At 57.0% G+C, this 54,088-nt stretch carries 60 protein-coding genes and 6 pseudogenes (1 of these 66 running past the window's edge); 43 read left to right on the top strand and 23 right to left on the bottom strand.

Annotation, left to right across the window (positions count from 1 at the left end; genetic code table 11):
• Positions 1-95 precede the first annotated feature (95 nt).
• The 4 genes from CUN63_RS00975 to CUN63_RS00990 all read left to right on the top strand — a co-directional run bounded on the left by CUN63_RS00975 (position 96) and on the right by CUN63_RS00990 (position 2,974).
• The gene (locus tag CUN63_RS00975; RefSeq protein WP_129436794.1) at positions 96-890 is read left to right on the top strand and encodes a hypothetical protein; all 795 of its coding nucleotides are present in this window, start codon (positions 96-98) and stop codon (positions 888-890) included.
• Between the two features lie 58 nt (positions 891-948).
• On the top strand, positions 949-1,860 hold the full coding sequence (locus CUN63_RS00980; protein ID WP_129436795.1) for a DMT family transporter: 912 nt from the start codon (positions 949-951) through the stop codon (positions 1,858-1,860).
• A gap of 84 nt (positions 1,861-1,944) precedes the next feature.
• A complete protein-coding gene (locus CUN63_RS00985; RefSeq protein WP_129436796.1) occupies positions 1,945-2,619 on the top strand; it encodes a glutathione S-transferase family protein in 675 nt (224 codons plus the stop codon).
• Positions 2,620-2,647: 28 nt separating this feature from the next.
• The gene (locus CUN63_RS00990; protein ID WP_129436797.1) at positions 2,648-2,974 is read left to right on the top strand and encodes a putative quinol monooxygenase; all 327 of its coding nucleotides are present in this window, start codon (positions 2,648-2,650) and stop codon (positions 2,972-2,974) included.
• A gap of 82 nt (positions 2,975-3,056) precedes the next feature.
• Here the strand turns inward: CUN63_RS00990 and CUN63_RS00995 are convergent, their stop codons facing one another.
• A complete protein-coding gene (locus CUN63_RS00995) occupies positions 3,057-3,425 on the bottom strand; it encodes a DUF6124 family protein (RefSeq protein ID WP_129436798.1) in 369 nt (122 codons plus the stop codon).
• A 563-nt stretch (positions 3,426-3,988) separates the two neighbouring features.
• On the opposite strand from CUN63_RS00995, the gene CUN63_RS01000 reads away from it, so the two are divergent.
• The 5 genes and pseudogenes from CUN63_RS01000 to CUN63_RS01020 all read left to right on the top strand — a co-directional run bounded on the left by CUN63_RS01000 (position 3,989) and on the right by CUN63_RS01020 (position 6,196).
• Complete coding sequence (locus CUN63_RS01000) at positions 3,989-4,180, top strand: antitoxin (RefSeq protein ID WP_129436799.1); 192 nt, start codon at positions 3,989-3,991, stop codon at positions 4,178-4,180.
• Between the two features lie 3 nt (positions 4,181-4,183).
• A pseudogene (locus CUN63_RS01005) lies at positions 4,184-4,438 on the top strand (type II toxin-antitoxin system RelE/ParE family toxin); the annotation flags it as partial.
• Positions 4,439-4,607: 169 nt separating this feature from the next.
• Positions 4,608-5,162 (top strand): YdeI/OmpD-associated family protein, encoded by a 555-nt coding sequence (locus CUN63_RS01010; RefSeq protein ID WP_129436800.1) that lies wholly within the window; start codon positions 4,608-4,610, stop codon positions 5,160-5,162.
• A 148-nt stretch (positions 5,163-5,310) separates the two neighbouring features.
• A pseudogene (locus tag CUN63_RS01015) lies at positions 5,311-5,694 on the top strand (c-type cytochrome).
• A gap of 70 nt (positions 5,695-5,764) precedes the next feature.
• Positions 5,765-6,196 (top strand): VOC family protein, encoded by a 432-nt coding sequence (locus tag CUN63_RS01020; RefSeq protein ID WP_129436801.1) that lies wholly within the window; start codon positions 5,765-5,767, stop codon positions 6,194-6,196.
• Here the strand turns inward: CUN63_RS01020 and CUN63_RS01025 are convergent.
• Entirely contained in the window at positions 6,120-6,986 is an 867-nt protein-coding gene (locus CUN63_RS01025; protein ID WP_256657645.1) for an alpha/beta fold hydrolase, read from the bottom strand. The genes CUN63_RS01020 and CUN63_RS01025 overlap by 77 nt on opposite strands.
• Before the next feature lie 75 nt (positions 6,987-7,061).
• Between CUN63_RS01025 and CUN63_RS31620 the strand changes: the two genes are divergently transcribed.
• Positions 7,062-7,226: a hypothetical protein gene (locus CUN63_RS31620; protein WP_165353223.1), complete on the top strand. Its 165-nt coding sequence runs from the start codon at positions 7,062-7,064 to the stop codon at positions 7,224-7,226.
• 40 nt (positions 7,227-7,266) lie between these two features.
• Here the strand turns inward: CUN63_RS31620 and CUN63_RS01030 are convergent, their stop codons facing one another.
• The gene (locus CUN63_RS01030) at positions 7,267-8,250 is read right to left on the bottom strand and encodes an NADPH:quinone reductase (RefSeq protein WP_129436802.1); all 984 of its coding nucleotides are present in this window, start codon (positions 8,248-8,250) and stop codon (positions 7,267-7,269) included.
• 127 nt (positions 8,251-8,377) lie between these two features.
• Between CUN63_RS01030 and CUN63_RS01035 the strand changes: the two genes are divergently transcribed.
• Positions 8,378-8,719: a helix-turn-helix domain-containing protein gene (locus CUN63_RS01035; protein WP_129436803.1), complete on the top strand. Its 342-nt coding sequence runs from the start codon at positions 8,378-8,380 to the stop codon at positions 8,717-8,719.
• Between the two features lie 253 nt (positions 8,720-8,972).
• Here CUN63_RS01035 and CUN63_RS01040 read toward each other — a convergent pair whose 3' ends face one another.
• Together CUN63_RS01040 and CUN63_RS01045 are read right to left on the bottom strand one after the other, a co-directional pair.
• Positions 8,973-9,188 carry a hypothetical protein gene (locus CUN63_RS01040; protein WP_129436804.1) on the bottom strand — a complete coding sequence of 72 codons (216 nt, stop codon included), beginning with the start codon at positions 9,186-9,188 and terminating at the stop codon, positions 8,973-8,975.
• Positions 9,189-9,397: 209 nt separating this feature from the next.
• The gene (locus CUN63_RS01045; RefSeq protein ID WP_129436805.1) at positions 9,398-9,826 is read right to left on the bottom strand and encodes an Rrf2 family transcriptional regulator; all 429 of its coding nucleotides are present in this window, start codon (positions 9,824-9,826) and stop codon (positions 9,398-9,400) included.
• Between the two features lie 141 nt (positions 9,827-9,967).
• On the opposite strand from CUN63_RS01045, the gene CUN63_RS01050 reads away from it, so the two are divergent.
• Together CUN63_RS01050 and CUN63_RS01055 are read left to right on the top strand one after the other, a co-directional pair.
• Positions 9,968-10,855, top strand: a complete 888-nt coding sequence (locus tag CUN63_RS01050; RefSeq protein ID WP_129436806.1) for an NAD(P)/FAD-dependent oxidoreductase — start codon at positions 9,968-9,970, stop codon at positions 10,853-10,855.
• A 385-nt stretch (positions 10,856-11,240) separates the two neighbouring features.
• Positions 11,241-12,254 (top strand): acyltransferase, encoded by a 1,014-nt coding sequence (locus CUN63_RS01055; protein WP_129436807.1) that lies wholly within the window; start codon positions 11,241-11,243, stop codon positions 12,252-12,254.
• 17 nt (positions 12,255-12,271) lie between these two features.
• Here the strand turns inward: CUN63_RS01055 and CUN63_RS01060 are convergent, their stop codons facing one another.
• On the bottom strand, positions 12,272-13,561 hold the full coding sequence (locus CUN63_RS01060; RefSeq protein ID WP_129436808.1) for an FAD-binding oxidoreductase: 1,290 nt from the start codon (positions 13,559-13,561) through the stop codon (positions 12,272-12,274).
• A gap of 286 nt (positions 13,562-13,847) precedes the next feature.
• Between CUN63_RS01060 and CUN63_RS01070 the strand changes: the two genes are divergently transcribed.
• A complete protein-coding gene (locus CUN63_RS01070) occupies positions 13,848-14,588 on the top strand; it encodes a Mut7-C RNAse domain-containing protein (RefSeq protein ID WP_129436809.1) in 741 nt (246 codons plus the stop codon).
• A gap of 20 nt (positions 14,589-14,608) precedes the next feature.
• On the opposite strand, the gene CUN63_RS31625 is transcribed toward CUN63_RS01070, so the two are convergent.
• Positions 14,609-14,779: a hypothetical protein gene (locus CUN63_RS31625; protein WP_165353210.1), complete on the bottom strand. Its 171-nt coding sequence runs from the start codon at positions 14,777-14,779 to the stop codon at positions 14,609-14,611.
• 99 nt (positions 14,780-14,878) lie between these two features.
• Between CUN63_RS31625 and CUN63_RS01075 the strand changes: the two genes are divergently transcribed.
• A complete protein-coding gene (locus CUN63_RS01075) occupies positions 14,879-15,823 on the top strand; it encodes a chromate resistance protein ChrB domain-containing protein (RefSeq protein ID WP_129436810.1) in 945 nt (314 codons plus the stop codon).
• A complete protein-coding gene (chrA, locus tag CUN63_RS01080; RefSeq protein WP_129436811.1) occupies positions 15,816-17,174 on the top strand; it encodes a chromate efflux transporter in 1,359 nt (452 codons plus the stop codon). The genes CUN63_RS01075 and chrA overlap by 8 nt, the downstream gene beginning before the upstream one ends.
• 194 nt (positions 17,175-17,368) lie before the next feature.
• Here the strand turns inward: chrA and CUN63_RS31985 are convergent, their stop codons facing one another.
• Together CUN63_RS31985 and CUN63_RS01090 are read right to left on the bottom strand one after the other, a co-directional pair.
• Positions 17,369-17,887 carry a hypothetical protein gene (locus CUN63_RS31985; protein WP_256657646.1) on the bottom strand — a complete coding sequence of 173 codons (519 nt, stop codon included), beginning with the start codon at positions 17,885-17,887 and terminating at the stop codon, positions 17,369-17,371.
• 93 nt (positions 17,888-17,980) lie between these two features.
• Positions 17,981-18,664, bottom strand: a complete 684-nt coding sequence (locus tag CUN63_RS01090) for a helix-turn-helix domain-containing protein (RefSeq protein ID WP_129436812.1) — start codon at positions 18,662-18,664, stop codon at positions 17,981-17,983.
• Between the two features lie 103 nt (positions 18,665-18,767).
• Between CUN63_RS01090 and CUN63_RS01095 the strand changes: the two genes are divergently transcribed.
• Positions 18,768-19,709: a carbon-nitrogen hydrolase family protein gene (locus CUN63_RS01095; RefSeq protein WP_129436813.1), complete on the top strand. Its 942-nt coding sequence runs from the start codon at positions 18,768-18,770 to the stop codon at positions 19,707-19,709.
• Between the two features lie 42 nt (positions 19,710-19,751).
• Positions 19,752-20,186: a GFA family protein gene (locus CUN63_RS01100; protein WP_129436814.1), complete on the top strand. Its 435-nt coding sequence runs from the start codon at positions 19,752-19,754 to the stop codon at positions 20,184-20,186.
• 99 nt (positions 20,187-20,285) lie between these two features.
• Here the strand turns inward: CUN63_RS01100 and CUN63_RS01105 are convergent, their stop codons facing one another.
• Positions 20,286-20,756 (bottom strand): anti-virulence regulator CigR family protein, encoded by a 471-nt coding sequence (locus CUN63_RS01105; RefSeq protein ID WP_129436815.1) that lies wholly within the window; start codon positions 20,754-20,756, stop codon positions 20,286-20,288.
• A 268-nt stretch (positions 20,757-21,024) separates the two neighbouring features.
• Here CUN63_RS01105 and CUN63_RS32525 point away from each other — a divergent pair, with 268 nt between their 5' ends.
• The 4 genes from CUN63_RS32525 (at position 21,025) to CUN63_RS01125 (ending at position 25,387) form a co-directional block, all read left to right on the top strand.
• Positions 21,025-22,521, top strand: a complete 1,497-nt coding sequence (locus CUN63_RS32525; RefSeq protein WP_129436816.1) for a methyl-accepting chemotaxis protein — start codon at positions 21,025-21,027, stop codon at positions 22,519-22,521.
• 534 nt (positions 22,522-23,055) lie between these two features.
• Positions 23,056-23,865 carry a glycosyltransferase family 2 protein gene (locus CUN63_RS01115; RefSeq protein ID WP_129436817.1) on the top strand — a complete coding sequence of 270 codons (810 nt, stop codon included), beginning with the start codon at positions 23,056-23,058 and terminating at the stop codon, positions 23,863-23,865.
• Between the two features lie 83 nt (positions 23,866-23,948).
• Positions 23,949-24,752, top strand: coding sequence for a 2OG-Fe(II) oxygenase (locus CUN63_RS01120; RefSeq protein WP_129436818.1), 804 nt, complete (start codon positions 23,949-23,951; stop codon positions 24,750-24,752).
• 149 nt (positions 24,753-24,901) lie between these two features.
• A complete protein-coding gene (locus CUN63_RS01125) occupies positions 24,902-25,387 on the top strand; it encodes a GNAT family N-acetyltransferase (protein ID WP_178082653.1) in 486 nt (161 codons plus the stop codon).
• Between the two features lie 45 nt (positions 25,388-25,432).
• On the opposite strand, the gene CUN63_RS01130 is transcribed toward CUN63_RS01125, so the two are convergent.
• Positions 25,433-25,741 (bottom strand): panthothenate synthetase, encoded by a 309-nt coding sequence (locus tag CUN63_RS01130; RefSeq protein ID WP_129436819.1) that lies wholly within the window; start codon positions 25,739-25,741, stop codon positions 25,433-25,435.
• A 241-nt stretch (positions 25,742-25,982) separates the two neighbouring features.
• Here CUN63_RS01130 and CUN63_RS01135 point away from each other — a divergent pair, with 241 nt between their 5' ends.
• The 7 genes and pseudogenes from CUN63_RS01135 to CUN63_RS01160 all read left to right on the top strand — a co-directional run bounded on the left by CUN63_RS01135 (position 25,983) and on the right by CUN63_RS01160 (position 30,391).
• Complete coding sequence (locus CUN63_RS01135) at positions 25,983-26,834, top strand: putative selenate ABC transporter substrate-binding protein (RefSeq protein WP_129436820.1); 852 nt, start codon at positions 25,983-25,985, stop codon at positions 26,832-26,834.
• Positions 26,831-27,628, top strand: coding sequence for a phosphonate ABC transporter ATP-binding protein (locus CUN63_RS01140; protein ID WP_129436821.1), 798 nt, complete (start codon positions 26,831-26,833; stop codon positions 27,626-27,628). Before CUN63_RS01135 ends, CUN63_RS01140 begins: the two co-directional genes overlap by 4 nt.
• Entirely contained in the window at positions 27,622-28,449 is an 828-nt protein-coding gene (locus tag CUN63_RS01145) for an ABC transporter permease (protein ID WP_129436822.1), read from the top strand. The genes CUN63_RS01140 and CUN63_RS01145 overlap by 7 nt, the downstream gene beginning before the upstream one ends.
• Positions 28,446-29,213, top strand: a complete 768-nt coding sequence (phnE, locus tag CUN63_RS01150; RefSeq protein WP_129436823.1) for a phosphonate ABC transporter, permease protein PhnE — start codon at positions 28,446-28,448, stop codon at positions 29,211-29,213. Before CUN63_RS01145 ends, phnE begins: the two co-directional genes overlap by 4 nt.
• 124 nt (positions 29,214-29,337) lie before the next feature.
• Positions 29,338-29,873 (top strand): annotated as a pseudogene (locus tag CUN63_RS01155) (LysR substrate-binding domain-containing protein); the annotation flags it as partial.
• Between the two features lie 148 nt (positions 29,874-30,021).
• Positions 30,022-30,099, top strand: a pseudogene (locus CUN63_RS32600) (PaaI family thioesterase); the annotation flags it as partial.
• Positions 30,100-30,244: 145 nt separating this feature from the next.
• A complete protein-coding gene (locus tag CUN63_RS01160; protein ID WP_256657647.1) occupies positions 30,245-30,391 on the top strand; it encodes a hypothetical protein in 147 nt (48 codons plus the stop codon).
• A 245-nt stretch (positions 30,392-30,636) separates the two neighbouring features.
• Here the strand turns inward: CUN63_RS01160 and CUN63_RS01165 are convergent, their stop codons facing one another.
• Together CUN63_RS01165 and CUN63_RS01170 are read right to left on the bottom strand one after the other, a co-directional pair.
• A complete protein-coding gene (locus tag CUN63_RS01165; RefSeq protein WP_256657648.1) occupies positions 30,637-31,092 on the bottom strand; it encodes a LysE family translocator in 456 nt (151 codons plus the stop codon).
• 37 nt (positions 31,093-31,129) lie between these two features.
• Positions 31,130-32,218, bottom strand: a complete 1,089-nt coding sequence (locus CUN63_RS01170) for a DUF3616 domain-containing protein (protein ID WP_129436825.1) — start codon at positions 32,216-32,218, stop codon at positions 31,130-31,132.
• Between the two features lie 347 nt (positions 32,219-32,565).
• Between CUN63_RS01170 and CUN63_RS01175 the strand changes: the two genes are divergently transcribed.
• The gene (locus CUN63_RS01175) at positions 32,566-33,234 is read left to right on the top strand and encodes a polysaccharide lyase family 7 protein (protein WP_129436826.1); all 669 of its coding nucleotides are present in this window, start codon (positions 32,566-32,568) and stop codon (positions 33,232-33,234) included.
• 568 nt (positions 33,235-33,802) lie between these two features.
• Here the strand turns inward: CUN63_RS01175 and CUN63_RS01180 are convergent.
• Complete coding sequence (locus CUN63_RS01180) at positions 33,803-34,765, bottom strand: transposase (RefSeq protein WP_306108950.1); 963 nt, start codon at positions 34,763-34,765, stop codon at positions 33,803-33,805.
• Entirely contained in the window at positions 34,656-36,329 is a 1,674-nt protein-coding gene (locus CUN63_RS01185; protein WP_129436827.1) for a tetratricopeptide repeat protein, read from the bottom strand. The genes CUN63_RS01180 and CUN63_RS01185 overlap by 110 nt, the downstream gene beginning before the upstream one ends.
• Before the next feature lie 237 nt (positions 36,330-36,566).
• Between CUN63_RS01185 and CUN63_RS01190 the strand changes: the two are divergent.
• The 4 genes and pseudogenes from CUN63_RS01190 to CUN63_RS01205 form a co-directional block, all read left to right on the top strand.
• A pseudogene (locus tag CUN63_RS01190) lies at positions 36,567-36,692 on the top strand (phage infection protein); the annotation flags it as partial.
• 155 nt (positions 36,693-36,847) lie between these two features.
• Entirely contained in the window at positions 36,848-37,420 is a 573-nt protein-coding gene (locus CUN63_RS01195; protein ID WP_129436828.1) for a chorismate mutase, read from the top strand.
• Positions 37,421-37,565: 145 nt separating this feature from the next.
• Entirely contained in the window at positions 37,566-37,994 is a 429-nt protein-coding gene (locus CUN63_RS01200) for a nuclear transport factor 2 family protein (protein ID WP_129436829.1), read from the top strand.
• Between the two features lie 181 nt (positions 37,995-38,175).
• The gene (locus tag CUN63_RS01205; RefSeq protein ID WP_129436830.1) at positions 38,176-39,891 is read left to right on the top strand and encodes an amidase; all 1,716 of its coding nucleotides are present in this window, start codon (positions 38,176-38,178) and stop codon (positions 39,889-39,891) included.
• A gap of 64 nt (positions 39,892-39,955) precedes the next feature.
• Here CUN63_RS01205 and CUN63_RS01210 read toward each other — a convergent pair whose 3' ends face one another.
• The 3 genes from CUN63_RS01210 to CUN63_RS01220 form a co-directional block, all read right to left on the bottom strand.
• Positions 39,956-41,017, bottom strand: a complete 1,062-nt coding sequence (locus CUN63_RS01210) for a sterol desaturase family protein (RefSeq protein WP_256657650.1) — start codon at positions 41,015-41,017, stop codon at positions 39,956-39,958.
• Between the two features lie 96 nt (positions 41,018-41,113).
• The gene (locus CUN63_RS01215) at positions 41,114-41,503 is read right to left on the bottom strand and encodes a cytochrome c family protein (protein ID WP_129436831.1); all 390 of its coding nucleotides are present in this window, start codon (positions 41,501-41,503) and stop codon (positions 41,114-41,116) included.
• A 38-nt stretch (positions 41,504-41,541) separates the two neighbouring features.
• The gene (locus CUN63_RS01220; protein WP_129436832.1) at positions 41,542-42,507 is read right to left on the bottom strand and encodes a GlxA family transcriptional regulator; all 966 of its coding nucleotides are present in this window, start codon (positions 42,505-42,507) and stop codon (positions 41,542-41,544) included.
• Between the two features lie 104 nt (positions 42,508-42,611).
• On the opposite strand from CUN63_RS01220, the gene CUN63_RS01225 reads away from it, so the two are divergent.
• Positions 42,612-43,181, top strand: coding sequence for an acyl-CoA thioesterase (locus tag CUN63_RS01225; protein ID WP_129436833.1), 570 nt, complete (start codon positions 42,612-42,614; stop codon positions 43,179-43,181).
• 95 nt (positions 43,182-43,276) lie between these two features.
• Positions 43,277-43,585 (top strand): hypothetical protein, encoded by a 309-nt coding sequence (locus CUN63_RS01230; RefSeq protein ID WP_129436834.1) that lies wholly within the window; start codon positions 43,277-43,279, stop codon positions 43,583-43,585.
• Here the strand turns inward: CUN63_RS01230 and CUN63_RS01235 are convergent.
• Both CUN63_RS01235 and CUN63_RS01240 read right to left on the bottom strand, forming a co-directional pair.
• The gene (locus CUN63_RS01235) at positions 43,569-44,843 is read right to left on the bottom strand and encodes a glucarate dehydratase family protein (protein WP_129436835.1); all 1,275 of its coding nucleotides are present in this window, start codon (positions 44,841-44,843) and stop codon (positions 43,569-43,571) included. The two genes, CUN63_RS01230 and CUN63_RS01235, sit on opposite strands and share 17 nt — an antisense overlap.
• Complete coding sequence (locus tag CUN63_RS01240; RefSeq protein ID WP_129436836.1) at positions 44,840-46,237, bottom strand: MFS transporter; 1,398 nt, start codon at positions 46,235-46,237, stop codon at positions 44,840-44,842. Before CUN63_RS01240 ends, CUN63_RS01235 begins: the two co-directional genes overlap by 4 nt.
• Positions 46,238-46,343: 106 nt before the next feature.
• Between CUN63_RS01240 and CUN63_RS01245 the strand changes: the two genes are divergently transcribed.
• The 3 genes from CUN63_RS01245 to cls all read left to right on the top strand — a co-directional run bounded on the left by CUN63_RS01245 (position 46,344) and on the right by cls (position 49,632).
• Complete coding sequence (locus CUN63_RS01245) at positions 46,344-47,246, top strand: LysR substrate-binding domain-containing protein (RefSeq protein ID WP_129436837.1); 903 nt, start codon at positions 46,344-46,346, stop codon at positions 47,244-47,246.
• A 256-nt stretch (positions 47,247-47,502) separates the two neighbouring features.
• Positions 47,503-48,063 carry a YSC84-related protein gene (locus tag CUN63_RS01250; RefSeq protein ID WP_129436838.1) on the top strand — a complete coding sequence of 187 codons (561 nt, stop codon included), beginning with the start codon at positions 47,503-47,505 and terminating at the stop codon, positions 48,061-48,063.
• Positions 48,064-48,225: 162 nt separating this feature from the next.
• The gene (cls, locus tag CUN63_RS01255; protein ID WP_129436839.1) at positions 48,226-49,632 is read left to right on the top strand and encodes a cardiolipin synthase; all 1,407 of its coding nucleotides are present in this window, start codon (positions 48,226-48,228) and stop codon (positions 49,630-49,632) included.
• Between the two features lie 278 nt (positions 49,633-49,910).
• On the opposite strand, the pseudogene CUN63_RS01260 reads toward cls, so the two are convergent.
• Both CUN63_RS01260 and CUN63_RS01265 read right to left on the bottom strand, forming a co-directional pair.
• A pseudogene (locus CUN63_RS01260) lies at positions 49,911-50,066 on the bottom strand (cysteine hydrolase); the annotation flags it as partial.
• Positions 50,067-50,273: 207 nt separating this feature from the next.
• Positions 50,274-50,633, bottom strand: a complete 360-nt coding sequence (locus CUN63_RS01265) for a DUF6124 family protein (protein WP_129436840.1) — start codon at positions 50,631-50,633, stop codon at positions 50,274-50,276.
• 705 nt (positions 50,634-51,338) lie between these two features.
• Between CUN63_RS01265 and CUN63_RS01270 the strand changes: the two genes are divergently transcribed.
• The 4 genes from CUN63_RS01270 (at position 51,339) to CUN63_RS01285 (ending at position 53,790) form a co-directional block, all read left to right on the top strand.
• Positions 51,339-52,475 (top strand): polymorphic toxin type 44 domain-containing protein, encoded by a 1,137-nt coding sequence (locus tag CUN63_RS01270; RefSeq protein WP_129436841.1) that lies wholly within the window; start codon positions 51,339-51,341, stop codon positions 52,473-52,475.
• The gene (locus tag CUN63_RS01275; protein ID WP_129436842.1) at positions 52,462-52,854 is read left to right on the top strand and encodes a hypothetical protein; all 393 of its coding nucleotides are present in this window, start codon (positions 52,462-52,464) and stop codon (positions 52,852-52,854) included. The genes CUN63_RS01270 and CUN63_RS01275 overlap by 14 nt, the downstream gene beginning before the upstream one ends.
• Positions 52,855-52,881: 27 nt before the next feature.
• On the top strand, positions 52,882-53,238 hold the full coding sequence (locus tag CUN63_RS01280) for a DUF6572 domain-containing protein (RefSeq protein WP_129436843.1): 357 nt from the start codon (positions 52,882-52,884) through the stop codon (positions 53,236-53,238).
• 75 nt (positions 53,239-53,313) lie between these two features.
• Positions 53,314-53,790 carry a hypothetical protein gene (locus CUN63_RS01285; RefSeq protein WP_129436844.1) on the top strand — a complete coding sequence of 159 codons (477 nt, stop codon included), beginning with the start codon at positions 53,314-53,316 and terminating at the stop codon, positions 53,788-53,790.
• Between the two features lie 121 nt (positions 53,791-53,911).
• On the opposite strand, the gene CUN63_RS01290 is transcribed toward CUN63_RS01285, so the two are convergent.
• A protein-coding gene (locus CUN63_RS01290) for an ATP-dependent endonuclease (RefSeq protein WP_129436845.1) crosses the window boundary here: on the bottom strand, positions 53,912-54,088 show its final stretch. 1,986 nt of this gene lie beyond the right edge of the window; 177 of the gene's 2,163 nt are visible here — the last part of the coding sequence; the start codon falls outside the window, past its right edge; its stop codon occupies positions 53,912-53,914.

Below are 54,088 nucleotides of genomic sequence, written 5' to 3' on the forward strand. Positions count from 1 at the left end.
TGCCGCAGGGTTGTATACAAAATACGAGTATCTATAAAGCAATCACTCACCCGCAATGCTAACGTGGCCGCCTCACTCAGGTCGGAGGTGCGGGCGTGCTGTTACTCAAACTGCTGGTCATCCCAGGGTTTCTCTTGCTGATTTCCCTGGCCGGTAAACGCTGGGGACCGAGTGTCGCCGGTTGGCTGTCGGGGTTGCCAGTGGTGGTCGGGCCGATTCTGTTCTTTCTCGCCATCGAACAAGGCCAGGTGTTCGCCGCTCAATCGGCGACGGCAGCGCTATCGGCGATGTTCGCCATGATTGCCTTTTGCGTGACCTACGCTCAGGTTGCACAACGCGCGAAGTGGCCGTGGGCGCTGGTGATTTCGCTGTTGGTCTGGGCCACGGCGGCCGTTGTGCTGTCGTTGATTCCCCCGTCCCTGATGTTCTCGGTGATCGCCGCCGCGACCGCGCTGCTGGCGGCGCCGTATCTGTTTCCCTCGGTACAGCCGATCGTTTCAGGCCCGGCGCCGAAGTCCGACAAATTGCTGTTGCGCATGATTGCCGGCGCCCTGCTCACCCTCGCTGTCACGTTGCTGGCCAGCACCGTTGGTGAACGCTGGAGCGGCCTGCTCGCCGTGTTCCCGGTGCTGGGCAGCGTGATGGCGGTGTTCTCCCAGCAAACCCGCGGGCCAGCATTTACCGCTGCGTTGTTGCGGGCCACCGCTACCGGGATGTATTCGTTCGCCGCGTTTTGCCTGGTGTTGGCCCTGGCCCTGCCAGGCATGGGTTTGAGCGCGTTCGCCCTGGGCGTCGCGGTGTCAGTGGGTATGCTCGGGGTGACCAAACGCTTGCTGGCCAAGCCGGCGAGCCCGGTACCGGACGCTGGACGTACGGCGATCAAACGCTAAGCTGCTTGATGTCATCGGGTCAGGATGGTCGCCCGCTCATCGCGCTGAAGGAACAGACATGACTCCGCTTCGAAACAGCCACAGCGCTACGGCCGTCGGCGTGATTGCGATTGTGCTCTGGTCCTCCCTGGCATTGCTGACCACCCTCACCGAAGGCATTCCACCGTTTGAACTGCTGACGCTGGGTTTTGGCGCGGCGTTCGCGGCGAGCCTGGTGATTCTGGGCCGACGCGGGATCGCCGGGTTCACCAGTTGGCGCCAGCCCTGGGCTGTATGGGCGACCGGGTTCGTCGGAATTTTCGTTTATCACGCGCTGTACTTTTTCGCACTCAAAGCCGCCCCGGCGGCTGAAGCCAGTTTGATCAACTACCTTTGGCCGCTGTTGCTGGTATTGCTGTCGGCGTTCTCGGCCGGAGAAAAGCTGCACAAGCGGCAATTACTCGGCGCACTGCTGGGCCTGGCCGGCACGGCCTTCATCATGCAGCAGCGTGCCCCGAATGCTGATGCCGCGATGCCCATCGCCGGTTATCTCGCGGCGTTCGGTTGTGCGCTGATCTGGTCGGTTTACTCGGTGATCAACCGCCGGTTCAGCGAAGTACCGAGCAGCATCATTGGTGGAATTTGCGGCCTGGTCGCCGTGGCCGGACTGGTCTGTCACCTGGTATTCGAAACCACGGTACAGCCCGACTTCAGCCAATGGACCGCGATTGTCGTCCTCGGGCTTGGACCGGTAGGCCTGGCGTTTTTTGCCTGGGACCACGCCACCAAACACGGCAGTCTGGCGACGCTGGGGGCGCTTTCCTACCTGGCGCCGTTGATTTCCACGTTGTTGCTGATCACCGTGGGACGCAGCCATGCCAGCCCGATTCTGATCGTCCCGGCGCTGCTGATTATCGCCGGTGCCGTCATCGCCACGTCGCGATCAGCCGCCAAAGTGCCGACAACACGTTCGATAGTTTCGAACGAGTAAAGCAAAAAGCTCGCACGTCATTCGAACGGGTTTACTTCAACATCAGCCTCAGTTCAAAACCAACCACTGACTGAGGCCTCCACCATGAAGTTCTTTTTCCACCCTTCGCCCAACCCGATGAAAGTCGCCCTGCTGCTCGAAGAACTGCAAACGCCCTACGAATTGATCGGCGTCGATACCTTCAAAGGCGAGCAACACCTGCCGGCCTTTTTGGCGATCAACCCGAACGCCAAGGTGCCAGCCCTGGTCGATGGCGACGCGACTGTCTTCGACTCCCAGGCGATCCTGCTGCACCTGGCGCAAAAACATCAGCGCTTCCTGCCGACCTCCGTGGCCGGGCAAGCCGAGTTACTGTCCTGGCTGATGTTCATCGCCACCGGCCTGTCGCCATTTTCCGGCCAGGCGGTGCATTTCCTGCACCACGCACCGGAAGACCTGGCGTATGCGAAAAACCGCTACCTCAAGGAAGTCGAACGCCATTACCGCGTGCTCGATCAGCACCTGGCCGACCATCAGTACCTGGCCGGCGACACCTACAGCATCGCCGACATTGCGCTCTGGGGTTGGGCCAATTACGCGCCGTACATCCTCGGCGAGAGCGGTCTGGCCGCGTACCCGAACGTCAAGCGCCTATTCGATGAAATCAGCGCCCGCCCGGCCGCCCAGCGGGCCCACGGTCTTAAAGAGAAACTGGTGCTGAAGGCGGAGTTCGACGAAGAAACCCGTCGCAACCTCTTCCCGCAGAACCAGGCGCAGTAACCCATTCACAGCATTCGAAGGTGATGAAATGAGTGATCAAGTCGCGTTTATCGTTTACCTGCCGGCCAAACCGGAACGTTTCGCCGAAATGAAAGAACGGCTGCTGGACGTGGTGCACCAGATGTCGGCCGAGCCGGACTTCGTCAACACCTGGGTTCACCAACTCCAGGACGACCCGAACACCTTGGTGCTTTACGAAACCTGGAACTGCAGCAAGAACGACTTCATTACGCGTCACCTGAGCAAGCCGTATCGACAAGCGTATGAACAACTGCTCCCGCAGTTGCTGGTCAGCGAACGTCGCATTGAGTTTCTGAATGTGATCAAGAGCTATCCGGTGCGACGTGGGGTCTGAGAGGACGTTCCAGCGTGACCACGAGCCGCGTGAATGCTGCTAAACAGCGAGGGCGCAAGCGCCCTCGCTACCCGCCTGGCTACTACCCAGGCTTGTGGTTATCCAGTACGCGATTGACCGCTAACTCCCCCAACATGATGACCCGTTGCAGCACCAGCATCGTTTGGCGTCGTGGGCCGTCCGTCAAGCCGGTGAGATCGTTGACTATGGCGCTGGCTGCTGCCAACGATTCGCAGGCCTCGACGAGCAACGTTTCGTCATCCACCGCTGCGTCGATGGTGAAAATGGTGCTGGGCTTGCGGGGCGGTATCTGCGTTTTCGACGCCCCGGGGTCGAGGTAGAAGCTGAGTGCGCGGTCGGCCGCCTCTTTCATTTTCTTGGGGTCAAGATCAAGAAAGGCGTCGTAGGGTAGCGGACCGCTATTCGGGGGGTTGGGCGTAACTTTGAACATAGATGAAAACTCCTTGTTGCAGATTTTAAGGAGCCATCACCCTCGCTACCAAACGAAGGGTGGCGGCCATACGCGGGTTGGTAGACCGGCTGCAACAGGAAACCCGGCGCTCACAAAGGAGCCCCACGCATGACCACCATAAAAGCAGAGTCCCAAAAAAGAGACGGCATAAGGTGTTGCCATACGGCTGTTACAAGGCGGGCTACCAAACCCGATCACTGTTTTTCAGTGACAGGGAAACGATATAGCCTGCCCCACAGCCGCACAAGCCAGCGGATTCTGGCGCACGCGTAGGTAACGACGCAAGGCGTTGTAGCCGTTAGGACGTAACATCGAGTGTCTTTAAACGCGTACGTTAAACGCATGAAAGCGTTCAAAAAATTGAGGAAGCGTCCGACATTTTTTAGGGGTTGGCTGTCGCAAGCGAGAGGTTTAGTGTGGTTGCTCCCATCAGGTAGAGATATGGGGCCACGTGGTGCTTGGCAGGGTGCACTTCATATTGACACCCACGACAGCGAGCCACATACCGATGAGATTGCTAGGTATTGATCCCGGAGGTCACGATGAGCGCCGAACTTTCCCCCATCGTTTCAGAGTTTGAAACCGAAGAGCAGGCCGCCAGCTACGACCGTTGGTTCCGTGCCAAAGTGCAGGCGTCGCTCGATGATCCGCGCCCGAATGTCCCGCACGATCAGGTAATGGCTGATGTGCGATCCCTTCTCGAAGCCAAGCGCAATAAGCGCGATGCTGGTTGAGGGCGGCCCGAAGCTCGGGCTGAACTGTGGCAAATAATTGATTATATTGGCGACCGCCACCTTGTTGCGGCGAGTGAACTGTACCAAGCCATCGAGGCTGCTACCTCAGCCCTTCCGCAACATCCCTACCTTTATCGATTTGGTCGTGTACCCGGTACGCGGGAAATTGTTGTGCACCCCAATTACCTGGTGGTCTACCGGGTGACGGATCGAATCGAGATCGTGACCGTTTTGCATGCCAGGCAGGAGTACCCCTGACTCGACCAGTCATTTGCATCGGATTTGACCAGCACGCTTCGTGGATATAACCGGCAGAGAACGGCCAAAAGCAGCCGCTGGACAGACTAGTCTAATAGGTAGCGTCGTGGTTAAAACCGACAGTGATGTCGCCAGATAGTAGTTAGCCGTATTAGTTGGAGGAGTCGCAATGACAAAAATCGATGTGAAATCCCGATTCGAAGCAAAGCTACTTCGTCCGACAAAGCCTGGTAATGATACGTCGTGGGCGTTCGTAGTACTGCCAAGAGACGCAAGTGAACAGCTTCCGAGGCGAGGAAGGACGACAGTTGAAGGCACAATCAATGGGCACCATTTCCAGGCAACCCTTGAACCGGATGGTCAGCTGAGCCATTGGCTGCAGGTAAGTAGAGAGTTACGCGAAGCCGCAGGCGCGGTCGTTGGGGATGTCGTTACACTAGAGCTTACCCCTGTGAAGAAGGAACCCGAGCCTGACATCCCGGCAGATTTTCAGGAGGCACTGGCAGCCACTCCTGAGGCTCTTGAAGTCTGGAAGAATACGACGACCATCGCACGAGTAGACTGGATACACTGGCTTACTTCAGCCAAGCAACTCAAGACGCGCGCAAAACGAATTGGTGATGCCTGCGATATGCTTGCATCCGGCAAGAAGCAGGTTTGCTGTTTCGACCAGTCCGGCTACTACAGTAAGGCCTTCCGTGCGCCCGAGGCAGAAAATCATTAAATGGAGCGCCTGGAAAACGAGTTGATTCAATGAGCATTAGAAATGACTGTGTGTGTGTGTGTGTGTGTATCGACACGATGTCTGATACCTTTCCCGCGCACCTGATCGCGTTTGATCGACGCTGATCCCATCAAGGAAGATAAAAACAATGAAAATATTATTCATCGCTTCGCTAGGAATTTTATCGCTAATTCAAACATCACCATCCTTCGCGGATAATGATAATGGGAAGAATCTATATTTACAGAGATGTAGCATGTGCCACGGAACAGATCTCAAAGGAACAGGACCATTGGCTAATAAAAGCAATCCTCCTGCACCTGACCTTACAACAACCGCTTTCAAAAAACGATTAAATGATTATCCGGGCGTTATTGTCTGATCGATAATACTTCGTCCAAACGGGGACTTGATTCCAAAAACTTTGCGAGAGAATGGTATAAAGCTGTCGCCGTACGCTTGGAGGATTAAGGATCTGCGCGATTTGAATCAATACATGAGTGGTGCAATTACAAAATATGCAAAGCAGTAATATTGATTGCCCACACACGTACTTATACTGCCCCCTTTGGCGAATGAGCTATTGAAATGGAAGTCATCTCATGTTTGAGCGTAATAAACCGGTTCCAGAATTAATGATTACCGACCTGGACAGGAGCCTGGCTTTTTGGGTGTCCTGCCTGGGATTCACAGTGGCTTATCAACGCCCGGAAGATGGATTCGCATACCTGGACCTGGATGGTGCCCAAGTCATGCTTGAGCAGGTTGATCCAAAGGCAGGCCAATGGCTGACTGCCCCCTTGAGCAAGCCATTTGGAAGAGGAATCAATCTGCAAATTGACGTGAAGGCAGTCGCACCCGTCATCCGGAAACTGGGCGAGATGGGATGTCCACTGTTTCGAGAGTGCAAAGACACTTGGTATCGAGCCGAAAGTGTTGAAGTGGGCCAGCGCGAATTCATCGTCCAGGATCCCGATGGGTACCTCGTAAGATTGGTCGAGCGTTTGGGCGAACGGCCGGCCTTTTCAATCTGAGCTCAGACGCGGATTCTTCATCCCCGTGCTGCTGGCAGAGGAATTCGCGTATCGCTTCGGCGGTTCGCCTGGCGCTGGTCACCACGAAAAAATGCCCCTCGCCCTGCAGGACGTACAGTTCGGCACGGCGAATGGTGCGGCGCAGGATGTGCGCGTTGTACAGCCGCACCAGGGTGTCGCGTTCGCCGGTGAGGATCAGCGTGCGCTGGTGCAGACGGAACAGCCGCAGCAGGCTGGTCCAGCCGACCAAGGCGGCGAGCTGGTAGTAATAGGTTCGCGGGTTGGCCGTGAGCATGCCGTTCACCACACCGAAGCGCAGCAGCGTCTGTATCGAATTGCGCGAGCCTTCCTGCTTGCGCAGTTTGGCGCTTTTATTCCTGCCAAAAAAATCCAGTATGTCGGCGGGCTTCACCAGCATCGCCGGGCCGGCCGAGGTCGCTGCGAGGATGAGCCGGCGCACCATGCTCGGGTAACGCAGGGTGAATTCCTGCGCCAATGCACCGCCCCAACTCACGCCGAACACATCGACCTGGTCGACTCCCAATTGCTTGAGCATCTCGGCGATCAGGTCGGCATGGCGTGGCAGACGCATCGGCCAGCGCGGCATTTGCGATTTTCCGACCCCGGGCACGTCCAACGTTATGGTCCTGAAATCCGCCAGTTCATCGCGCAGGGGATCGAAGGTACGGATCAAACCACCCAGGCCGTTGAGCAACAGCAGCGGTGAGCCTTGGCCGCGGATTGAAACGTTCAACTGCAAGTCTTCAATGGTTAATTTTTGCGTTGTCATGGTTTCCCCCCCTTGGCCTGTTGTTAAGACAGCGTCTGGCGTGCATATGATCCGTGGCCACTTAGACGAGGAAAAATGTTCAACATCACCCGTGATGAAATTAATCAGTTGAACGACTTCGATCTGCGAGAGTTAGTGACTGCTGCCCTTCGTGACAGGCAGAAAACGGCCAAAAGCGGTCATTCCTTCAACGACCGTCCCCTCCGGAATGCCAACTCGGCACCACACCTAGCGTTGTAAAAAGGTTGGAGTGGAGCGCTAATTACGATGGGTTTAGGCATTAAATGACTATGAGAATCTTGCCTACTACACAGGACGACTCCATCGCCTCGTGGGCCTCGACGATGTGATTCAAATCAACGCGCATACCCACTGCCGGAATATATGCTCCTGCTGCCAAACAAGCAGTGATGTCCCTGATCGCATCCTGCTTTTCCGCTTGGGCCACGCTGTAAATAAAGACGAAGCGAAATACACATCCTCGTTTCATCGCGTCAAGCATGGGCACTGACACCGCGTCCGTGGATTGCTTAAGAGCATAGGAACTCACCACTGCGCCTTGAGCTGCACATTTCAGATTTGTGCTCAGATTTGCCAGCAGGTCCACATCAACGATCCGATCTACACCCTCGCCGCCGGTAGTTCGCAACACAACGTCCGCAGTGTCCTCGTGGTAGCGGTCGATGATCAAGTCTGCGCCTGCGGACAGTGCGATTGCCGCTTGCGAGGCGCTTGAAATAGTGGTTGCCACCCAGGCACCGGCCCACTTCGCGAGCAAAATGGCCGCCGTACCGACACTCCCCGCTCCGCCATGCACCAAGACACGCTTACCCCTGATACTGCCATCCGAGAGCAGACAGCGGTGTGCAGTCAGAGCAGGGATACCCAGTGATGCGCCCACCTCCATGGTAATTTCATCGGGCAACACGACTGCTTTATGTGCTGGCACTACGACGTATTCGGCGGCCGTGCCATTCGGACTGCCTTGTTGGGTCTCGTAGACCCATACACGCTCTCCGATCCGCTCCGATGAAACACCCTCACCCACAGCATCGATCATGCCGGCACCATCTTGGTGGGGTATGACACGCGTGTAGGGCATTTGAGCCGAGAAACCCATTCGCGCCTTGATATCACTCGGATTCAGTCCCGAGACATGAATACGCACTCGCACCTCATCGAGGCCAGCAGTCAGTTCAGCCACATCGCCTATCACCAATACATCGCGAGCACTGCCCTGTTGTTCGTAGTACGCCGCCTTCATTCGTGATTCTCCGCCCATGGGCTCAGCAATTTGCTTCGAAGCAACAGAGTGAAATCATGAAGGCTTTTTTACAAGTAGGCACACACATGGCATATAACTATAAAAAGTATACTAATGAGATTTACCCATGACTCTTAAGCTTGCCAGTGATTACCGCTGCGCCGTCGAAATGACCGTAAACATCGCGGGCGGAAAATGGAAACCGCTAATCGTTCATTACCTACTCAGTGGCACCAAACGCTTCGGCGAGCTTGGCCGCCTCATTGGCGGAGTCACTCAACGCTCGCTGACGTTGCAACTGCGAGAACTTGAATCGACCGGGATCGTCACCCGAAAAGTATTCGCCGAGGTGCCCCCTCGAGTGGAATACACCCTCACACCTCTCGGGCATTCACTCGCCCCTACCTTGGAGGCCATGAAGGTTTGGGGCGAAATGTATATCGCTCAAATGCCGCAAAAGTCTTTGTGATCGGCGCATTGTCCCATTCCACATCGTCCCTGATTAACGGGGCGGATAGCCATAACGGCAAGCAGGTGACCATTGCCTAGTAGTGACCGACGTATGTGTCCACCATCCCTAAGCTGTCAGCGCTAGCTAAAGGTTGCGACGTACACATCACTCGACTGAACAAGCTCTGTGCACGGGCGATATTTCGGGGCGAGGTGAACCTCAATAGGCTTTAGAGCGCACCAACTGTCAGCTTTGGGTCGCTGGCGGCCGATCACGCGAATTTGATGACACTGCCCTGGATGTCGTCGCGCGCCAATCGCAAGTCATCGGCGTCCTGATTGAGCTGGTGAATCAGGTTGAACAACCGCTGGCGCAATACCTCGTCTTCGAGCAGCTCAGCTGCGCGCATAACATCCAACGCCGCGACCTCGTTGTTGGTGGCGACGGAGTCGAGCAGTTTGCGCATGCTTCTTGATGGCCGATTCATCTCTAGCACCCCTCGGTTTCCGTTGACGCGAATCATACGGCCCGAATGTTTCGCCAGTGTTTCAGTTGCAAGAGTTGGCTTTGCGCCACCGGCCGGCTGAAGACTGGGTCGCTGCTACCAATGGGACAGGCAGGAATCGGCCAAAAGCAGGCTTCCGCATATGCGGTTCGGCTAGGTGCTTCTAAATCGCGGCTCTGTAGATCACGGTTTTACAGACTTTGATAGCGCCGTTCGAAATCACTGGCCAGCTGTTCAAGCGTGACGCTCCCCAAGCGATCTATAAGCAATGCCTGCGCCGCATCAAACGCTTCGGTTAGCGCAGCATTCACCGCTTGTTCGACCAGGCATTCTGGATGATCAGTCGACAACCCGATGGCGAAAAGCGAGGACGAGCCCAAGGCCTGATGGATGTTCAACAGAGTCATCTCCGCTAGCGGTTTCGCCAGCGTCCACCCTCCACGGTGACCCTTTTCTGAGCGCACGTAACCCTCTTCCTTGAGCAGCGCCATGGTCCGCCGGACCACTACGGGGTTGGTACCGAGCATCTGCGCGATGGTATCGGACGTGGCAGGTTTTTCATGGCGAGCCATGTGGATCAGCACGTGCAGCATGCGGGACAAGCGAGTGTCATTTCTCATGAATGGCGGATTCCTGAATTACTGGCAGTGAGTATCGCTCGATACAGCATAAGTTACGAGACTGTTGACACCTCAACATCATGTAACTTACGTTGTATCTAGAGTTCTTCGAGCAGGTCGAAGAACCAGGGAGACTGATCCATGGTTTATGACGTGATCATCGTTGGCGGCAGCTATTCCGGCATTTCCGCAGGTTTGCAACTGGCACGGGCGCGCCGGAAGGTGTTGGTAATCGATGCAGGTCAACGCCGTAACCGGTTTGCTCACAGCTCACATGGATTTCTTGGGCAGGACGGTCGTAATCCCGGCACGATTGTCAGCGAGGCACGTGTTCAGTTGCTGGCATATCCCACAGTAGAATGGCTTTCGCAACCCGCCATCCAGGCAAGGGCGGACGTTGGTGGATATGTGATAACAGCCGCGAACGGGGAGCAATTCGCAGCGTGGCATTTGATCCTGGCCACAGGGGTGGTGGATGAGTTGCCTGAGGTTCCCGGGCTGTCGGAGCGCTGGGGGCAGCGAGTGTTTCATTGTCCGTATTGCCACGGATATGAGTTGGACGGCGAGCCGATTGGAGTATTGGCGGCGTCACCAATGGCCATCCACCAAGCGCTGATGTTGCCCGACTGGGGCCCCACAACCCTATTCCTCAACGAGATACTCGAGCCTGATGCCGACCAGGTGGCGAAGCTGGCCAGGCGTGGGGTGGCGGTGGAGCGCGAACCCGTGCTGTCGGTTGTAGGAGAACAAGCCGATGTGACCCTCGCCAGCGGTCGTGTGATCAAACTTGCAGGGTTGTTCACTCAGCCTCGAACACGCATGGGCAGCCCACTGGCAGCGCAACTGGGGTGCGAGTTTGAAGCCGGACCGACGGGTGAGTTCATCAAGGTCGATGCGATGCGCCAAACAAGTGTACCCGGCGTATTTGCCTGCGGGGATGCGGCAATAGCCGCCGGTAATGTGGCAATCGCAGTCGGTGATGGCGCACGCACGGGCGGCGCGGCACACCAATCACTGATCTTTCGCTGAATACGAGTAGTAAGCGGACTCAGCGATGAGATCGTGACCGCTTTTGGTCGATAGCGGTGCCGTACCCAGCTGCATCAATCGGCCAAAAGCCGCCGGTCAGGGTAACTACCAAAAGGGGGCGATTCACTTAGCGCCAAGCTATCGAGCAACGTCAAACAAGTAACGTCAAAAAACCAGTCATTTAGCGAATTCCTCCCGACTGGAATTTTTTCATGGCGTGAAGTGTAAAGTGCAAAAGGTGTCCTAGACTACAGGCTTAAATGGTCTGAACTCATGAATTTTTCACCGCTGTAACTACTGGATTTTTATATGAATTCAGACAGTCTTCAGACGTGGCACTGCCTTTATCGAATGCCCTCTATCGACCCAAGAGCGGGATGCAAATATGAATAGTAGTTCCGTAGAGGGCTCTCGATTCAGCGTACTTGATGGATGGCGCGGCATAAGCATCTTGCTTGTCTTGGCGTGCCACCTGCTACCACTTGGCCCAAAGCCTTGGCAATTTAATGCCGCCGCAGGCGTTATGGGAATGGCTATATTTTTTACGCTCTCGGGTTTCCTGATAACAAATTTTCTGCTCAACAACAGCAGCGTCGTTGATTTTTTAATTCGCAGAATCTTTCGGGTTGTGCCTCTCGCCTGGTTGTACATGCTCATTGCTTTACCTGTCATGAACAGCACTTCGGATTTCTACATCGCAAACTTTCTGTTCATTGCCAACTGGCCGCCTATGTGGCTTGGCAGTGTAAACGGCCACCTATGGAGTTTGTGCATGGAGGTCCAGTTCTATTTCGCCATCGCTTTGCTGGTAGTTCTGATGAGAAACAAGTGGGTAGTGCTAATCCCTTGTCTCTGCATCGCCGTCACAATGTACCGAGTCATGAATGATGTCCATGTCGCAATCAACACTTATTACCGCATTGATGAAATACTTTCTGGATGCATACTTGCACTGATATACAACAATAGACTGGGCAACATCCTTGCCAAACTTCCGACACAAACGGGGATCGCACAAATATTTTTATTCCTCCTGTTTGTCTTGTCCTGTCATCCCGATGCGGGCTTCATGAACTACTTCCGCCCCTATCTTGCTGCAGCAATGGTGGGGAGCACGTTGCTCAATAGCCGGACACGAGTTGCCCAGATTCTGAATAATCGCGTTCTATTTTATATCGCCACCATCTCGTACGCGCTCTACGTTGTTCATCCGCTGCTAATACATACTTGGCTGGGTAGCGGAGATACCGTCATAAAATATTTGAAGCGCCCTTTGTTGTTCGCCGCCATTTTTCTCACCGCGCATATCTCGACCTTCTATTATGAAAAATGGTGGATTGCTTTTGGTAAGAGATTTGCCAAGAAAGTAGCTAGCCAATCTGTTACATCGGTCGGTTGAATCCTGGCAGGAAGCACTTACTTGTTAAGGCGCATAGCGTCGAAAGCATCTCGCGCTTCGCATGCGGTATAGGTCATTTGCGCGGCGACCAGACCGGCCAGACCAAAAGTACGGGTCAACCCGAATTTGCGGAAACCGTCGGGAATCGGAATGGACTTGGCGATAGCGTCAGCCAGAACCTCGCCCGCCACCGTCGTGGGCGCCATGCCATGACCACCAAAACCAACGGCGTGCCAGACGCCCGCTTCATCCTGGCCAATCTGGGCCATTTGATGCCGGCCATAGCTCATCAAGCCGCCCCAGGAATATTGGATTTCTACACCTTCCAGCTGAGGATATACGGCTAAAAGATCTTTTTTGAGCAGACTGGCGATCGCTTCCGGGCTCCGATTGAGCACCGAAATCCGCCCTCCCCATAGAATCCTGCTGTCGCGAAGCGGCCGGTAGTAATCAAACGCGAACCGCGTGTCGTAGACCGCTGATTCACAGTCAATAACTTCTTTCAAGCGAGCCCCGAGGGGTTCGGTTGCTACGACATAGGTGGCAATGGGTAATACAGCACGTTCGACCGGGCGATAGACGCCGCGTGCGTATCCGCCACAGGAAAAGATGACATGCTCGGCATGCACTTCCCCGCCATCGGTTTGCACAACATATTGCTTTCCACGCTTCTCGATGTTCAGGGCGGATGATTGCTCATGGATACGCACACCGAATTCAGCCACCGTGCGAGCAATGCCGTACACGTACTTGAGAGGATGAAAGTGGAAAGCGTTACGCTCCAGCAGGCCGCCGAAATAGCGCTCAGTCTTGAGCATCTCTTTTAACTGGCCTGGCGGTATGTATTCCCAATCAACCCCGTAGACGTCACTCATGAGTTTTCGCGGTGTTTCAAGTCTTGACGGGGCGTTGAACCAATTAGCGAGAATCACACCCTTGTCAGCCAGGTCACAATCGATACCGTATTGTTTGACACGATTACGGATCAACTCAACGGCATCCAACGTTAGCCTGTAAAGGCGTTGCGCCTCTTGAACGCCAAGGGTGGCGAGAAGGTCAGCGTTTCCCAGGCTGTAGCCTCCGAAGACGAAGCCGCCATTACGACCCGAGGCACCATGACCGAGGCTATGAGACTCCAGAACAACGACGTCATTGATACCACGCTCCGCCAACCCGAGTGCGGTCGATAGGCCTGCCAGCCCACCACCGAGGATGCACACTTTAGTATCTACACGACCCGATTGAGCGGGATAGGTGGTGATGTCGGCCGTGGTTTCATAAAAGGTTTGCTGTGAATTAGTGCTCATAAATTCATGTGGCCTCGACGGCGTTTTTATTCAATCGCCTAGTTGCAATAGAAAGTCCTGGACGTAGGGCACGACCGACATTCCGGCGTGGGCGGTGTTGGGAACAATGTCTTGTTGAACACGAATGTCATAGGCCTCAAGGTTGCGTGGTGCACCGATAGAAACGGAGCGTAGACGTTCGGGGTGCAGGTAGTAAAATCGGTTGGCAAATCGTAGTTTGGAGCCTGCCGGAGAAGATGTCCGGACTAGACTCGCTCATCCTTGCAGCCCTGCCATACTGTTCAACATGACCAGAGCAACCTTCCGCTTCTACGAGGAGCTCAACGATTTCCTGCCGGCCGAACGGCGGCGGCAGTCCTTCACTTGTGAGTGCGCGCGAGCGGCGACGGTCAAGCACATGATCGAGGCGCTCGGGATACCGCACACGGAGGTCGAGCTGGTGCTGCTCAACGGCGAGTCGGTGGGCTTCGAGCGGGTGATTTTCGACGGTGACCGGCTGGCGGTGTATCCCAAGTTCGAAGCGCTGGACATCAGCCCGCTGCTCAAGGTTCGTGCGCAACCTTTACGGGTGCTGCGCTTCGTCGCTGATGCGCACCTTGGCGGGCTGGCCAACCTGCTGCGCATGAGCGGCTTCGACACCCTCTACGAAAATAGCTTCGAGGATGGCGAGATCGCCGAGATCGCTGCGCAACAAGGACGCATCGTGCTAACCCGTGACCGCGAACTGCTCAAGCGCCGGATCATCAGCCACGGCTGTTACGTGCATGCCCTGAAACCTTCGCTGCAGCTGCGCGAATTGTACGAGCGCCTCGACCTGGCGCGTAGCGCGCGGCCATTCAGTCTGTGCCTTCATTGCAACCTGCCGCTGCACGAGATCAGCCCGGAACTGGCCCGGTCGCAGGTGCCGCCACGCGTAGGCATCCTCTATTCGCACTTCTTGCGCTGCGACGCCTGCCAGCGGGTTTACTGGGAGGGTTCGCACTGGCGCGGCATGTGTGCACTGCTGGCACCTCTGCTGGACCGATAGCCGAGCGCATCGGCCCGCCTCTACGACTTGAAGCGCCCCACCAGCCCGTTCAGTTCATTCGAGAGGTGCGAAAGCCGGCCTGAGTCTTCTTGCGCAGAGCTGGCCAGGCTTTCGACCAGCCGCGCCTCGTCGTAGATCTGCTGGATATGCCGATTGATCTCTTCGGCCACACTAAATAAATCGGTCCCCATTTAATACACCGCCAAAATCCCAGATTTTAAGGATGGCTTTCCAAACGCCAAAACCACAGTTAATGTAATAACAACTACAAAATAAATAGCGCCAACTACATGAAAACCTGGCTGACACTGATTCTCGCGTTACCCACCGCGAATGCCACCGAGCGCATGCGAGCCTGGCGTGCCCTGAAAGCCTCAGGTGCGGCGGTTCTGCGCGATGGTGCCTATCTGTTGCCTGATACCGGTGTCTGTCGTGAAGCTCTGGCGTCTGTCGAGCGCGATATCCTTTCTATCAATGGCACTGTTTACATCCTGCCCGTGGTCGATCCGGAGGGTGAGCGCTTTGTCGAGTTGTTCGACCGTAGCGATGACTACAGCAAGCTACGCGCAGAGATTGAAGAGTGCCGTGGGCAGCTCAAGCCTGAAAACGCATTGGTCACCACCAAACAAATTCGCAAGCTGCGCAAAAACTACGATCAGCTCACTCACATCGATTATTTCCCAGGCAAGCCCAAGGAGCAGATGGATTCAGCCTTGCAGGAGCTTGAGACGGCTGCTAGCAGAGCGTTGTCTGCGGATGAACCCCATAGCCGCGACGAGCCCATAACGGCACTCAACCGTGGTGATTATCAAAGTCGTGTCTGGGCAACACGTAAGCGTCCGTGGGTTGATCGTCTGGCTTGTGCCTGGTTGATTCGGCGCTTCATTGATCCTCAAGCTCAGATCCTCTGGCTGAATACTCCACATGACTGTCCGGCAGACGCGCTGGGCTTCGACTTCGATGATGCGACCTTCAGTCATGTCGGCAATCGCGTGACCTTCGAAACCCTGCAAGCCAGTTTTGAGCTTCAAGAACCCGGCCTGAACCGCATTGCGGCCTTGGTGCACTACCTCGATATCGGCGGTATTCAGCCTTTGGAGGCTGCCGGCATCGAACGCGTGCTGGCAGGACTGCGCGAAACCATTACCCATGACGACCACTTGCTGGCTGCTGCCAGCGCCATCTTCGACGGCCTGCTCACCGAGTTTGTGAAAGAGGAACAACCCAATGAGTAAGGTGCGGGCATCAACGGCTGGAGAGGATCTATCGAGGCCGGAGGCCATCAGCTTGCGTGAAGCATTCTGGTTCTGGTTGAAGCTCGGCTTCATCAGTTTCGGCGGGCCAGCAGGACAGATTTCGATCATGCACCAGGAACTGGTGGAACGTCGGCGCTGGATCTCCGAACGACGCTTTCTCCATGCGCTCAACTATTGCATGTTGCTGCCTGGGCCAGAGGCTCAGCAATTGGCGACCTACATCGGCTGGCTGATGCATCGGACCTGGGGCGGAGTGATCGCCGGAGTGCTGTTTGTGCTGCCCTCACTGTTCATCCTGATCGCTTTATCGTGGATGTACATCGCGTTCGGCGAAGTGCCTGTGGTGGCCGGCCTCTTCTATGGGATCAAGCCTGCCGTGACGGCCATCGTGGTGCAGGCGGCACACAGGATCGGCTCTAGGGCGCTGAAGAATAATTGGCTGTGGGCGATAGCAGCCGCTTCATTTGCCGCGATCTTCGCGTTCAATGTTCCTTTCCCGCTGATCGTATTGGGGGCAGCGTTAATCGGCTATGTCGGAGGGCGTCTGGCGCCTGAGAAGTTCAGAACCGGGGGCCATAGCGCTGCCAAAAAGTCCTTCGGCCCGGCCTTGATCGATGACGACACCCCGTCCCCGGAACATGCCCGGTTCAGCTGGATGAAACTGGCGCTGCTGGCCCTCATCGGCGCAGCGCTGTGGGCGTTGCCGATGGGAATCCTGACCGCGCTTTTTGGCTGGGAAGGTACCTTGACCCAGATGGGCTGGTTCTTTACCAAGGCCGCGTTGCTGACTTTTGGCGGGGCCTATGCCGTCCTCCCGTATGTCTATCAAGGTGCGGTCGGTCACTATGGCTGGCTTACCCCGACCCAGATGATCGACGGTTTGGCACTGGGAGAAACCACACCAGGGCCGCTGATCATGGTAGTGGCCTTCGTCGGCTTTGTTGGAGCGTACGTCTCACAAGTGTTCGGCGCCGATCATGTATTTCTGGCCGGCGCTGTCGCAGCCACCCTGGTGACATGGTTCACCTTCCTGCCCTCGTTCCTGTTCATCCTTGCCGGCGGCCCACTGGTGGAATCGACTCACAACGAACTCAAATTCACCGCACCGCTTACCGCAATCACAGCGGCGGTGGTGGGAGTGATCCTCAATCTGGCATGTTTTTTCGGCTATCACGTGCTGTGGCCGCGGGGCTTCAGCGGCAACCTCGACTGGCCTTCTGCGCTGATCGCCATTTTGGCGGCAATTGCCTTGTTCCGCTTCAAACGGGGCGTCATTCAGGTGCTGATGGCTTGCGCGCTTGTCGGCTTGGCGGTGCATCTGCTGCGCTAGAAAGCACAGGTGAGGGACGAAGCAAAATGCGAGGTGATCCGTTTGGCTTACCTCGGAAATCACTCCTTGTGACTTGTTGGATGTGATCGGCCGACGCTTACGGGTTCAAGCAGCGGAACAAACGAAAACGGGCGCCTTGTCGGGCGCCCGTTTTGTTGAGTCTGTTGTACTTCCCTATCAGCCGTTATGGCTGATCAGTGCGATTTTTTCGAAACCGATGTCCCGGCTTTGCTCAACCCTTTCGTGTTGTGATCGCCTGGCGTTGAGGTCGAGATTGCACTGGCTTTGGCTACGCCGCGAGTGTCTTTGGAATGGGCGATGCCTGAAGTCGTTGGGCCATGACCGCGATCACTATTGCGTTCACTGCCGTAGTGGTTTCCGCTTTCACCATGGTCGCGAACAGCCTTACCGGCGTGATCGCTGGCCAGTCCATTGCCGCGGCCGTTACTGTTAGCGCCGCCGGAGTGATCTGAACCACTGTGACCGCCGCCTATACCGCCGCCCTGGCCACCGCCATTACCTCCCCCATTACCACCGCCATTACCGCCACCACCACCACCACCACCACCACCACCACCACCACCACCACCACCACCACCGTCTTTCGCATAGGCAGAGTTCATGATGGACAGGTCAGCAGGGAGTAATGGGGCGGCCGCAAGCATCAGGGCGCAGGACATTACAGCAATGAGACTCTTATTCTTTAAAAGCATGATTGCTTCCGTAAGGTTGGTTGATATCGCGAGTCTTATGACGCATTAAGCCCCAGACAGTTCAAGTCCTGCGACCGACGGATGTTGCCAGCGCTAGCGTGCAGCGCTCCGGGTACCCGCGAACGCACTCGTGCCAAGCCAGCGCCACAAACTTTCCGCATCCTTCACCGCGCCATCTACACGCAGCTCTCGCGACTGCAGAACCTCGCGCGGTGTGCGGTCGCCCGTCCAAACCTCGGTCAACGCGCGCACGCTGGAGTCCACGACGAGCGTCAGTTCGCGTCCGGGGTCGTCGCGACACAGGTCTGCCACGCCCTGTTCAACCACGAGCCACCACGCTTGTTCGCCGGGCCGCGCGTCGCGAAATTTGAACTGGATGACCACCGGTCGGGACGGGAACGTTTCGATGCGCACGAACCGGCGCACGTCCCACATGAGCAGGCCCGCGTCGAGTTCGTCATCGCGAAGGCGACTGCCGATCCAGCGCGCGCCCCAATGCCCTAGCGCCATGATGATGGGGCGCAATTCCTCGCCTGCCTCGGTCAGGCTGTACTCCCAGACTTTACCGGTGGCCGTGCGGCGCACGACGCCGATTTCTTCCAAATGCCGCAGCCGCTGTGCCAGCAGGTTGGTGGACATTCGGGGCACGCCGCGGTGCAGTTCATTGAAGCGCTTGCTGCCGCACAACAGCTCGCGCACGACCAAAGGTGTCCAACGCTCGCACAGGGCTTCAGCACCTCGCGCGACCGTGCAGAACTGACCGTAGCTTTCGTCCATTGCCTTGGCTCCGCAATTACAACGCTTCAGATTCTGAACTAGCCCCGCCACCTCGCCACGCGCACGCTGAAACCTCGAAAGCTAACCGCCAAAGGAGCACGCCATGACCAAGGTAGCCATCATTCAGCGCCCGCCCGTGCTGCTCGATCGCAGCGCGACGATCGCCCGGGCCGTGCAATCGGTCGCTGAGGCAGCGGCGGCGGGAGCCTCGCTGATCGTTTTGCCCGAATCGTACATTCCCGGTTACCCGTCATGGATCTGGCGGCTGGCGGCGGGAAAGGACGGGGCTGTAATGGGCCAGTTGCACACGCGGCTGCTGGCCAATGCCGTCGATATCGCGAACGGTGACCTGAGCGAATTGTGCGAGGCCGCCAGAACTCACGCGGTGACGATCGTGTGCGGCATTGATGAATGCGACCGGCGCAATGGTGGCGGCACGCTCTACAACAGCGTAGTCCTTATCGGCACGAACGGCGCAGTGCTCAACCGACACCGCAAGCTGATGCCAACCAATCCCGAGCGCATGGTGCATGGCTTCGGTGATGCCTGCGGGTTGCGCACGGTCGATACACCCGTCGGCCGCGTGGGCACGCTCATCTGCTGGGAAAACTACATGCCGCTGGCACGCTATTCTCTGTATGCCCAAGGGGTGGAAATCTACGTCGCCCCCACGTACGACTGTGGCGATGGCTGGATCAGCACGATGCGTCACATTGCGCTCGAAGGCCGCTGTTGGGTGCTCGGCAGCGGCACCGTGCTGCGCGGCAGTGACATCCCCGACGACTTCCCGGCGCGTGCGCAACTGTTTCCCGATCCGGACGAATGGATCAACGACGGCGACTCGGTGGTGGTCAGTCCTCAAGGCCGGATCGTGGCCGGTCCATTACACCGAGAGGCAGGCATTCTGTATGCGGACATCGACGTCACACTCGTGGCGCCAGCGCGGCGGGCGCTCGACGTCACCGGGCACTACGCGCGCCCTGACATTTTCGAACTGCAGGTGCGGCGCACGCCGGCGACTGCGGTGCGCTACATTGACGAATGACGTCCGGCGGTATCGCCTGGCAATTGATCAAGGAGTCATGCCATGAGCATTGAACGGTCTTACAAGGGCAGTTGTTTTTGCGGCGCAGTCGAGTTCACCGTCAGTGGCGAGCCGGCCGCGATGGGCTACTGCCATTGCGAGTCGTGTCGGCATTGGTCAGCAGGACCGGTCAATGCCTTCACGCTGTGGAAACCCGAGGCGGTGCAAGTGACTCGGGGGGCTGACAATATCGGCACCTACAACAAGACACCGCAGAGTTTCCGCAAGTGGTGCAAGACTTGCGGCGGGCACATCTTCACTGAACACCCGGGGATGGGGCTGATCGATGTATATGCCGCGGTCATCCCGGATCTCGCGTATTCGCCAGGCGTTCACGTCCACTATCAGGAGACCGTGCTGCGCATCAAGGATGGATTGCCCAAGCTGAAGGATGTCCCCAACGAATTAGGGGGATCGGGCATCAGCATGGACGAATAGCGCGGGTTACGCCGGTTGCCACCTGTTCGGCAGCAGTCCGGCAATTTCATAGGCAGCCGCGCCGGAACATCCTTCAAATGGGCATATGGATCATGCCCATTAATCAAAAGCACCGTTGAGCACTTCGTAGATGAGCCCGGTTGCCAGCGCGACCAATATCAAGTCGGTGCCAACTTGCTGCCATTCATACCCATCATAATTAGGCAGCCTGCCGATCAACCGTCCGTCCAGTTTTTTGGCAATCCCCGGTGGAAGCGGCTTGCCTCGCGCGAGGTTCTTTTGGATGCCGGGTGGCAATGCAGGTCCGGGGCTCCAGTAGTCCCGATACCCGCCAATAATCCCGAGAACGCTGCCGCGGTTGATGCTTGGGCCATTATCCCAATCGCCGCCTCCGGCATTTTTGCCTTTGCCTCCCTGACCTCCCTGGTTGCCGTGAACCTGGCTGTTTTGCGGATGTCCCTTGCCGTTTCCCTGGCCCTTTCCATTACCAGGATCGGCCAATGCAGTCACTGGACCGGAAACCAGCGCAAGGCATGTAATTGCTGCAATCAATGAGCGAGATCTGAGCATGAGTCGTTCCTTCAGGGTGGCGGGACATCTCTCTGTAATTTAGACGCTATCGGTGATGTGGGTTCCATTTCCTCCCATCGACACCCAAGCCCCACCGCGCGTCACTTCAGCATTACTTGCCTCTATTTCTGACATTGTTTCCCGTGTTCACCGTCGAACACGGGAGGGGTGATGGCAAACGGCTACGCTCTTCACGGTTTCTCATGTATGCCCCGACATGCCGAAATGACCTGCTTTATTCCGGCTCAATTACGTGGAGTAAAAGTGAATGCCTTTGCCCCCTCGTTTTCTTGACCACTACCGCAAAGCCGACCGAATCATGCTGGGCCTGATCTGGCTGATGTTCCTCTTCGCGTTGGGTCTGGCTTACTGGCACGACACGTTTATTCAGGCGTTTTTGGTGGGTGGCGGTACGAGTCTGCTGCTGACGGTGCTTTATCGCGCAATGGGCGGCACGCGGTTGATGCGGTGTTGCCTGGGCATTGGTTTGATGGTCATGGCCGCGTTGCATATCAATCAGGCCGAGGGCGTCATTGAATCCCACTTTGGTATTTTCGCGTTGCTGGCGGTACTGACTTTTTATCGCGACTGGCTACCGATTCTGGTCGCCGCTGCCACGATCGCCGTTCATCACGTGGTCTTCCATGCACTGCAACACCAAGGTTTTCCGGTCTACGTCATGGCGCATCACGGTGGGTGGACGATGGTGTTCGTTCACGCCTTCTATGTGGTCATGGAGACGGTCGCTCTGCTCTATCTGGCCGTGCACAGTCAAGCCGAAGCGGTGGAGAGCCAGGACATGCTGGACAAGATGCTCGCAGCCACGTCCCAGCTCGCCGTCGATGCTGGCAAGGGAGACAAGGCCACGGTGCATGTATCGCTCGCGGATCGTTTCGACCAATTCCTGATGCAGATTACCGCCCTGGTTGACGGGGTTGTTCGCGACTCTCACGGCCTGGGTGAGCTGGGCCAGGAGCTTGCCAAGGCGAGCAACACGCTAGAGAAAGGGGCGAAGCATCAGCTGACGGAAATTGCCCAGATGACGGGTTCGATGCAGCGGATCGGCGATGCGATGGGGCATATAGCCGTTCACGTCGAGCATGCCGTTGAACATGCCGGCCAGGCCAGCGTGCAAATCACCCGAGGACAGGAAAGTGTGAACCGCGCGCAGCAGGAAATCACTCAGTTGGCGTTTCGCCTGAAAGGCACGCACTCAACCGTGCAGGTTCTGGCGGGACAGGCGGAGCAAATCGGTACCGTCCTGGAGGTCATCAGCAGTATTGCTGAACAAACCAACCTGCTGGCCCTCAACGCCGCCATCGAGGCCGCTCGCGCCGGCGAGCAAGGCCGAGGTTTTGCCGTTGTGGCCGATGAAGTACGCAGCCTGGCGCAGCGCACCGCCCTCTCCACGAAGGAAATCAGGACGATCATCGAGGCCTTGCAGCAAGGCAGCCGCAAAGCCGTCGAGGCCATGCATGACAGCCGTGAAGGCGTGGAGCGCTGTGTCGAAGACAGTCAGCTGGCGGCCGCGGTGTTGCAGGCGGTGGGCAGCGACATCTCCCATATCGATGAACTCAATGGGCGCATTGTCACCACCACCCGCGAACAAACCACGGCAAGCCGCGAAGTGGTCGGGCGCTTGCAGTCTGTGCAGAGCATCGCGCAAAACACCGCAGACGATGTCGAAACCCGTGCCCTGAGCAGCCAGCGCTTGCCCCCCATCGCGGTTCGCCTGGATGCACCGGGCCGCACGTTTCATCAGTAAGGCTCAATGCTGAGTAACCGTTGGCGCCACGGCATCTGCATCAACGGTTGTTTCCTGTGGCACCGCCTCTGTCATCACCGCTTAGAAAATGTCCCACACAGTGCATTTCCCTCATAACCATGAAAGATAGGTCCCAGGGTCATCAGAGGGACCGATCGCAAGGCTGTCAGGACACAAAGATGTTCACTGAGCCAGTTCGGGCAGAAAGCCCCACTCCGAGTCAGAGATATCTGGCGCTCTTAAATTTGTCCATCGACAGTAATCTACGTGCCTGCGACCAGGCTGCGTGTGCGGGAGATAGCTAGCGGGACGTGTAACGAATTAAGTCACGGATGTTTACCTACAGCGCAGATCCTTATACGATGAAGTCCGTATATACTGCTCTCCATCAGGTCCGGGTAAGCTATGGTTATTACGTACAACAAAGCGGCTTAACAAATTGTGCTTTACAGTCACGCAAAATTTTGCGCAGACAAATAAGCGAAAGCTGCACATGCAATAAAATTACATGCAATATCAATGGGCGCCCGAACAATGAACAACACTAGTTACCTGGCTGACAGTTCCAAAAACTTCAGCATAGTTATAGTCAATTACAAAACACCAGAAATCACCAAGATATGCTTAGACTTATTGCACCAGCATGTGGGCAGCCTTAGCGTCCCAATATGGGTAGTTGATAACTATTCCGCCGATGAAAGCACTGAGTATTTACGAACTCTTGACTGGATCAATTTAATCGAGCGATCTGTTTCCGAACCAGAGCCTGGGCATATCGCGCATGGCAAAGCACTTGATCTGGTTTTGGAGCGAGTTGAAACTGATTATTTATTTCTAATGCACACCGATACATTTGTTTTTGATAAAAATGTTTTTCCGATGATGCTGAATAAATGCTTGAAAAACCAAAAAACCGTAGCCGTCGGTTGTGTTGAGCAAATAAATCGCGGCACTACCAGAACACTTTGGCGCTTTAGCTCACGCCTGTTCCAACATCATTTCAGACGTATGAAAATCTCCATGGGATTACGTTCCAGAGAACCGAGACCGTACAGAGAAGTCTACTTGAAGAGCTTCTGCACATTGTGGAACTGCAAACTTATCAAACAGCACAACATGCATTTTTCGATGGATGATCGCGTGCCTGGCTACACCCTCCAAGACCGCATGACCGAGCTTGGCTATGTCGTTGAAATGTTATCGCCGCGTAAAATTTTCAGCTATCTGGATCACATCCAGGCTGGCACTGTCGCAGCGGCTGGCGGCTATGAAAAGACTCATAGACGAACCAAAATGTACAACAATATCCTTAAGCGCCTGAAGAAAGACGACAGCAAAAGCTAAGCTACGAAGAGACGCAACGAGCAGGGCACTGGACTCTGCTTCAAGTCACCCACAAGTCTTTATATTTAGTTATTGGAGCGGTAATGGCACCCATCACTCAAGCACTACCTATGACCCTCTCCCCGGAGCTTGATTTCGACCAGAACGCCGCCAGCGCCTTGGGTTCCTCATTGACCAGTCGCTATATTCAGGCCACGCCATTTCCGCACATTGTCATCGATAATTTCCTGGATGAAGAGCTGATTGCGAGTATCTGCTCGCACTTCCCAATCGAGCCAACCAACAACGAAACGCTCTATGAGCGCGGCTATAAAGGCCAACTAAAACGTCAAATCAGTCCCAACGAATGCCCCCCCTTTTTGAAGACTGTTTTCAACGCCTTTAACTCGGCCCCCATGTTGCAATTTCTTGAAAAGCTCACAGGCATCGAAGGTCTGATACCCGACCCCTACTTTGCTGGTGGCGGTCTGCATGAAACGAAAAGTGGTGGTTTCCTGGGGGTGCACTCGGACTTCAGGCTCAACAAAAAGCTTAATGTTGAGCGCAGACTGAATATCATCATTTATCTGAATGAAGACTGGCGAGAGGAGTACGGCGGTAACCTTGAACTTTGGGATGTCGACATGAAAACCTGTCTTAAAAAAGTTCTGCCCATTTACAATCGATGTGTCATTTTCAACACTGACAAAGACAGCAATCATGGGCATCCAGAGCCTTTAACAACGCCAGAGCACGTCACGCGCAGATCTATAGCGCTTTATTACTACACCGCAGGGACCATGGTGATCGATCCCGCACAAAGAAACAAAACCCACTACAAGCCAAGGCCCAAAGATCGTTTCAGTCTAAAGTACTACATGGGCAAACTAATCAAGAAGAAAAACTAAACTACGAAACACCCGCTGAAAGATTTAGCCAGTCTGTTGCATCGACCGGTTGAATCCACAGCCAAAAGCAGCCATTGCGCAACGACAAGGTGTTTCTTCCCTCGACATGCTTATGGGACGATAAAGTTTCGCCATCGTTAAGGAAGATCATGGACATTCGATTGACGGAAGCCAAAGACTGGATGTTTTTGAAGCAAGTCCGTCTCGCTGCGCTTTTGGACACGCCGACAGCGTTTGGTGTGAGTTACCAAACTGCCGCGAATTACAGTGACGAGCAGTGGAAAGAACGCGCCTCATCAGCGGCCGGACCGGAATTCTGGTTGGCCATCAAGGACGATAAACCGGTGGGGATGATCGGTGCGGGAGTCAGCCAAGCGAATCGCTATAACCTGATCGGAATGTGGGTTGAACCCGCTGCACGTGGTTCTGGTGTGGCAGCTCAGCTTGTTGAGGCGGTGAAATCTCGCGCGATCGGCAAAGGGCATGATCGCGTTTTTCTGGATGTCTCCCCGGACAATGCAAGAGCCTCGAACTTCTATCTAAAGCAGGGTTTCTCTTTCATCGATGAATGGGAACCTTTGGTCAGTCATCCGCATATCACGGTTCAGACCATGCTTTGGACTGTACGGACCTGACCAACGGGCGGATCTGGGCCGTCAGTACCGACCCCAAATGGCCTCTCAGCACGCCCACGTTTGCCCGAGTGTCTCCAGACCGGCCTTTTTCAGATCCTGTGCGCTCATCACAATACGGAATTTGCAGCTGGCGTTGAAGTTGAGAAAAAAGGGCTCCGCCAATGCGGGGATGTCGGAGGGGTCTTGTACGTCGACCACAAAAATCCCACCACGCATGCCATCTTGCTCGGTAAAGTACGCCGCCTCCGGTTTGATGCTGTTCAGGATGCGCTCAATAACCTCGCCCACTTTCCCGGCTTTGACAAGGGAGTTGAAGGGTTCATTAGGGCACTCGACCATCAGTAACATCTTCATCAGTCAATCCTCTGTTCAACTTGCAACCCTGTAGTGTCATCAAGAATAGCGAAGCGTGAGCCAACCCTCATGCAGGGTTACGGGCGGTCATGAAACATGGCGATTCCGGGCAGCTAAAAGCGCTAACCCAAGGATCATCCTGGCCGGATCAACTTCAGGCTTTTCACACTAACGATGGGGCCAAAAGTGGTCAATTTCACTCCATTTCGTCTACCCTCACTTAATGCACCGGAGAATTTTCATGCTCAACCGTACCCTGGCATTGGCTGTCGGCTTGACGCTGTCTTTTTGCACCCTGTTGGCGCAGGCCGCCGACACCCTGAAAGTCAGCGCGATTCCCGATGAAGCCCCGACCGAACTGCTGCGCAAGTTCAAGCCGCTTGGTGCCTATCTGGAACAGCAATTGGGCATGAAGGTCGAGTTCGTACCCGTGAGCGACTATCCGGCCGTGGTCGAGGCGCTGGCCACTGACCGGATCGATATGGCCTGGCTGGGCGGCTTCACGTTCGTGCAGGCCCGCCTGAAAACCGGCAATGCCATTCCGCTGGTACAGCGTGAACAGGACGCCCAGTTCACCAGTAAATTCATCACCGCCGACCCAGCCGTCAAATCCCTCGCCGACCTCAAGGGCAAGACCTTTGCCTTCGGCTCGGTGTCCTCCACGTCAGGCAGTCTCATGCCGCGCTATTTTATGCTGAAGGATGGCATCAAACCGGAAACGTACTTCAGTCGCGTGGGCTATTCCGGCGCCCATGACGCCACTGTCGCCTGGGTCCAGGCCGGCAAGGTAGACGCCGGGGTACTGAACGCCAGCGTGTGGGAAAAACTGGTCGCCGCCGGCAAGGTCGACACCACCAAGGTCAGAGTGTTTGCGACCACCCCGGCCTACTACGACTACAACTGGACGGTACGCGGGACCCTCGACCCGGCGTTGGCAGCCAAGATAAAGGCAGCCTTTCTGGCTCTCGATCCGGCGAAGCCGAAGGACAAGGAGATTCTGGATTTGCAGGCCGCCAGCCGATTCATCGAAACCAAACCCGAGAACTACAAGGGCATCGAGGAAGCCGCACGCGCCGCCGAACTGCTCAAATGACGTTGCATCTGACCCAGGTCAGCCTTACCCACGCCAACGGCGTCCAAGCGCTGCGTGGTGTGGACCTGCACATCGGTGCCAGCGAACAGGTCGCCATCATCGGTCCGTCCGGCGCGGGCAAGTCGAGCCTGCTCAACCTGCTGGCCACCGCCCTGCGACCGGACAACGGTGAGCTGCAGGTGCTCGGCGCGCGCGCCTGGCAGCTGTCTGCCCGTCAGCGTCAGCGTCTGCGCGCGCGCATCGGCCTGATCCATCAAGCGCCCCCGCTGCCACCGCGCCAGCGCGTGGTCACCGCGGTTCTGGCTGGAAAGCTGGGGCAGTGGGGTCTGGGCAAAAGTCTGCTGAACTTGCTGCATCCGGTGGATATTCCGGGCGCACGCGCGGCATTGGCCAGGCTGGACCTCAGCGACAAGTTGTTCGCGCAATGTCAGCAACTGTCCGGTGGACAGCTACAGCGCGTGGGCATTGCCCGCGTGTTGTATCAAGCGCCCGAGGTGTTGCTGGCCGATGAGCCGGTATCGGCCATGGATCCGGTGTTGGCCGAGCACACGCTGTCGGTGCTCTGCCGCCATGCCCGGCAGCACAACGTCACACTGGTCGCCAGCCTGCATGCGGTGGAGCTGGCCCTGGCGCACTTTTCGCGGATCATCGGCTTGCGTGACGGACAGATCCTGTTCGACCTTGCGGCCAGCGAAGTCGACCGCGAGCTGCTCGACAAGCTCTACGCCAACGAACAACTGCAATCTCCACCGATTGCTCCGGCGCCCTTGAGTGTGCAGATTCCCCGATGCTGACCCGTGATACCCGAGATCCGGCCACCCGACCCCGCCTGCTGCTCACCTTGCTGGCCCTTGCCTTGCTGTGGCCGGGCATCCATTTCAGCGAGCTGGACCTCAGTGTGCTGGTGGCGAGTGACAGTCAGAGCGAGATGGGCCGGTTTGTCTCAGCCTTCTGGCCACCGGCCCATGGCGAGGAATTCATTGAGCTGTTAGTGCAAGCCACCTTGCAGACCCTGGCCATCGCCACGGCCGGCATGGCCCTGGCGTTGCTGTTGGCCGTCCCCGCCAGCCTGCTGGCCAGTCGGGCTCTATCGCTGTCTGCCGCCTCCCGTGCCGGCCACCCGGGCTATTGGGGTCAACTGCTGCGTTGGCCGGTACGCGGCTTACTGATCTTCCTGCGCAGCGTGCCGGAAATCGTCTGGGCGCTTTTGTTCGTGCGCGCCGTCGGCCTCGGTCCGACGGCCGGGGTGCTGGCCATCGCCATTACCTACAGCGGCATGTTGGGCAAGGTCTACGCGGAAATTTTCGAGTCGGTCGATCAGCGCCCGGCCCACGCGCTGCTGCAAGCTGGCAGCGGTCGGCTGGCAGCCTTTTTCTACGGGATCCTGCCCAATGTCGCTGCGGAGCTGCTGTCGTACACGGTGTACCGCTGGGAATGCGCAATCCGCGCCTCGGTGGTGATGGGCTTCGTCGGTGCGGGCGGTCTGGGCCAGCAAATGGATTTGTCGCTGCGCATGTTCGCCGGCGGTGAAGTGGCCAGTTTGTTACTAACGTTTCTCGTCCTGGTACTGCTCGCCGATCAACTCAGCCGTCTGCTGCGCTGGAGGCTGGCATGAATCGCCTGATCAACCTGGTGCTGCTCCTGTGTATCGGCGCAGCGGTGGTCGCCTCGTTCATCTACCTGGGCATCGACCTCGGCGAGCTCGGTGGCAGCGGTAACCTGAAGCAGATGGGCGCTTATGCGCAGCGTTTTCTCAGCCCGGACCTGAGCGCGGGCCATCTACAAGCCATCGGCCACGGCGCCCTGGAAACCATCGCCATGTCCGCCCTTGGCACCCTGCTCGCGGCGGTACTCGGTCTGCTGTTGGCATTGCCCGCGGCGGGACGCTTCGGCTGGCCTTTGCAGAGCGCTTCGCGTCTGGTGCTCAACGCTTTGCGCGCGGTTCCGGAACTGGTGTGGGCTGCGCTGATGGTCCTGGCCGCCGGGCTCGGCCCCAATGCCGGCACCCTGGCCTTGGCCTTGCACACCACCGGCGTGCTCGGCCGGCTGTTCGCCGAAGCGCTGGAAAACACCCCACCCGAACCGGCCGAAGCCATCCGCTTGCAGGGCGGCAATGCCATATGGGCGTTCTGTTACGGATCACTGCCCAACCTGGTGCCACAGCTACTGGCCTACATCCTGTACCGCTGGGAAAACAATATCCGCATGGCCAGTGTGCTCGGCTTCGTCGGCGCCGGTGGTTTGGGGCAAATGCTCTATGTCAGCCTCAGCCTGTTCCAGGAAGCTCAAGCCAGCACGGTTATTCTGGCGATGCTGTTGCTGGTATTTGCCGTCGATACTTTGAGCAGCTGGAGCCGTCAACGCTGGGTCAAGGCCTGACTCATATTTATCGTCGCCTGATGAAGTCATTTCGCGGTGGCAGTCTTGAACTTGGTCCAGGTGCGCATGCGCGCCCGCATATCGGGCTGGGGAATGTCTTTGCCAGGGATCAGCCGTGCATAACCGTAGCCTTGAGGCATACCTTGAACAACCCTTGTTCTTTCGCAGTGGACGCAGCGTCAGCCTGACCGATGCCGGTCACGACCTGCTCAGCACCACCCAAGCGTTGCTGCAACAACTGGCCGTCGGCATTCGCCGCCTTGGGCAGTACCAGAAACCCAACCAACTGGTCCTCAACACCACCCCGGCACACCACGCGAACAGCGCACAACCCTTCACGGCGAGCGGGAAATGGATTGGAGTCACTGGGCGGTGGAGGCTGGCATCGATGTCGGCCAGAAAGATCAGGGGCTGAATTTCTCCGACCCCGGCCTGCTGCTGGACGCCGCGTGCGCGGGGCTCGGTATCGCCCTGGTCAGCCAGTTATTGAGTCGGCAGGCGCGCGCCCAAGGATTGTTGCAACCCTTGGTTGAGCAAACCATTCGCGGCCCGAACTGGGCCATGCTGACCCATCGTGACAGTGAGAACAATGCGCTGGCGCGAAGCTTCAGTGAGTGGCTGCTGGGTAACCTGGAAGCGGCAGACCCGATGACTGAGTGAAGCCCTCACCCCACGGTTCGCGCAGCGCGTACTTTCGCGTATCGCGAGAGTCCGATCTTGATGCCAACCAGGATGGGGGCGGCGACTACCATCGTTGCGCGTCTCCAACCTGAAGGACTGGCTGCCCATCCAACGGCCCAAGGATCTTGTGCTGACGGCTATCGGAGACTCCATTTTTGTTCGCGTAGATACCGAGCAACTGGCAGCCGTCGCTCATAGTCGGTAGGTTGCCTCCACCCAAGCACCACCCATTGGCGGTTTGGCAGGACCCGCCAGAGTTCACCATCAAGTGAGGTTCAAATGGACAGCCACCGGGGCTGGAAATCGAGGAGGCCGCCTATAACGAATTCTTCGGCCTTTGGAACCAGGGAATGTTCGAGAAGCAGCGCCTGGGTCAAGCCTTCTATAACTATTTCCGCCTGCATCGCCTCACCGACCAAGCGTCCTTGTTTGGCCTCTATGAGGCTGACGGGGAGAAAGCGTTGGTCACGATTTCACGCCTGTTTCAGATCAAGTAGCCTCTCTTTCTTAAAGGCTGGAATCGGCCGATTCTGTTGAAAAAGTCGGCCATGGTTTCCGCGGCAGAAAAGTATGCGTCCGAGATTGAAATCTTTACTCTCGGCAGAGGCATCGGGACTCAGATTTCACGTAGCAGCGTGCAAAAAAGGCGTTTTCACCAGGCAATGATCAGGTCGTTTGGGCGGACCGACTTTTTCGACAGAATCGGCCATCAGCGGTCACTGGTTGCGTCTCAAATCCGCCATCAGCAAACGTCCACCCAACCCGCACAACCCGTCATGACGCCTGCTGACGTTCTATTCAGGCGCTTCATTGCCTTCGGTGACTGGATGGCCCGCTTGATTCGCGACGCGGTAACGAGGTAAGTCAATTGGACGGTGAGTTCGATCACAATGCCGAGCGCGGTAATGAAGATGACTTCTGGATAGGACAGAGCCGTCAGATCAAATGCATGGGGCAACACCGTGCCGAAAAATACGACGGCTTTTGGATTACTCAGAGTCAGCACGGCTGCGGCGAGAAGGCCCGCGCCTGCTGAGCGCTTTGGAGGTGCCTGCATTTGTTCGGTGTTCTTTGACCATAAGTTCCAGGCGATGAACAGGATAAAGGCAACGCCGAGCCATTTCACCGCGATGAAGACCGACTCGAACTGCTGGGTCAGTGCGGCAAGTCCGAGGGTGGCGACCAGCAGCCCAGGCAAACTGATCTACAGGCCGCGTTGATGTCGATGTGCGTGGCTAATCCAGGATGAACAGGTCCCCTTCCACATCCGTATCGCCGTGTTTACGACTCTCCGCCGCAGAGTCGTAGACGATCAGCAGAGCCTCCCCAGGCTGCTCGCCCGATTGGAACAGACACATGCCCTCAGCGTGATCGTTGCCTTGCCCGAAAGGCACCTCCAGCACCTTCTCCAATTGATCGGTGAAGACCACGCGTTCCTCGTCGGACGCGAAACCGCCGCGCCAGCGGAAGACCGTTACCGGACCGTCCTGCTCCATGGTGGGGCCCGCCAGGATCAGCAGATCGTCACCGCGGGTGCACAGGTCACGCAAGCCCAGGCCATTGAGCGCGAAGAAGTGCTTACGGTAGCGGCGCCCATCCGGACCGATCTTCTTCAGCACCAGCGTGTCAGACGAGGCGTCGTTCAACTCGGGTTCGATCTCCAACAACACGGCCCAGCCGCGTAGAACCGGTCCACGCAGCCCCAGCAGAAGGCGCGAGCCGATCACCACCAACCCTTCGATATCGAAGCCGTTGTCCTTACCCGGGATACGCAGGAAGTCGCGTAGCTGAGGATCTTCAGCAATCGCCGCGGTCAGGTCGTTACCGACTTCGTTGCCCTGCAACTGCGCCGCCGTACGTCCATCGGCATCCACTTTCCTGGCGAGTACATAGCTGTCGTTCTGCACCACAGGGATGCGGGCCAGCAGAAAGCGATTGCCGTCCGCCTCTACCGTCGACAGGCGCTTGATATTCTTCTGTGCAGAAGTGCCGGTCTCGGCCTTCTTGCGCTTCAGGCTATGGGAGCCCACCACCCAGAGGTAACCACTGTCATGGACATAGGCCAAGCCCTCGATATCGATCTCGGCGTCTTGTTTCGGTAGGGGCAAATCCAGATATTCCAGGAGTGGAAATGATTGGTGCTCGTCGCACCTTACGCCGCCGCCGGGCGTAGCATTCTGGATTTTCAGGCGTTCCAGGCTCGTGGTTTCGTCGTTCGCCACCCAGAGTGTGTCGTCAATCTGCTGAGCGACCGAAAGGCCATCGCGCAACGACGCAAACGCCGGATCAAAGCTCAACAGCGCAAAATTGCTTCGGTCGCTCATGAGCGGTCTCCTGTCTTTATGGCGCGGCGCGCCGGTTATTCAGAACCAGATTCTGCGCGTGTTCTTCGTCCAGTGCATGCACTCGTCCTGGCCGACCGGTCCACCGCTGATGGTTTGGTTCCTTCGCTTCCGCAAGCCAACCCACAATAGTTCCGTCAACTTCCAAAATAGCCGACTAACGGTTACGCCCGTGGGCACAAAGCCTGCAATAACTCCATCGACGAACATTTGACGTCAATCTACCGCCATACGAATTTCCTAATCAGCAGACCCAACTGACACAGCTCAATAGCGCAGGTTCGAGCGCAACTGTGGCCGCAACATTCTCCGCATACAGGATTCTTGACATGATCGACCTCGCCACCTGGAATTTAAGCATCCCTGAAGGCAGCCCACCGGCCACCATAGAAACGCCTCGACTGGCGCAAGGGTTCAAGGACCAGTATTTCAGTTCTGAAGCCGCTACCCTTTCCTTCTGGGCACCTGTGACCGGTTCCAGGACGGCCAACGCTATTTACCCGCGTAGCGAGTTGCGGGAAACCTATAGCGATGGAACGCTGCGCAACTGGCAGTATTCAGCGGCGGATAACACCCTGCGCGCGAGTCTGGCCGTCAATCAGGTTCCGAGCACCGGCAAGATCGTGATTGGCCAGATTCACAACAAGGACAGCAACAGCCCCATGGTGAAGCTGGAGTACCAGTACAAAACGTCGACTTCGACGGGAAACATTGTCGCCAAGGTGCGCATGCGTCCCGACGATGAAGAAGGCCAGGTCATTACCATTGCGACGGGTGTGCCGCTCAACCGCGACTTTTCCTACCAGATCCACCTCAGCCCGAAGGGCGCGCTGGGCATCAGCGCAGCAGGATACAACTGGAGAACCACCATCGACCCGAGCTGGAAGACCAAACCACTGTATTTCAAAGCCGGTGCGTATGTGCAGGACAACACCGGCTATCCCAGCGAGGGTGGAAAAGTGACGTTCAGGATGCTGGAGATCCATCACAAAATTTAGTCGCTTCATTGGGTCACTACCGTCGGCACGCCGATCCGAAGGGTGAAGACTTTAGTGGATTTCCTCGTCGATCGGCTACCAAGTGGCTAGCTGTCAGTGAACTCAACCGCGCAGGCCGCAGATGCCCTCGAAGCCTTTCAAAACCATTGCGTGCGCATCCAGTGGGATACGCTGCTATCGCAGGCGGGTGTCGAAGGTGGCGGCACGCATCCTTACATGGTGCCATCACGTTCACTATCGCAAAAAAGGCGAGCGGGACGAGGAATGCATCAGATTGGTGGCGGAGGCTTCCCAGTGAAGAGTTATCCTGAATTATGAACGCTCTTTCCTGCGCCCGGTGCTGGATTGAGTTAACTAACCTTAAGGGGGCCGGTCGATTGCACCATTTCGCGATGGGCAGCTATCGGCCGATTGTGTTGAAAAAGTCGGTTTTTCAGGAAACGCGACACTGAACTTGGCCTTCAACAGAGAACCTATTCACCACTGTTAAGTGGCTTTTCGGTCCTTCGTTGATCGTTGCTGCTTTGTCAGTGGGTTGATTTGAGGTTTTTTGATGAAGCAGGCGCACCTATCCCGTGGCGGGTGGCCCTTGAGATGTAAGTTTGGCCAATCGACGCAGGTTCTGTACCGCTGCCGCCAGTGTGAACTCATCGGTCGCGCCACTCATGCCACGTAGTCGCAAGCGATCCAGTTTCAAGATGCGCTTGAGGTGGGCAAACAACATTTCGACCTTCTTGCGTTGGTGACGAGAGCGCACGTATTCCGGCGTCGCCGCGATTCCACGAGCCACCTCTCGAGCCGCTTCATGAATGCTGCGATCGATCTTGCGAAACGCAGTGTTCGGGCAGCACTTGGCTTTCATCGGGCATGTCGCGCAGTCGGTCTGCCGGGATCGGAAGATGATGGTGTTGGCTTTGGTGACGTGCGAACGCTCATTCTTGAAGGCTCGCCATTCGCTGCGCAATGCATTGCCGGCTGGGCAGCGGTATTCCTCAGTCTCCTCATTCCAGTGGAAATCGTTGCTCGAGAAACTGTCGTTCTTGCGCTCGGTTTTGTCCCATACCGGCACATGCGGCTCGATGTCTTTTTCCTCCACCATCCAGGCCAGCATCGGCGCTGTACCGTAGGCTGTATCGCCGATGAGGCGCTCCGGCTTGATGTCGAACTGCGCTTCGACACGATGCCGGCTTGGGCGCGGCAAAAAAATCAGACTGGGTTGGGTAAGCAGCAAGTCCTTGCGATCAAGCCCCTGCAACGTGACGGTGCCTGCCTGCAGCAGGTGAATATGCCCGCGCGGGTCAGCGCCATCGTATGACGCCATTCCGCACAGCTTGCCGCAGTAAAACAGGTTTGCGCGCACGCCGAACTGCGACAACAACGTAGACAATCGGTCCATAGGCAATCTCCGGCGCTTTCGGGCATCACTGGCAGCCCCCCGCCCCAACACGGCAAAAACACGAGGCCTTAATCTCCACATCCGCCCGGGCCATGGCCAGATCAAGGCGCGTCTGGGCGGCAGCAGCTTCGGCATCCAGCCCCAGTCGTCTCAGGCATTCCACATAGCCGTGCAGGCTCCACACATTGTCCAGATGCCAGGACGCACGGCTGAGGGTGTTGTCCAGTCCCAGATCGGCTCGATAGGCCTGCAACGCTTCTTCTACCCTGCCCTGCTCCAAAAGCAACGCGCCCAACGCATGCCGGACCGGTTGCATCCAGCCCCATGGCTCGTCGTAAGGCAGGTTGTCGTCCAGTGACAGCGCCTGGCGCAAGTGGGCGAAGGCGTCGTCGTAATTGCCTTTACGGTACTCGATTTCCCCGCGCAGCATGCCTGCGGCAACCGCCAGAATGTCGGTGCATTTATTGTTGAAAAGGTAGCGTGTGTCCGGCACTCGGGTCCAGGCTTCGAGGAGTAGTCGCTGTTCGGCTTCTGCGGCGGCGATATACTCGGTGGCCGCATGCGCCACGCCTCTGGCGTAATGCAGCATCGCCGTGGTCACGCAGTACAGCGCCTGGTCGTTCGGCAGCGGGGTGGCGAGGATGTCCTGCCATTTGCCGAAGCGTATCTGCACGTGGACCTTCATCGACACGAAGCCTTCCAGCCAGTCGGCCATGGGCGGTTGCTCCACGCGCAGCAGTTCTTCCCTGATGGTCGACATCAGTTGATCGGCGGCTTCCAGGGCCGGTTGGTATTGCCCGAGGAACATCGCCGAATAGAGTTTGAAGTGGTAGTTGTGGCATCGATACAAGGTGTAGAAGTTGAGCGGCCCTTCCTGTTCCAGGTATTTGCTGTCGGCCAGAATCGCCCGGCTATTGGTGACCATGGCCCCACGGTAGTCACCGCAGAGCACGTCGATGTGCGACGGCATATGGCGCAAATGTCCCGCATCCGGCACCAGGTCACGCAGGACATCGCCGGCTCGCAACGCCCGCTCCGGGTAGGGCGACATTTCCAGGGTGTGGACGTACATGTGCAGCACGCCGGGGTGCGGCGCATCGCCGTGCTGCGCCATCCGCCGTAGCGCCCGTTCCAGCACGTCTACCGTTTCAAGCGTGTCGGCGCCCGGCGCCGGTTTACCGGTTTTCAGATCCCACAATTGCCAGGGTGTGCGGTCGATCAACGCTTCGGCAAACAGCGCAACGACATCGGGATCTTCGGGAAAGGCTTTGTAGACATCGCGCATGGACGCCGCATAGGCATCGTTCCAGGCGAAGAGTTGGTCGAGGCTGGAGGCCTGATCGGCCTGGTAGCGTTGCTCCAGCGCCCGGATCAGCGCCTGTTCCACCGGTGTTGCGCCGTCGATATGTCCCAGCGCGGTTTGCGTCGCCAGTCGGGCCTGGGCCACGGCCTCTTTCAACTCCTGTTCGATGAAGGCATCCCAACGCTTGTTGTAGTTGGGGCCCGAAGCGTAGGCGATGCCCCAGTAGGCCATCGCGCAATCGCGGTCGTGTTCGATCGCCTTTTGGAAACAGCGTATGGATTCGTCGTGGTTGTAGCCGTAGCACCATACCAAGCCACGATCGAACCAGCGCTGGGCCTGGGACGAGTGGGTCGTCACCGGGCGGCTGTAGGTGCCCAAATCGTAATAGTCGTGCATCGATTTATCCTCTCGACCAGAGCAGGGAACCTCGCAGGAAATCTTTGCGGACCTGGAGAGCCTCGACAGTTCAAGAGGTCCAGCATACCCCTGCGGTTCTGGCTGAGCGGCAGAGCCGACGACAGGAGGATCATTGCCGGCGTCGATAGTCACCATCAACTCAATGAAGTTCTCATAAAAAATCCGCGGCGTAACATCAGCGCCATACCCAACAACTACACCCCGGAGCACACCATCATGAAACGCCAAATCCTCCTCAGCATCGCTTTCTCGGTTTTTGCAGTTAACGCTTTCGCCGCTACCTCTGCTCACCCGGTTGTCGCTGAAGGCGGCTCGGATCGTCTGATCGAAAACCGCGCTGCATAAATGAATGGCTTTACCGAAGCACTCAACGAAAAGCCCGGCCTGACAAGCCGGGCTTTTTCGTGCACAAAATAAATCGATCCCTGCTTAATGCCTCCGCCGCACCTGTGATACATAACACTTGATTGTGAGTCCCGTACCCATGAGGTTTGCCCATGCTCCACTCCCCACGCTTACCGCAACTGTTGACCTGCGCCGTCCTCGGTTTACTCGCCTGCAGCGCGCAGGCCGGTGCGCCCTCCCCGGCACCCGATAGCTTGCAACCGCTGCTGATGACGTTGAACGAACGCCTGAGCATTGCTGATCTTGTGGCGCTGACTAAGTGGGACAGTGGCAAACCGATCCAGGACAGTGCCCGGGAAGCGCAAGTCATCGCCAACGCCAGGAAGCTGGCCGTTGACCGCAAACTGGACCCGGATGAAGTAGCCGAATTGATCGCCGCACAGATTGAAGCCAACAAGCTGGTGCAGTACGGACTGGTGGCCCAATGGCGAGCGGCTGGCAAGGCGCCTGACACGCCGCGGCCAGACCTCGCCAATCAAATCCGGCCACAGCTCGATGAGCTGCAAAACCGTTTGTTACAGCAATACGCCGCCTTCGCGCCCTATCGCAATGACCCGCAATGCGCGAACTGGCTAGCCAAAGAACGATCCAGCCTAATCAAGGACGGTCTGCATGGTCAGGCACTGATACGCGCCACCGGGGAACTGTGCATCGCAGATCGATGACAGGGTAAATCACGTTCTAGCATCCCTGCTTGCGTCAATGGTCACCATTAACGCACTGAAGTTCTCTTAAGAAATCCGCAGCCGTGAACCATTGCATGAGCAACACCGAAGCGTTTGCCAACCAACAAAAATACAGGAGTTGAAAATGTCTGAACTGAAACTGCATCCCAAAGCCGCAGAATCCCTGAACCAGTGGCACGACATGATCAGCAAGGGTGACTTGAGCGCCTTGCCCGGTTTGTTGGACCCACAGGCGATATTCCGCTCCCCGATGGCTCACACGCCTTACCCGGGTGCGGCCGTGGTATCGATGATTCTCAACACGGTCATCGAGGTATTTGAGGATTTTGTCTACCGCCGGGAACTGTCGACCGCAGACGGGTTGAGCGTCGTCCTGGAGTTCAGCGCCAACGTCGGCGGGAAAGCGTTAAAGGGCATCGACATGATCCGGTTCAACGAACAAGGAAAAATCGTTGAGTTTGAGGTGATGGTTCGTCCCTTGAGTGGCCTGCAAGCCTTGGGCGAGCAAATGGGACAACGCCTTGGCGCTTACCTGGCGGCCAGCAAAGCCTGAAGACGTTGCATCGCCTTGGGCGATGCCTCTGCTCCCGGCTTGGTGTTAAATAGAGCGCGTAAAGCAGCGCAACGAGAACACCGATGAATACCCATTTTGAGATTAGTGATGTCCCTGAGCCCAACATTCAGCGCGATGGAAATATTCATCGCGTCGCCCATCAGCAGACGGTGGTAACAGCATGATCGAGGTCACCGAAGTTTCCATTGCCGAACTGCGTGCTGCGCTCGAGTCAGGCCGAACCACTGCGGTTGAACTGGTCCAGGCCTATCTCGACAGGATCGATGCCTACGACGGACCCGACACGCCCACCGCCCTCAACGCGGTGGTGGTTCGAAACACCGAGGCACTGAACGAAGCGCAGGCGTCCGATGCCCGTCGGGCCAAGGGCGAGACGCTGGGTCCGCTCGATGGCATTCCCTATACGGCCAAGGACAGTTACCTGGTGAAAGGGCTCACTGCCGCCTCCGGCAGTCCCGCCTTCGCGAACCTGATTGCTTATCGCGATGCATTCACGATCGAACGGCTTCGCGCTGCTGGCGCGATCTGCCTGGGCAAGACCAATATGCCGCCGATGGCAAACGGCGGCATGCAGCGAGGGGTCTACGGCCGCGCGGAGAGCCCGTACAACGCTGACTATCTCACCGCCCCCTTCGCCTCGGGTTCATCGAACGGCGCCGGTACGGCAACTGCCGCCAGCTTCGCGGCATTCGGCCTCGCGGAAGAAACCTGGTCGAGCGGACGCGGTCCTGCATCAAACAATGGTTTGTGTGCCTATACGCCTTCGCGCGGGGTGATCTCGGTGCGCGGCAACTGGCCGTTGACGCCGACGATGGACGTTGTCGTGCCGTTTGCCAGAACGATGGCCGACCTGCTCGAAGTGCTCGACGTGGTGGTGGCGAATGATCCCGACACCCGTGGCGATCTGTGGCGGATGCAACCCTGGGTGCCGATTCCGAGTGTCGCTTCGGTGCGTCCCGCTTCCTATGCCGAGTTGGCCGTGAAGTCCGATGCACTGGCAGGAAAGCGCTTTGGTATTCCGCGCATGTACATCAACGCGGATCCGGATGCCGGCACGAGCGATGCGCCTGGCATCGGTGGTCCGACGGGGCAGCGAATCATCACCCGCCCTTCCGTGATCGGGCTCTGGGAAGAGGCTCGCAAAGCACTCGAAGCCGCTGGCGCAGAAGTGATCGAAGTCGATTTCCCGCTGGTCTCCAATTGCGAAGGTGATCGCCCGGGTGCGCCGACGGTGTTTACGCGGGGCCTGGTGTCCAAAGAGTTCCTGCATCACGAATTGTGGGACCTGTCGGCCTGGGCCTTCGATGATTTTCTGCGGGCCAATGGCGATCCCAAGTTGAACCGCCTGGCCGATGTCGACGGACCGCTGATATTCCCTCACGACCCGGGCACGCTCCCCAACCGGGAGGACGACCTTGCCGCAGGCATGGACGAGTACGTGAAGATGGCCGCGCGCGGCATCACACCATGGGACCAGATCACCACCGTTCCTGACGGACTGCGCGGACTTGAACAAACGCGTCGAATCGATCTTGAGGACTGGATGGATCGGCTGGGGCTCGATGCGGTGCTATTCCCGACGGTTGCCGACGTGGGTCCGGCGAATGCCGATGTCGATCCGAAGTCTGCGGATATCGCGTGGAGCAACGGCATCTGGGTCGCCAACGGCAACCTCGCCATCCGGCACCTGGGCGTTCCCACGGTCACTGTACCGATGGGCGTCGTGCCGGACATCGGCATGCCCGTCGGGCTGACATTCGCCGGTCGTGCCTATGACGATTCGACGCTACTGCGCCTGGCTTCGGCGTTCGAATCGATCGGGACAAAACGATTGATTCCGCCTCGAACCCCACCCTTGCCGGTTGGCAAACACTAGAAAGGGCGGGATTGGGGCTTTACACGCTCCGATCCCGTCCACTGGTTGACCGTCGCCCCGGAATTCAGCGCCAACGTCGACGGAAGAGCATCAACGAGAGTTTTTCGGCAAAACGCGACGGCCATTCCATGGCACGCCTGGTGGAGATCTTGCGGGCGATGTCCACAAAGGGTGTGACGATCAGGCTATAGAGCGTCAGGTAACGGTCATGATCCTGTTTGCCGGTGCCGAACTGAATAGGCTCGGGCGTCGAGTGCGTGACGTAGAGCGTCCCGAACATCCAGTCCCAGAGTGACAGGTTGATACCGAAATTCTTGTTGAAGTGTCGGGGCGCGTCACTGTGGTGAATCTGGTGCTGCGCCGGGCTGTTCAGTACATGCTCGACCACGGGGCCGAATGAAAACCAGACATGGCTGTGACGCAAATTGGCCGCCAAGGCATTGAGGATCAAGACCATGTAGGTCACGCCGAACAAGGTGTACCGGCTGATCTCCCCGCCACAGGCGTACCAGAAGACACCGGCGAAAGCGCCGAGGCAGACGGTGTCAGTCAGTTTTTCGACGATTTTTTCCACAAAGTGAATCCGGCTCGCCGTCGCCGGCACCAGGACGGGCGCGGAATGATGGACTTTGTGGAACGCCCATAGATGCCGGGAATGAAAGGCGCGATGGGCCCAGTAATGGATAAAGTCTTGCACCAGAAACACGCCCAGCCCGTAGAGCAAGGAAAGTGAGAGGTTCTCCCCCACCTGCACGCGCGCGCCCCAAAGATTGTTGAAAAACGAAATGTAGTCACCGGAGCGCAGGACGTACGGATCGACCAGGCCAACAATGGGCAGCACCAGCGCGACCTTCAGGATGGCCCGCACGAAGTAGTACCGGTAATCCAGCAACGCCGAGGGATGAAAATGAACCCGGTGCCCGCCGATGAACTGCCAGAAAGAACGTGCGTCGGTCAGTCCACGATATTTTCTGAATCGGTACAGGCTATAGGCGATGCTGTAGGACAAGCAGAGAAACACGACGCTGAAGCGGCCGTTCAGATCGAAAATGCCAAGAAACTCGTCTGCAACAGGCTCGATCACCCACTTGATCAGGTAGTCATACAGAAGCGCGAAAACATCCATTAACGGCTCCCCTCCGTCAAAAGGGGGGATTGTAATTCAGATCGTAACCACCGGGTGTTCCGAGCCGAGCGAATACCTTTCGAAAATCACAAAGCCCTATTGCGGCTGAAACGTCTGAAGGTACGCCAACAGGTTGTCGATCTTTTCCGGGTCGCTGAGCCCCCAGAAAATCATGCGGGTGCCAGGTACCACTTTTTTTGGAGCTTCGAGGTACGCGGTCAGCGTTTCGCGGTTCCAGACAATGCCGGCTGATTTCATCGCATCGGAATATTGATAATCCGTGGTGCTGCCCGAAGGGCGTCCAAAAATACCATTGAGCTGCGGCCCGAATGAACCGCGCGCCGACTCCCCGACCTGATGGCAGCCGCCGCATATCCGCTTGAACAGTGTCGCACCCGCTTCAGCATCGCCGGCCGCTTGAGCTTGCGCGCTGAATAATCCTGCATTGAGCACCAGGGCGAAGGTGAGTACGGCGGTTTTCTGCATGTTCTGCTCCCAATCATCTGTGGCTTGGCGCCAGTGAATCAACTCGCACCCGCTTGAAACTTCTTCCTGTACGCCGCCGGCAGCAAACCCACTCGCTGGCGGAACAGTCTACGGAACGAATTACCGTCTTCGTAGCCTACGGCGTAAGTGATGCTGTCGAGTGTCATGCGGGTGGATTCAAGAAGCTGTTTTGCCTTCTCCAGACGCATGGTTTGCAGGTAGGTAATGGGCGTGTAACCGGTGGCTTCCTTGAAACGCCGTTTGAAGTTCCTGACACCGAACCCGAATCGCTGAGCGACGTCATCGATCAACAGCGGCTGATCGAAGCGCTCCTCTAGCCAGTGTTGAACCTGCAGGATGTCGCCATCCCCATGGTTCTTCGGCAATGACCACATGACATACACCGATTGCTCGCTGCGCACAGCGTCGACCAGCAAGTATTTGCTGCACTTTTGCGCCAGTTCCAGTGAAGCGAACCGGCGCACGAGGTGCAGCAAAAGATCCATGGCGGCACTCGCGCCCCCGCACGTGATCACGCGATTGTCCTCACAGAGGATCTGCGACTCCTCCAGACAGACCTCGGCATACCGACGACGAAAGAAGTCTGCAAAGGCCCAGTGCGTGGTAGCACGAACGCCATCCAGCAGGCCCGTTTCGGCCAGCATGAATGCCGCCGTGCACATTGAAGCCAGCACGGCCCCCTGCGCATGCTGTTGACGCAGCCATGGCCCATAGGCTGAAAAGGCCGGCAAGGCATCCTTCAAGGTGAAGAGGAATCCGGGGATCAGCACCAGATCGGTTCGCGGGATCTCGACGGTGGACCGGTCCACGCGCAGTGTCTGCCCTCCCCACGCGGCGACATCACCACCATCAAGCGAGGCGATGACCACGTCAAAAGGCGCGCCGGCCGTGTCGGCGAACAGGTTGGCGGCGCTGAGCACTTCCAGGGCCATCGTGGCGCTGGCGGCTGAACATTGATCCGCCAGTAAAAGCGTGATGTGCATAAATGATCCAATTGCGCTTTTCGCATGAAAAAAGTCATTTGCGCACCTACCTTACCCAATCCTTCCTCCCTAAAGTGCACGCGTCACTCAATCATCGCGTACTTATGAATCTCTGGTTCCGACTTTTCCTCATGCTGTTCCGTTGTCCGTGGCGCAAGCCGGTTGACGCCTTGGCCACCACCGTCGTCCACATGCGCGTCTGGCCGCTTGATCTCGACCTCAACCGACACGTGACCAATGGCCGGTATTTCACCCTGGCTGATATAGGACGCATGGACTACGTGTTGCGCAGCGGTGCATTCCGGGTGGCGCTGCGCAATAAGGCCGTGCCTATCGTTGGCGACACCTGGGGCAAGTTTCGGCGTGAACTGAAGCTGTTTGAAGCGTTCGAGATTCACACCAGGATGCTGGGCTGGGACAACAAGTGGAGCTTTATGGAGCACCGCTTCGTGAGCAAGGGACGCGTGGTCGGTGTCCTGGTGATGCGGGGTCTGTTCCGCTCTGCCAAAGGCACCGTTCCACCTGGCGAGTACGCCCGGGAACTGGGCTTGGCTGAACAGTCGCCGTCGATGCCGACGTGGCTGACAGACTGGTCGCAAAGCTGCAATGACATGAGCCGTGAGCTTCGAGAGGAAGAGGGTCAGCCTGCCCGGCGCCCGCAGACCGTCGAATAAATTCGGCGCTCCCGCTATCCGCTGACAGCCTCAAGCGCACACTCTATCCTGTGCACCCCGAATCTACGCTTGCCACGATTTCACCGGAGACATCAGTGCCGCCCCTGACCGCCCGCGAGGTTTACCAGCAATTGCGCGACGCCGCGCTGGAAGTTCGGCTTCTGAAGAGCCTCGACGAACAACCCGAGCCCGGCCAGGTACAAGTCGATATCGAGGGCTGGCGTCTGACCCTCGACTTCGATGGCAATCGCCTTCGTCACTGCCAACGTTGCCAAGGCCCGGACGGCCGCGAGGGCGTGTTCGACAGTTGGCAACGTTACGGCACGGACCCGGTCAGTTTGCTCAGCACCTGGGAGTTGGCGCAGATAGAGCGTTTGCTGACTGAACTCAAAAACGCGGTTTGACCGCCTTCCACTCCGGCTTGTAACGCTGCATCTGTTTCACGTCATCGCGCTGACGAATGCCGCAAGTCAGGTACTGGTCATGCAGCTTGCCCAATTGATCGTGATCCAGCTCCAGGCCCAATCCGGGTGCGCGGGTGATCTTCACGCAGCCATCGACGATGGGTATTTTGCCGCCCTTGATCACCTCTTCATCCGGTTCCTGCCACGGGTAATGCGTATCGCAGGCGTAATCCAGATTGGGCACCGCGGCGGCGACATGGGCCATCGCCATCAGGCTGATGCCCAAATGGGAGTTGGAATGCATCGATACGCCAAGGCCAAAGGTGTCGCACATTTTCGCCAGCGCCTGGGTGTCGCGCAGGCCGCCCCAGTAGTGGTGGTCGGCGAGGACGATCTGCACGCTGTTCAAAGCAATACTGCGGCGGAACTCATCGAAGTCGGTGACCACCATGTTGGTCGCCAGCGGCAGGCCGGTGCGCTTGTGCAGTTCGGACATGCCGTCGAGGCCCGGCGTCGGGTCTTCGTAATATTCCAGGTCATCGCCCAACAGTTCGGCCATGCGGATCGAAGTTTCCAGCGACCAGTTGCCGTTCGGGTCGATGCGCAACGGGTAACCGGGGAAAGCCTTTTTCAGCGCCTTGATGCACGACACTTCGTGCTCCGATGGCAGCGTGCCGGCCTTGAGCTTGATGCTCTTGAAACCGTTGGCCTCGATCATGCGCCGGGCCTGGGCGACGATTTGTTCTTCGTTCAGGGCTTCGCCCCAACTGTCGGGTTTGTAGGGTGAGTCGACATGCTGGGCGTACTTGAAGAACAAGTAGGCGCTGAACGGAATCTCGTCGCGAATCGCCCCGCCCAGCAAATCCACCAACGGCACGTTCAACGAGTGTGCCTGCAAATCCAGGAACGCCACTTCGAACGCCGAATACGCATTGCTCACCGCTTTGCTGGCGTGGGAGCCCGGCGCCAGTTCCGCACCGGCAATGCTTGCCGGTTTGTTCGCTGCCACTGTGGCCTGCACGATGCGGCGCAGCTGATTGAGGTTGAACGGATCGAGGCCGATCAGCTGGTCTTGCAGTTGTTGCTGGATTAGCAGCGCCGGGGCGTCGCCGTAGCTCTCACCCAGGCCAATGTAGCCGTTGTCGCTTTCAATCTCGATGATTGAGCGCAGCGCAAAAGGTTCATGGATACCACTGGCGTTGAGCAGCGGCGGATCACGAAAGGCGATTGGGGTGACGGTGACTCGTTTGATTTTCAAGAAGCGGCTCCCTTTGGATCAGGTTTCAAAGCTGGGTGACTTATAGATTTTTGTGGTGCCGCGTCGGCGGCAGGTTTGCCGGTCAGCAAGTGGCGTGCATCGCCCCGAGCTGCCGTGCGGGCGAAGAAGATCACCACCGCCGCAACCAGTGACGTGGCCGCCAAACCGTAGAGGCCGCCTTCGATGGAGCCGGTTTTTTGCTCCAGGAAACCGAACGCCGTCGGGGCGACGAAACCGCCGAGGTTGCCGATGGAGTTGATCAAGGCGATCACCGCGGCGGCGATGCGAGCGTCCAGATAGCCTTGCGGAATCGGCCAGAACAATGCCGAGGCGGCCTTGAAACCAATGGCGGCAAAACAGATGGCGACGAAGGCGAAGATCGGCCCGCCGGTGGTGGACATGAACATGCCGAACGCGGCGATCACCAGGGTCAAGGCCACCCAGGCTTGCTGGTGTTTCCATTTGCTGGCCATGGCGGCGAAGCCATACATCGCGATGATCGAAATGATCCACGGAATCGAGTTGAACAGGCCCACCTGGAAGTCGCCGAGGTTGCCCATTTTCTTGATCATGCTCGGCAGCCAGAACGTGACGCCGTAGATGGTCAGGGCGATGGAAAAGTAGATGAAGCAGAACAGCGCGATCTGCTTGTCGGCCAGCAGCTTGAACATCGACGGCTTGACGGTCTGTGTGGCTTCGCGGGCCTGTTGTTCCAGCACGATGGCATCAACCAGTGCGTCCTTTTCTTCGGCGCTCAGCCATTTCGCCTCGCGCGGATGGGATTGCAGCCAGAACCACACAAATCCACAGAGCACGATCGAGGCAAAGCCTTCGATCAGGAACATCCACTGCCAGCCATGCAGGCTGAAACCACTGACATTCAACAGCGCGCCGGAGACGGGACCGGAGATCACCGAGGCAATGGCCGAACCGCTGAGGAAAATCGCCATGGCCTTGCCGCGTTCAGTCGACGGCAGCCATTGGGTGAAGTAGTAAATGATGCCGGGAAAGAAGCCCGCTTCGGCTGCACCGAGGACAAAACGCAGTACATAGAAGCTGGTTTCGCCGCGCACAAACGCCATGGCCATCGCCGCCGCGCCCCAGGTGAACATGATCCGCGTCAGCCAGGCGCGAGCGCCGTAGCGTTGCAACAGCATGTTGGAGGGGACTTCGAAGATCGCGTAACCGATAAAGAACAACCCGGCGCCCAGGCCGTAGGCTGCTGCGCCGATACCGAGGTCGGTTTCCATGTGGCTGCGCACGAAGCCGATATTGACGCGGTCGATGTAGTTGACGATGAACATCACCACAAACAGCGGCAGCACATGGCGCTTGACCTTGGCCGCTGCGCGGGCGAGCACGTTCGGGTCCGGCGGACTCTGGAGGGTATTCAAGGGGCGACTCCCGTTCATTGTTTTTTTAGGGACGAGCCGATCATGGACGCGCACATTGATCCCGTCTAATCTAACTTGGCATTCGATTGATACCGGATTTAGATCAATGTTCGAACTGACTCAACTGCGCTGTTTCACAACGGTGGCGACCGAACTGAATTTCCGCCGTGCCGCCGAACGGTTGAACATGACTCAACCGCCCCTCAGTCGACAGATTCAACTGCTGGAACATCACCTGGGTGTCGAGCTGTTCACCCGCACCACCCGCAGCGTCGCCCTGACCGCCGCCGGCCGCGCCTTCTTCATCGAAGCGCAGAACCTGCTGGAGCGCGCCCAGCAAGCCGCCGTTACCGCTCGCCGTTTTGCCGAGGGCGACATCGGCTCGGTCAACATCAGTTTCGTCGGCAGCGCGGTGTATGAATTCCTGCCCAAAGTCATCGCCGAAGCACGGCTCAAACAGCCGCATGTGAAAATCGACCTGACGGAGATGAACACCTACCAGCAGCATGAAGCCCTGCGTGCCCGTCGTATCGACTTGGGCATTGTTCGCGCGCCTTTGCTGGAGCCGGGGTACGCCACCGAATGCCTGGTGCGTGAACCGTTTGTATTGGCGGTGCCGAGCAGTCATCGGCTGGCGAGCGCAGAAACCGTGTCGGTCAAAGACCTCAATGCGCAACCGTTCCTGATGTACTCCCACGCCGCCTACCCGCCGTTCAACGAACTGCTGACCGGCATGCTCCGCTCTGCCCGCGTCGCCCCGGAATACGTGCAATGGCTCGGTTCATCCTTGACCATTCTGGCCTTGGTCAACGCCGGAATGGGCCTGGCCCTGGTGCCGCGCTGCGCCACCAGCGTGGTGTTCAAGAACGTGGTGTTTCGCGATATCGATTTGGGCGAAGGTGTGCAGAGCGAGCTGCATTTGATCTGGCGCGAGAACAATGACAACCCGGCATTTGCGATGTTGCTGGATGGCATTCGAAGGGCTGTGCGGGAGGGATGGGGCGTTTGAGCCTGTCGTTACCTGGCGTTTCTTTGGGGTCATCGACCACTTTGCCTCTGACGACGAACCCGGCCCTTGCGCAGTGGTCCAAACATCTGATGGCGTCGCGACTGATCAAAGGCCTTGGGCCTGGTTCATTCAAAAGCGACGTTTTGCAATTCACACACATCAGGGTGCGCCGGATAACGTTCAGTAGGTTCGGATCCTGTCTGGTGCAGGCGCTGACTGCTGCTCCCATCCCCTGCTCCCTTACCGGAGTACGAAAATGACTCAGTCAATGCGCTTCTTCCTATCGATCTTCCTCGCGACAGCCTCATTGGCATCAGCGAGCCTCCTGAACACTGCAGGTGCGGCAACCGCCGAGGACCTGAATGCCGACTCCAAGCAAGCGTTGCAAACGCTTTACAAGTCCACACCCTTTGCCAAAACCATTTCGCAGAATGCCAAAGCGGTGCTGGTCTTCCCGAAAATCATCAAGGCCGGCCTTGTGTTTGGTGGCAGCTATGGCGAAGGCGTGCTGATGAAGGGCTCGAAAGTGGATAGTTACTACAACTCCGTAACGGGGTCATGGGGGCTGCAGGCAGGCGCCCAATCGTACGGTTATGCGGTGTTCCTGATGACTGACAAAGCCGTGAATTATGTTCGTGAAACCAAGGGCTGGGAAGTCGGCGTGGGGCCAACCGTTGTCGTGGTTGACGCAGGCGTCGCGAAGAATCTGTCGAGTTCGACACTCAAGGACGATGCCTACGCGTTCATATTCGACCAGCAAGGGTTAATGGCCGGGGTCAGCATCGAGGGAACGAAGATTTCCCTGATCAAGCGCTGAAAGCCTGCCCTTCAAGGGGTCTGTCTTTTGAGGCGTGCCGCGTGGGTGCCCCCTCTACCAAGGCGTCTTGTGTACCAGGCAAGACGCCCCTTTGGGACAGGATGCACGGCGAAATTCTTGAATTGTTGAGCGCTATCACCGTCCTCGCCAAGAGGGGGCCTAATGAATCTTCTAACCCGATGTAAGGGTGCATGTATTGCTCTGGTGCTATGCGTGGTTGTGCTCCTGACATTTGTGATTGGCTCCAGTGCTTTGCCTAGGATAGTGCCGGACATGGCTCGCGCTCCCTCTGCGCCAGTGCAACTCGACGGAATACACGGACCTCTGTCAGCCGAGCACAGCAAAGCCATTCTCGACCGACTTAAGTCCACCGGCGCAGAAACCAACATCTTCGATGCGCACCTCGCAATCGAAGAATCAGTCGCCGGTAGCCCGCTAACGGAAGGAAACAAGGTCGACTTGCTGCAGGACGGTCCCACCACCTACCAGTCGATGATCAAAGCCATTGAAGCTGCGCGCGACCACATCAACATGGAGACCTACATCCTCGACGACGATGAAGTCGGCCAGCGTTTCGCCGCCGCACTGATCGCTCAGCAACACAAAGGCGTACAGGTCAATCTGATCCGTGACAGCGTCGGAACCCTTGGAACACCCTCAGCGTTTTTCTCTCGATTGACCGAAGCGGGCATCAAAGTGCTGGAGTACCACCCCATCAATCCGGTGACGGCCAAAGCGGGCTGGGACGTGAACCAGCGCGACCACCGAAAGCTGCTGATAGTGGACGGCCGGATTGCCTTTCTCGGCGGGATCAACATCAGCAGTGTCTATTCAGGGGGCTCGTTCAGCACTCACTCGAAGACTCGCCCAACGGGTGATTTGCCCTGGCGCGATACCGACTTGCGCATCGAGGGACCCGTGGTTGCAGACCTGCAGAAGCTGTTCATCGGAACCTGGACTGCCCAGAAAGGTGAACCACTCGCGCCTCGCCACTACTTTCCGCCACAGGAGCGCAAAGGCACCGAGGTGATTCGCGCCATCGGCAGCTCGCCAGATGAGCCGTTCAGCCTGATCTATGCCACGCTGATTTCGGCGCTGCATAGCGCGCAGACCGAGATATGGCTGACCAACGCCTACTTCGTGCCCGACCCGCAGTTGCTGGCGGCACTCAAGGAGGCGGCAGCACGTGGCGTAGACGTCAAGCTGGTGTTGCCCAGTAGCACCGATTCGTGGCTGGTGTTCCATGCCGGACGCGCCTACTACAGCGAGCTGCTGGAGGCCAACGTCAAGCTTTACGAACGCCGTGATGCGCTACTCCACGTCAAGACTGCCGCAATCGATGGCGTGTGGTCGAGTGTCGGCTCCACCAACCTCGACTGGCGCAGCTTCGTGCACAACGATGAAGTCAACGCCGTTGTGCTGGGCACCGGATTTGGAAAAAAGATGCAGGCGGCATTCATGGCTGATCTGGCCAAGTCGAACGAAATCAAGCTGGAAACGTGGCAGCGCCGCTCGCTCGCAGTAAGAGCCAAGGAGCAGATGGCGCGACTTTGGGAATACTGGCTTTAAGTCGAGTGGCGCGGGAACTGTGCTGCCTAATGGAAGTGGGAGCAAAGGTGCACTACCTTATATTTGTACACCCTCGCGTCGCAATCCAATTCAGGTTGAGAGGTGGAATTCATGAACAACATCATCTACATCGTCGGGGTAGTTGTGATTGTCGTGGTTATCCTGTCGTTTCTCGGGTTTACATAGAATCGAAGACCGTCTCGCATTGGCAAGGCTGCACCCCGTATCGCGAGGCACAGCCTGGTCGCGCCTGACCTATTTGGCCTTTAGAAACTCCACAGGTTCGCCGCCATGCCCGCCAATATGATTTGCGACACACCGTACTTGCGCAGCTGCAGCGCCAGGTCATTGGTTTCCGGGCCGTAAACCTTGTGCGGTGAAGCAATGATGGTTTTGCCGTCGAAGATGTAGGGCTTGTACTCGGGCATGAAGTCGCCGCAATACCTGTGGGAGCGAGCTTGCTCGCGATGAACGATGACGCGGCATCCCAGGCCTGACACAAAAACCAATCACCGGTCAGCAACGGCAACCGAGAAACCTGTGGCGAGGGAGCGGGCTTCCGTCGGGCCGCGCAGCGGCCCCCCAAAGGGGACAACTGCCCAACCCAACGTCAGTTACCCACTCACCACAGCAGACCGCACTTACGCAGGTGGCTCAATTTTATCCAGCAATCGGTTTGCCGTGATTTCAGCCACCATGACGCTGTTGGAAATGCCCAACAGGGAATAGCGCGAGCCACCATCCAAGCGGTCCACCAACTCGTGGACCATCACATCAATCGCGGCCAGGGTTTCGACCAGAAAAACCGCCAGGGTTTCGGTCGTGGCCTCTGGGTCCACGTAAAACAGGGTGCTGCGTGTTCGCGGGGTGGCTTTGATGTCGGCAATCGACGGGAAGTGGTAATTGAGAGCCCGCTCGGCGGCTTCGTTGAGTTTTTTTGAATCGGGTTCGTACGGGGAGACCGGATCGGTGTCCGGTGGGTTGGGTGTGACCTTGAACATGGTAAATCCTCGTTTACTGGTGGAGCTGCCACGTTCGTTTCCAAGCGAAGGGGTGGCAGCTGTACGCAGGTTGGAAAACCAGGGTAAACGAGCCCGGCAGACCTATAAGGTCTCCCGCGCACAGCCGCCATAACGGAATGCACATAGTGCGAAAAAGTACGTTATGAAGAGGTGCCTTCGTGTCGTTTACCCGTCGAGTTTCCAAGCCCGACCGCTGAATTATCAGCGACACGGAAACGATAGAACCAAGGCTCACGTCACACAAGCCGGCGGATTCTGGCGCAGCCGTAGGCAACGGCGCAAGGTTTTGTAGCTTTCAGGACGTAACCTTGATGGCGCTTAAACAAACACCCTGTGGAGATGTTTAATAATCTGACGCACGCTTCTTGCGCGAGGTGAAACCTTGAGAAAATCATGGACGCATCCTACACATTTTTTAAGTCTAAGCGTCGCAGGTGTAGTGGGTAGTGTGAACTCTTGAATCAGTCTGATTCCGGCCAAAAGGAGTCAGTCGGATGTGTCTACGAAACTAGGGGCGATTCACCACGACCCGGTATCGTTTATAGAAAGCAACTGACACGGAACACGGAAGGTTTTCAGCAAGACTTTTGGGATTTGTCTTGCAGCCATTGTTTGAGCTTCCCGATAAAGTCAGACTACCCCAGCCCCAAGCTGGAACTCCTCGCAACGACTCAAGGACGATACATGATTTCTTCTGCACGACTGGGTGACAAGCATGTCTGCCCTTTGCCCGGCCATGGCACCACCCCGATTGCCTCCGCCAGTGGCGACGTAAATATCAACTTTATGGGCTCCGCACGTGTTGGCGATACATGTGGTTGTGGCACCGTAATCACCACAGGGTTTCCATCGATTCAAGTGAATGGCCGTCCTATGGCCCACCTTGGCAGTCCTACCAGCCATGGCGGAACCATCATCACCGGGTCAGGCGATGTAGGTGGCGGGTTTGTCATGGGCGATGCTGGCGGTGCAACCATCATCAACTTCATGGCACTGGGAGCTTTCCGCCCAGATGGCACCGTGGACGATGAAAAGATGGCGACCTTGCTCGCTGATCCAAATTTGAAAGAGAAGGCTCTGGCGGCGAATGCCTTGGTAGATCCGCAAGCCAGCACCGAAAAACCCGAAGCGAAGACAGAGCCGGAAGCACCTACTACGTGCAAAGACCCTGACATGATGGAGCAACTGGCCGATTACATCGCCGATGAGATGAACCGCAATATCAAAGACCCAGCAGTCTTGGAAATGAAAGAACTAAACAGCTTCGATCCTGAGGCGGAAACCAAGAAATTTATGGAGCTTCCGCTCTACCTGCGCCTAGGGCAAGACCCCCAGTTTTACAACATGGAACTTGGAAAAAAGGCGATGGCTTTCGCCATCTGGACGAAACAGGTGGGTCAGGGTCAGGATTGGGATCACAAGCCCAAATTGGCCAAACTGTTTGGTGTACCTTGGCACAAACAAGGGGCGTATGACTTCTACTACGACATCTGGTCGAACATCCATTATGGGTATGTCGGCTTAGCCGGTGGACTCTCTGACAGCGTGCAATTGGACGGCGCTGGAGTTGAGCAAATAGGCTCAGACAGTTGGCGCTTCCTCAAAGACCCTAAGAGGTTTGATGGCCCACGAAGGACGGAAGGCGTCGAAGGGATGCGAGCATGGGACGATGCTCCTGATAGGGTGTCGATTATCCTCGGAATGGAACTCTACAAGGAGTATCCGAACGGCGGTGTCACTGCACAAATCATCATGGACAAGGTGTTGGCAGTGCCAATTGCTGACTGGGGTACAGGGGTTCAAAAACATGCCTGCAAGTGAAAAGCGACCACGACATATTGGGCGGTGGATAGGGCTGTTTCTCATTGGTGCTGTGGTGTGCTGGTACGTAGCTATACCGCGAGTTGTCGTTTTCTACTCAAAAGACGGCACCAAGAAAATTAGTTACGTCCTGAACACACAGCACACAATCGTTCGCGGTGAACTGCTGCCCGGAAAGACCACGGGTGATGTAGGACATATCTTTCCTGACGATGAGTTCTTCATGCGTCTCGACTGGTGGAATGCGAAGGGCCTGAACCGTTGCGTCAGCATTACGCCCCAATGGCCGACAACGGAAATTCATATTGACCGTAACGGCGAGATTGACACCAGTGAAGGCAGTGGCACTGATGGAGAGCGATTGAAAGTTTGTAAGTAGGATTTAGCCAAGCCATAGGGGGCATAAATGTCCATAACAAATCCACGTGTGATCGATTTCTGGGCAATTCCCAAGCGAGAGCTACACGACCTGGTGCTCGTTATCACTGACCACCTTGAATGGGGTGGTAAAGCTGAACAAGGCGAACACTTGCTCTTGCTGCAAGAGAAAATCAACACGTACATCGCCTTCATCGAAAGCGGTGAGATTTACACCGAAATTCCCGGTGCACTGGGTAAACATCCCATCATTCGTGTTCTTGGCCTGTATGAGTTACCAGAGCAAGCAGAGCTCTTCATTGGCCGTGTCACAGAGACTCTAGAAGAAGTGGGCATCGGTTTTGAATTCGAGCTTAAAGCGGACGAAGCAATACGTAATATGTGATCACGCCAATGTCTTTGTCTGAACGTTTTCGGCTTCGCAGAGATTCAAGGAACAGCAAGCGAATTGGGAGATGAAATGGAGCTTCGTACTGAGTTAACGCCGCCTGCACTTGATGAATCCATGGTTGTTCGACTAACGAAACTCGCTGAAGAAATTGATTGCGGACATCCTGAGCAGACGCTGAGCCAGTTGTCGGAATTCAACCGAGAGGCGATGACAGAGCTTGGGTTCATCGACTTTCAGGGTATTTATGGCGGCCAAGGCCATGAGGCTTGGGTTCGCAAGATCTTAGCAGCACCGTTTGAGCGGCCAGTAGCAGATGTAACGAGGGGTGAACTTATAGAGCTGGCTCGAAGGGTAATGGAGAGCGATGGGGCTGAACAAGACATCGATTTTTGGCTGAACATGCTGGCAATCAATATACCCAGTGAACGCATCTCCGATTTGATTTTCTGGCCAGGCGAATGCTTCAACGATGTCAGTTACTCGCAGAGATTATCGCCAGAGCAGGTGATAGAAATCGCGTTGAATGACAGAGATGTTTTGCTATAGCTGAATCGGCCCTGGTTTTGTAGTCGCTGGGTGACAGCTCTTGGCCGTTTTCTGTCCGTCGCGAGAGGCAGAAAACGGCCAGAAGCGGCCTCTCGAATGTGTCTACGAATCAAGGTACTATTCAGTTTGTATCAGGTCTAACCCTGGAATTTAGCGACTCAAGTAATTCTACAAGATCGTTTAGTGTGCTTGCTGATATGGCTGCTCGATTAACTTCTGTTTTTGCACAAGCTTCGGATAGATACCAGCCTATTTGCTTTTTTGACGGGGCGGTGGAAATATCGTAGTGCTTCTTAAC

The organism is Pseudomonas sp. ACM7 (assembly GCF_004136015.1).
Lineage (GTDB): Bacteria > Pseudomonadota > Gammaproteobacteria > Pseudomonadales > Pseudomonadaceae > Aquipseudomonas > Aquipseudomonas frigoris.

Bases quoted from the DNA above. Each gene is read 5' to 3' on its own strand.
- CUN63_RS01275 (WP_129436842.1), top strand. From the start codon at position 52,462: ATGCCTGCAAGTGAAAAGCGACCACGACATATTGGGCGGTGGATAGGG.
- CUN63_RS00980 (WP_129436795.1), top strand. From the start codon at position 949: ATGACTCCGCTTCGAAACAGCCACAGCGCTACGGCCGTCGGCGTGATT.
- CUN63_RS01135 (WP_129436820.1), top strand. From the start codon at position 25,983: ATGCTCAACCGTACCCTGGCATTGGCTGTCGGCTTGACGCTGTCTTTT.
- CUN63_RS01020 (WP_129436801.1), top strand. From the start codon at position 5,765: ATGTTTGAGCGTAATAAACCGGTTCCAGAATTAATGATTACCGACCTG.
- CUN63_RS01175 (WP_129436826.1), top strand. From the start codon at position 32,566: ATGATCGACCTCGCCACCTGGAATTTAAGCATCCCTGAAGGCAGCCCA.
- CUN63_RS00985 (WP_129436796.1), top strand. From the start codon at position 1,945: ATGAAGTTCTTTTTCCACCCTTCGCCCAACCCGATGAAAGTCGCCCTG.
- CUN63_RS01125 (WP_178082653.1), top strand. From the start codon at position 24,902: ATGGACATTCGATTGACGGAAGCCAAAGACTGGATGTTTTTGAAGCAA.
- CUN63_RS00995 (WP_129436798.1), bottom strand. From the start codon at position 3,425: ATGTTCAAAGTTACGCCCAACCCCCCGAATAGCGGTCCGCTACCCTAC.
- CUN63_RS01045 (WP_129436805.1), bottom strand. From the start codon at position 9,826: ATGAGAAATGACACTCGCTTGTCCCGCATGCTGCACGTGCTGATCCAC.
- CUN63_RS01285 (WP_129436844.1), top strand. From the start codon at position 53,314: ATGGAGCTTCGTACTGAGTTAACGCCGCCTGCACTTGATGAATCCATG.
- CUN63_RS01205 (WP_129436830.1), top strand. From the start codon at position 38,176: ATGATCGAGGTCACCGAAGTTTCCATTGCCGAACTGCGTGCTGCGCTC.
- CUN63_RS01040 (WP_129436804.1), bottom strand. From the start codon at position 9,188: ATGAATCGGCCATCAAGAAGCATGCGCAAACTGCTCGACTCCGTCGCC.
- CUN63_RS01025 (WP_256657645.1), bottom strand. From the start codon at position 6,986: ATGACAACGCAAAAATTAACCATTGAAGACTTGCAGTTGAACGTTTCA.
- CUN63_RS01030 (WP_129436802.1), bottom strand. From the start codon at position 8,250: ATGAAGGCGGCGTACTACGAACAACAGGGCAGTGCTCGCGATGTATTG.
- CUN63_RS01095 (WP_129436813.1), top strand. From the start codon at position 18,768: ATGACCAAGGTAGCCATCATTCAGCGCCCGCCCGTGCTGCTCGATCGC.
- CUN63_RS01270 (WP_129436841.1), top strand. From the start codon at position 51,339: ATGATTTCTTCTGCACGACTGGGTGACAAGCATGTCTGCCCTTTGCCC.
- chrA (WP_129436811.1), top strand. From the start codon at position 15,816: ATGAGTAAGGTGCGGGCATCAACGGCTGGAGAGGATCTATCGAGGCCG.
- CUN63_RS01145 (WP_129436822.1), top strand. From the start codon at position 27,622: ATGCTGACCCGTGATACCCGAGATCCGGCCACCCGACCCCGCCTGCTG.
- CUN63_RS01220 (WP_129436832.1), bottom strand. From the start codon at position 42,507: ATGCACATCACGCTTTTACTGGCGGATCAATGTTCAGCCGCCAGCGCC.
- CUN63_RS01035 (WP_129436803.1), top strand. From the start codon at position 8,378: ATGACTCTTAAGCTTGCCAGTGATTACCGCTGCGCCGTCGAAATGACC.
- CUN63_RS01060 (WP_129436808.1), bottom strand. From the start codon at position 13,561: ATGAGCACTAATTCACAGCAAACCTTTTATGAAACCACGGCCGACATC.
- CUN63_RS01170 (WP_129436825.1), bottom strand. From the start codon at position 32,218: ATGAGCGACCGAAGCAATTTTGCGCTGTTGAGCTTTGATCCGGCGTTT.
- CUN63_RS32525 (WP_129436816.1), top strand. From the start codon at position 21,025: ATGCCTTTGCCCCCTCGTTTTCTTGACCACTACCGCAAAGCCGACCGA.
- CUN63_RS01245 (WP_129436837.1), top strand. From the start codon at position 46,344: ATGTTCGAACTGACTCAACTGCGCTGTTTCACAACGGTGGCGACCGAA.
- CUN63_RS01105 (WP_129436815.1), bottom strand. From the start codon at position 20,756: ATGCTCAGATCTCGCTCATTGATTGCAGCAATTACATGCCTTGCGCTG.
- CUN63_RS31985 (WP_256657646.1), bottom strand. From the start codon at position 17,887: ATGCTTTTAAAGAATAAGAGTCTCATTGCTGTAATGTCCTGCGCCCTG.
- CUN63_RS01055 (WP_129436807.1), top strand. From the start codon at position 11,241: ATGAATAGTAGTTCCGTAGAGGGCTCTCGATTCAGCGTACTTGATGGA.
- CUN63_RS01265 (WP_129436840.1), bottom strand. From the start codon at position 50,633: ATGTTCAAGGTCACACCCAACCCACCGGACACCGATCCGGTCTCCCCG.
- cls (WP_129436839.1), top strand. From the start codon at position 48,226: ATGAATCTTCTAACCCGATGTAAGGGTGCATGTATTGCTCTGGTGCTA.
- CUN63_RS01010 (WP_129436800.1), top strand. From the start codon at position 4,608: ATGACAAAAATCGATGTGAAATCCCGATTCGAAGCAAAGCTACTTCGT.
- CUN63_RS31620 (WP_165353223.1), top strand. From the start codon at position 7,062: ATGTTCAACATCACCCGTGATGAAATTAATCAGTTGAACGACTTCGAT.
- CUN63_RS01225 (WP_129436833.1), top strand. From the start codon at position 42,612: ATGAATCTCTGGTTCCGACTTTTCCTCATGCTGTTCCGTTGTCCGTGG.
- CUN63_RS01160 (WP_256657647.1), top strand. From the start codon at position 30,245: ATGTTCGAGAAGCAGCGCCTGGGTCAAGCCTTCTATAACTATTTCCGC.
- CUN63_RS01090 (WP_129436812.1), bottom strand. From the start codon at position 18,664: ATGGACGAAAGCTACGGTCAGTTCTGCACGGTCGCGCGAGGTGCTGAA.
- CUN63_RS01215 (WP_129436831.1), bottom strand. From the start codon at position 41,503: ATGCAGAAAACCGCCGTACTCACCTTCGCCCTGGTGCTCAATGCAGGA.
- CUN63_RS01250 (WP_129436838.1), top strand. From the start codon at position 47,503: ATGACTCAGTCAATGCGCTTCTTCCTATCGATCTTCCTCGCGACAGCC.
- CUN63_RS31625 (WP_165353210.1), bottom strand. From the start codon at position 14,779: ATGGGGACCGATTTATTTAGTGTGGCCGAAGAGATCAATCGGCATATC.
- CUN63_RS01210 (WP_256657650.1), bottom strand. From the start codon at position 41,017: ATGGATGTTTTCGCGCTTCTGTATGACTACCTGATCAAGTGGGTGATC.
- CUN63_RS00990 (WP_129436797.1), top strand. From the start codon at position 2,648: ATGAGTGATCAAGTCGCGTTTATCGTTTACCTGCCGGCCAAACCGGAA.
- CUN63_RS01140 (WP_129436821.1), top strand. From the start codon at position 26,831: ATGACGTTGCATCTGACCCAGGTCAGCCTTACCCACGCCAACGGCGTC.
- CUN63_RS01180 (WP_306108950.1), bottom strand. From the start codon at position 34,765: ATGCCGAAGCTGCTGCCGCCCAGACGCGCCTTGATCTGGCCATGGCCC.
- CUN63_RS01195 (WP_129436828.1), top strand. From the start codon at position 36,848: ATGCTCCACTCCCCACGCTTACCGCAACTGTTGACCTGCGCCGTCCTC.
- phnE (WP_129436823.1), top strand. From the start codon at position 28,446: ATGAATCGCCTGATCAACCTGGTGCTGCTCCTGTGTATCGGCGCAGCG.
- CUN63_RS01075 (WP_129436810.1), top strand. From the start codon at position 14,879: ATGAAAACCTGGCTGACACTGATTCTCGCGTTACCCACCGCGAATGCC.
- CUN63_RS01120 (WP_129436818.1), top strand. From the start codon at position 23,949: ATGGCACCCATCACTCAAGCACTACCTATGACCCTCTCCCCGGAGCTT.
- CUN63_RS01280 (WP_129436843.1), top strand. From the start codon at position 52,882: ATGTCCATAACAAATCCACGTGTGATCGATTTCTGGGCAATTCCCAAG.
- CUN63_RS01115 (WP_129436817.1), top strand. From the start codon at position 23,056: ATGAACAACACTAGTTACCTGGCTGACAGTTCCAAAAACTTCAGCATA.
- CUN63_RS01185 (WP_129436827.1), bottom strand. From the start codon at position 36,329: ATGCACGACTATTACGATTTGGGCACCTACAGCCGCCCGGTGACGACC.
- CUN63_RS01050 (WP_129436806.1), top strand. From the start codon at position 9,968: ATGGTTTATGACGTGATCATCGTTGGCGGCAGCTATTCCGGCATTTCC.
- CUN63_RS01200 (WP_129436829.1), top strand. From the start codon at position 37,566: ATGTCTGAACTGAAACTGCATCCCAAAGCCGCAGAATCCCTGAACCAG.
- CUN63_RS01100 (WP_129436814.1), top strand. From the start codon at position 19,752: ATGAGCATTGAACGGTCTTACAAGGGCAGTTGTTTTTGCGGCGCAGTC.
- CUN63_RS01130 (WP_129436819.1), bottom strand. From the start codon at position 25,741: ATGAAGATGTTACTGATGGTCGAGTGCCCTAATGAACCCTTCAACTCC.
- CUN63_RS01070 (WP_129436809.1), top strand. From the start codon at position 13,848: ATGACCAGAGCAACCTTCCGCTTCTACGAGGAGCTCAACGATTTCCTG.
- CUN63_RS01000 (WP_129436799.1), top strand. From the start codon at position 3,989: ATGAGCGCCGAACTTTCCCCCATCGTTTCAGAGTTTGAAACCGAAGAG.